Genomic DNA, 57,671 nt, shown 5'->3' on the forward strand with positions numbered 1-57,671 from the left:
TCTTCTGGAGCCCATTGGAAATATTCCGCCAGCCGAAGCCGAGGAGCGATATTACGCCATGCTGGACGAACCAGCCATGGCCGCATAACTTAAACCAAACAGCCTCCGGCAGACCCGGTGCGGTTCAAACAGTCGGAATGCGCTGTCTGTGGCTGTGATTGAGTTGACCAGCGAGTTGGACTCTCATTTTTGCGACTTCGACATACGCCTCCTTTCTGATCAGATCAAAGAAGAGTGCATCAAGCAGCATACGCCTGACGAAATGGGAAAGTATGGCAACTATGACGATTTTTCTTTGGGTAACTGCAATTCCTTGAATGTCCGCATCGAAAACTATTTGTCTTCACCGGAAATGCGGTGTCTTTTCTCTGACGACGGCGCTAACATATGCGATGAGATAAAGAAATTCATCGACGATCCTAATCGGCACGCACTTGTTCTATCCTTCGAGCATGTCAGCTTCAAATATAATACGCGCGAACTGTTGTTGAACACCCTAGGCCGATACTTGCTCGGCCTTGCTCGGCAAAATGTCTTTCAAAGGTGCCCTCTGGTCTGTTTCTTGGACGAGGCCCACCAGTTTATCGGTCGATCCATTGGTGACGATACGAACCATGTGACACTCGATGCCTTCGGTCTAATTGCGAAGGAAGGCCGGAAGTACGGGCTAACGACGACCATAGCCACACAGCGCCCCAGAGACGTTCCCTCGGACGTCCTGAGTCAACTCGGTACCTTATTCGTCCACCGCCTCACGAACGACCGCGACCGGGAGACTATCGAGCGTTCATGTGGAGAACTGGATCGCGACGCTGCGGCGTTTATTCCCTCACTAGCTCAAGGAGAAGTGATCATCGTTGGCCCAGAGCTTCCCGCACCACTCCCCGTCCTCGTTGATCGCCCCGAGAAAGGGCAGCAGCCGGAATCCCATGGTCCTCGTTACCAAGCATATTGGGGTACTTCCCCTGACAAAGAGGACGCCGGGATTTAGAACCGTGCGATATTTTTAGAACGTCACGCAACTAATCTTTGCGACATTACTTTCTTTGACGTGTGCTTCGGCATCACCGAGTAGAGCCTTGAGAATTGGTAAATAACTACAATCTTCCGATTGAACGATACTCAGTTTTTGAGAACCCAATGCCCCGCCACTCCTGGCTTTATGGCGAAACGTTCTTCGGGAGGCGTTGAGCTTTTGAGAATCTGGTGCATATCCATTAAAATCTCCCTCGCCTCCGAGACGTAACTGTGACCAAGTTCCAGCAAGCCTCCCTTCTCCACCTCAACGGTGTCCATCGAATCCATTAGAAACACTGGTGGTAAAAAACCAACGCGAGCGAACTGGTGCAGAATAGCGGACAGCTGTACCGCCTTATCTCTCGAACAAACGTAAGATGTGGTACTGCCAGAATTGCCAATCACATGTGCGCCGACATTTCGCATAGTATCTTGATCGACATCTGCAGCGGCAAAAATTAAGTGATTGAACCTCTTCAGTTTTTCTGGATTTGAAGACCCGATGATTTCGAGGGCCCCTGCTAAGCAGCGGCACCCCATGCTGTGAGCAAGGACATTAATCCTCCGCCCGCCAGCATTTTCAATGAAATCTAATAGGTATGATGCAAGATGATACTTGCTGGCCTCAACTGCCGCTTCGTCGGCCTGATACGCATGCACTTGGTCTCGTGATGGCCAACTGAAAAGATTTATCCCCCGCATCAAGCCTAGGTCATAACCGATCTGAGCGGCCCAAAGTACAGCTTGTTCGAACCCAACATTGTAACCGTGGATAACAACAGTTGGCGGCGTACTATTAAACAATTCCGAGAAATTCTTATGTACGAATTGCCAATATAAATCGCTGGTCAGGTAATATATCCGTCGAATTTGTAGTCGGTCGTCCCCCTTTAGCAACCGTTTCCAAAGTGGCGAACCTAACGACCCGACCTTGTGTGAACTTGGGACCAAAACCTGACAAGCGCCGTAGTGAAGCCTGCTATCTCTCTGTTCACCAAAAGTTACCCACTCACGCTCCCTAATAAGATTGCGGTTAGTCGCAAACGTGACCAGATAGGTCGGCTCTTTCTTCGGTGCTACCGTAGGCGTGTTAGCTTTGCGTGCCCCGAAAAACTCCTTGAAGCTGGCCTGAAGCCCGGAGTCCAGCCTAATAGGGGGTTCTTTTGAAATCTCTGCCCTCTGGCTGAGCGAGAGGCTGTCTGCCTCCGAAAAATCTGGAGCGAAATATGCGTCTCGCAGAATTGCATTTGTCCATTCAACATTTGGGAACCTAGCGTCCTGAAAGGAAGATTCTGCAGCAACAACGCCGTTGAGATTTGCGTTGTCGAAGGCTGCGCCATCGAAGCTACTAAGCGTGAGATCGGCATGGGAAAGGTCTGCTGATTTAAAATTTGCTTTCGAAAAATCCAAATCTATTAGCTTGGCGTTGCGGAGATTAGCTTCCGAAAAATCGTAACGAGAGAAGAAATTTGAATGCGGAGCGCTCAGAAACGCTTGGTCGAGAACTTCACGAAAGTCGACACTGGCCAGATCAGGCTTGAATTTCACTAGTTTTCGACGGCCGTTCCAAGCATCGCGGCCCTCTCTAAGCCATTCAACGTGATCAATATTTGCCATAGATGTCTCAGATAAATGGTGTTTGTTTTGGTCCGACGGGACGATGAAAGTTGTCGCAACTTAACGATGCATTCCTAAATGATCGGTTTCCCTGGATGCTTGCGTCGGCATTCTTTCCTCGAAAATACTCAATCAATTATGCGATCTGCCGCGTGAAGTAGTACACTGGTGGAGCAGCAGGCGGGGAATTTAATATCTCAGACAGGTCAACGCGCACCGGCGAGACCACCAGCCTGCAAATTCTCTTTGTAGAGGCCCATAAGCCGCCGTCTCTGACAGATTTTGCGCCAACCAAAATCTCAGGCGATTGTGGAAATGGAAGGAACAGAGAACACCGAATTTCCCTCGGATTCGCCCGTGAGGATATCAGCGTTCCGATTGGGCTGCGCCGGAATCAACCTCCGCCTCCGTTTGCTTTTGGAGGCCAAGGGTGTCGTCACCATCTGCCGAACGTTTAATTTACCGCAACACGAAAGAAGATGAAGTCGTCGTTGACGCTCGTGACCAACCTCTCTAAACCCCGCAGCCGGTGCTGGTTCGTTCCGGCGCGCCAGGGGATTTTCCGGAAGCCAGCCAGAACGAACACACCTTGCTTCCGCAGGCTGTAAAGCAGCGCCAGGAAGGAAAACGACATGTCGCTTTTTGATCGTGCAGGCATCGCCCTGCTAGCATTCGAAATCGTGTACTTCATGATCGCTCCGGCGATCTTGTCGTAAAACGAGATGTGCGGGGTACGGCAATACCCCGCACGTTCATCGGAAGTGAAACGACCGACTTTTTGATGATGCCAAGTTAAAGTTCGGCGGCATCAGTGTCAATTATCACGTCGGGAAAAATATCGCAGCGTTAGGCTCGACCTGATCAGACAGTTTTTATTAACCATATTTCCAACGCACAAACTTCCCCCGCTAGACTCGCGGTACCGCCCCTGACTATCTTCTGTCCCAGTTTCAAACACGGAGCCCCAAGATGATACGCATCGTCATTCTAGGAAAGACCTTCCTCAGCTCCATCTGACGTAAGGACATCGTGTCCTTTACCTCCGGATGGGCTGCCACCCATGTGCGCCCAGGAGGTATCTATGCGCCCATCAAAAAATGTTTTGCACCACGTGTTGGTGCGTCGTGCCATTCTGAACGAATTGCGCTCCGGTGCCGGAGAGGACATTCGCTCCCGATTTGAGGTGTTCCAGGACACCGGATCGGACGCGGATAAGCAGGCAATCGTCGGGATGCGTACGTCACGATGGTAAACAATCCCCAATCCCCCATTTTCATCGATGGCGAACCCCTGCTGTGGGTTGAACCGTTGCGCCACGAAGGCGTGCGTAACGTCACCCCCAAGCACCTGTTGAACACGAACGGTTCGAGCGTTTTCAATAATCGCGAGGTGCAGCACGAAAGCGGCACCGAGAAAAAGGTCGCTTCGGTGCTTAAGGCACGGCCCGGCGTTGTCGAGGTGCGCTCGCAGTTCATGACAGTTGAGTATCATGACGAGGAAGGCGTGCTTCACAAACACACCATCGACTATTGCGTCCGTGATAAACGCGGCCGTTGGGAGGCCGTTGCGGTCAAGCAGGAGAAGAAGAAGGCGGAAGTCGAGGCCGTCTTTAAGGGTATGTTGCCCGAGTATCGTGATCGCTTTCATAAACTGACGATCATGACCGAGCACGATGTTCCTTGGTGGGTCGTGCGCAATGCCGATAGCATCCTGTTTTATCGAGAATTGCACGACGACCATCATGTTCAAACTCTGCTGGATGAGCTTCAGCAGCGAGCCGAGGCTAAGGTGTGCTTCTACCAGATGTACACGTTGGGCATCGACCGGCCGTCCCGTACGGCCGCCATATGGCGGCTCATCGACCTTGGGTACCTAAAGCCCGAGCCAGGCCTCATCAATGAGCTGACCTGGTTCATGGTCGAAATCTAATCGCCCCCTAGCCCACAATCCATTCCATCCCAGCCCAGCCCAGCCACTTCGAGCACCTTTCGGAGCACGGCGAAGCTATGTCCAAGGAGGACACCATGACTGACAACTCTGACGCCAACGGCAAGCTTGAACTGCGCCCCGCTCCGGAAAGCACACCTTCAATCCCCCTCATGACGTCGAACGACCGTTTCGTCTATGAGGGCACCCCCCTCATCGCCATTTCGTACCGGGCGACGGATACGTTGTTCTTTCACGAGAGCGATCCAATGACGCACAAGCGCATCAAGCATACCGAAATCGAACTCGCAATCGATGAGGGTCGCGCGCAGTTTTACCCAGGTTTTTATACCGAGGCAGGTGTGAAGGCTTACGAGCGGTTCGGCAACAAAACCGTCGACGAGTTTAAACCCGACGGCGTTGCCATTGCTCGCTACCACGAATTCCTCGTCTTGAAACACCGTGCCTGGTGTGTCGAGGTCGGGCAGTATGTGCCCCGCAGCCTGAAACCAGCAGCGGAAATGCCTGGCGGGCGTTCCATGGAAGAGCTGTTGCTGAATTGGACCGTCGAGTATCAGCTGCTTCAGAAGGAAAAAAACGAAGAGACTGGGAAAGTACGAAAGAAACGTGCCGGTAAGAAGACCAACGGCTTTGAAGTGCCAACAGTACGCAGCTTCAACTCCTACGTTAGCAAATATGAAGGCTGTGGTGACGATGTGCGTGCGCTCATTCCCCAGCAGAAAGGTCCGAAACGCCGCCATTTGCAGGTCGAATGCGCCGAAAGCTATGCGATCTGGCGGCAGGCTGCTGCCGAATATGCTTCGAAACGCAAAGTGCCGATGTCGAAGGCACGGAAAATCGCGAACGCCCGCATCCACGAAGCCAACAAGGCGCGAACTGAAGACCAATCCAAACTGATCTTTGTCGAGCGTAAGCGCTTTGAGAATATGATTAAACAGCTGAGGGCTTTCGACGTTCTCGCTGCTCATGAAGGCGAGCCTTACGCTCATGCAGTCTACAAGCCGAAAATGGATTCTTACGACGTAGTTCGCCCCGGTGAGCGTGTCGAATTCGACGACTGGAATGTCGATTGCATTACCCTGATGAAAGAAACCGGCGTCTGGTTGCGTCTTCCTGCCAAATTTCAGACCGCCCTGGAAAAAGCCTCAGCAGACAAACCCCAGCGCATTTGGTTCGTGGGTGCAATTGACGCCGCGACCGCCATGCCTTTGGCGCTGAAGGCAACTCGAAAGCCTTGTGCTTCCGCCGTAGTCGAGGCCCTCGAAATGGTAATGTCGGATAAGACACACATTTCGAACCTCGTGGGTGCAAAGACCCCTTGGGCCGCAAAAGTGCGGCCGGAGAACGTGTTCACTGATAACGGGACGCCCTACATCGCTGATATCACACGTGACGCCTTCCTCATGAGCAGCGTGTCCCTGACTCGACCGCCAGCGGGTCAAGCATGGAAACGACCGTTCATCGAATCGCTGTTCAAGACATTTGCGAAAGACTTGATGTCGTATTTCGATGGTCGCACGTTTTCCAACGTTGTCGAACGTCGCGACTACGATTCCGTCGCTAATGCAACCCTAATCGTCGACGAGTTCATGGTGATCGTTTATCGCTGGCTTTGCGATGTGTTCATGAACACTCCCAGTGCCCGCCTGAACGGATTGACGCCCTATGAGGCGTGGGAACTGAAAAAGCGTACCTATCCGATGCGCCCAGTTCCTGGTCGACACGAAAAACGTCACATCTTCGGAGTGAAGAAGGACAAGATTATCCGCAGCGAAGGCATTTTCCTTCACGGCATTCCATACAACTCCGATGAACTCCAGTCGTACCGCCGTAAGCACGGTTCGAAGAAGCTCTTCCCCGTCCGCTTCCATCCTCGCGACCTGGAATCGATTTCCGTCCACACTGAGGACGGATGGTTGACGGTCGGAAATTGCATTGGAGTACCTCCGTATGTTTGCCTCGAAGAATGGTACTTGGCGAAAAAAGAACTTGAGCGGCTAAACGAAGAGCGATCAGCGCGCTCCGCGCCCACCATGTATGACGGCATCAACTGGGTACATGGCGTCGTAGATGCTGCTGCTCTGCGTGGTGGTATTTCCCCCCATATGCGCAGTGCCGAAGACATGTCTCGCGCCACTGCGAGGCTTTTCGAAGGCCGCGCCATCACGAAGGCAGAAGCTGGTGAGCTGGCACTTCTGGCAACTCCTGCTCCTCAGGCAACTCCTTTGCTTCAGGGGCGTGTTGGAGAGCTTCCTGCTGAAATCCTGGCCACGAAGACCCCGAAAAAGAAGGCTGTCGAGCCCGAGGTCCCCATCATCCCTGAGGTAGATGAGGCTGTTGCCGACATTGATGAGGACGACGAAGATTCCCAGCTCGGAGATTACAAGTAATGAGCGATTTCAGCAACATGTCCATTGAGGACCGCAAGCTCCATATGGAGCTGAAATACTACCTTCAGCTCAAAGACAGAGAGCTTGAGGACATGGTGACCGATCTCGTCAATAACGCGAAGCGCTGCGAGAGGGGAGGCGGATCGAAAGATCGTATTCTCTTCGTAATCGGAAACTCTGACACTGGCAAAAGTACCGCCCTCGCACGCCTCTTCAAACAAATGGAAGCGTTCCAGCCGTACGAAGATGAGTTCGGAAAGCGCGTGGTTCCATTGTTGAGCATAAGGTGTCCGCCCGACTGCTCACCCAAAAGCTTGGCCGACACCGTTTTGAACAAATGGAATCTGTACGCTAAAGCCAACCAGAATGCGGTTTCGCGATGGGCTATGATTGCCCGGCAACTGCAATTTAGAGGGATCAGGTACCTGCACTTCGATGAAATGCAACACGTGAATACAGGTGGGACTGAAGGCGCGATACTGCAGGTGCAAGATTTTGTGAAGGGCTTAACGGAGATTGACGATTGGCCGCTTCACTTGATCCTTTCCGGTACGCCCAAGATGAAACGCTTTATGGAGAGCGATGAGGTTGCCAATCGAGCGAAGGTCCAACGCTTCCATCTCGTGAAATTCACAAAGAAAAACGCGGAAGCTATCGGCAAGGTCGTGCGCCAAATCGTGGAAGACGACGCAGGGCTACAGATTGGGTGGACTGAGGAAGACGAGCTGATTGCCCGGCTGATCGTGGCGTCTAAGGGTGCATTTGGGACCATGATCAAGATTACCCAGAAAGCGTGTTTTCGCGTCCTGGATAGCGCCGGGACAAACGTGACCGTTGGGGACTTTGCCGCCGCCTACAAATCCCGTCGCGGGAACCTCGCAGCTGACAACCCATTCACGACTAGCGATTGGAGGAGCATCAATCCTTCGCACTCCCTGTCTGATATGGATTAGGCGGAAGGAGACTAAAAATGAGCAATTCTGGTCGACTTCCATATGCCGTGTTGCCCTTTGACGACGAGACGGCGGAGAGCTTTGTAGCGCGGTTGGTGTGGGCGAATGGCTTTCATTCTCTGGCAGAGTTTTGCGACTTTACCGGTACCCGCCAGGCCGGAATCATTGCAATGGATCGCGATGAACTCGCTGCGATAACTCGGTGGAGCGGCGTGTCGGAAGCACGCCTGCAGGCGTTCGCCATCAGGCGAGATGGCATCGTTGCTTTTGGTTCTGCGCAAGTGAAGCGTACACAGTTGAGGGCAACCCACCGCAGGTACTGTCCGCACTGCTTTTCGGACGACATTCGAAACGGGACAGGTCATCCTAGAACCCGCATTTACATGCGGGCAACTTGGCGTTTAAGCGTGATCTCTAGGTGCTCGCGACACGGAGTTCCGCTTGTCGATCTTCCCGAGGATTTTGACACTCTTGATCTGAAAGCCCTTACAGATATCAACGTGAAGGATGCAGTGGCATCTGGCGCATTGCCGCATGATCGGTACTTTTCAGAGCGACTGTTAGAACCACCTGCCACTTCTTATCTCGACACGCTGCCACTCTACGTTGCCGCTGAACTTTGCGCGGTTCTCGGAGGGCTTCATCACTTCGCGGCCGAAGGAAAGATTTCTGATCGCGTGCCGGGAGGCATGGCGAACCCCGAGTGTCTGGCGTCTGGATATGCAATCGCTGCTGACGGGCGAGAGGCCGTCTGGGATTTCCTGACGTCGTACGTCGTGAAGATGGTTGGTAAAGCTTCGAAATATTCGATGGTCTATTCGCTGCCATTGCGATGGCTGCGAGACGAAGCTCCCGACGGTGATTACGGCCCGATCAGGGAACTGTTTCAGGATCACGCCGAGAAACATCTTCCACTTGATAAGGGCGAGACGTTCTTGACCGTGACCAGCCGCAGACGGGTTCACACCGTGTATTCTGCAGCAAAGGAATACGGATTACCTGAAGATCGGGTTCGTGATGTCGTTATCAACCAGGGCGGTGAAAAAGCTGTCATCGCGACGTTCGGAAGCCGGAGCGTCGTTTTCCGCAAAGACGAGACCCACTCGTTGCTGATTGCTGCCGCTTCACAGCTGACAACAACGCAAGCCGCCGAACGCTTGGGATGCGCGATGACGCAAATGGAAGCGTTATTGCACGGGGGACATTTACAATTCTCAACGAATGGCGAGGGAACGGGGCGAGTATACCGATGGGTATCGGTTGACGAGATTCAGAGATTTCGTGACTGCATCGAGGCTCGTATTTCGCCCACCCCAACAGAAGGCGATCTCGTCCCCATACTGGTCACTACCAAAATTTGCCATCGAACGTTCGTTGAAATCGTCGCGCTCATTCTGGATGGCAAGCTGTCCTGTGTTAGAATGTCGGGACCAGTTTTTCGACTCGATAAGATCATGGTCGACCCGGTTGAGATTGACGAGCTTGCCGCTTCACGGTGCGGAGCAGAATTCCTTGATCGCGCAAGCGCCGCAGCTGCGTTGGGAACCCGTCGCGAAACCATCAATGATCTCTTCGATTTGGGCATTGTACCAACGACTGCGGTTCCGCACAGAAAGATCAGGAGCCACATTGTTGTGGTGCGTTCCGACGACTTGGAGGTTTTCTCGCGAGAGCACGTTTTGCTCGATGTGCTTGCGCGAGCACGCGGTGAAGCGGCGGTCTCTTTGCGGAAGAAACTTGAGAAATTGGGCATTTATCCCGCGTATGAAGGAAGTCCAAAGGCAAGTAAAATCTACCGTCGAAGTGACATCGAGCGTGCAGGACTTTGAAACGCCGCTTCCGCTGCATGTTATCACCCTCCGGGGCACTCCTTACCGGGAGCGCCCGAGATCGCAGTAAGCATTTCGCAACGGGTCACCTGTTCGGAGAGGCCCTCATGCAAATTGAGTCTAACTTCCAATTCCTAAAATGTAGGGCGTAAAGAGTTCTGGTAGCGCCAAAAATGGCAGCTATTGCTGTGCACGAAAACTCAATCGTCTCAACGCGTGTCGGAGATGCTTTCTCTGTCCGACTATGTCCCCACCAAATCCGGAATATCGCTATAACTGGCAGCACGCTTGATTGCTTTACAAACGCTGCTGAGAACAGGATTGGCGCGTTGCGCTCGCCGGAAAGCTTCCAATGTTCGTTTGTCTACAAGGGTTACGTCGGCATACGCGGAAAGACAGGCAAGATGTATGTCAATCAAATCGCTACCTTTTCGCTCAGGCAGTGGCGGGGCGTATTGTCTGAGCGACGATGAGATCACCCACGAGGGAACTCTCTCTTGGGACACCAAACGCTTTAGGTCGGTAAACGAGACATCCGCAGTGGCGGTTACGATCTTCATTTGCTGTAAAAAAAGACCTAGATCAAGAGCTTGGCCTACTGTCATATCCGTCGCGATGTCACTTTTTTCAACGCCCATCGCGGCCAAGCTTTGCATAACCAAATCGGCGGCATTGTCGGGTAGTCTTTGCCTAGTTTCAATGATCTTCCCAACGAAATCTCTGGCAACGGCTCCAGGATTTCTGATGCGTTTATCGCCATGCTTCGCTATATCGAACGCAAAGCTGCCTTCTATCACTTTAAGCTGACGTTCGAGGTCTTCCTGGCTACGCACTCTGCCGTTCAGGAGTTCACTAAGTGGTTTTGAGGAAAGATCAACGACATTACTGTGGGCGACAGCCACCAGGTTCCGAGAGTGCTCGGATCGTCTGATAAATTCTTCTCTGAGTAGCAGCCAATCATCTGGAGAAGGACCAAGAAGTTCCTCACCAGTCCCCACCCGAACGAGAGTACGCGAAGCCAGATCGCGAACCCTACCGATGCTCGCCTTGGGCTCGGAAAAGGCGGCCAAGGCCTCGGCACGCATGATAGAAGTTATGCTCGATGGGCCCGGTGTCACCGTTCCATCGGATATCCACGCCACAAAAGGCAGTGAGTGGAGAAATCGGAGCCGCCATAAAACCGTATTCTCGTCATTGTGGACACAGAGTTCCTCGATGTGATGCATCGATATCAAAATCAACGTGCCGCTGTGCATAAGCCAGTCTGAAAATTTTTTGGCTCTGTTCCGCTCGCTTTCTTTTGTCGATAGCGCTTCTCTGATCCAATGGGTTAAGTGAGATGTATCAAGTGAAATAAAAGAGGGTTTTATCACGGGCATCAACGCTTTCGCTCACTTGAAGATTCGGCACATTAATAGGGGTAATTCGGCCGATTAAAATTTCGATGCAACTGCTACGACAAATTCCCCGCAATTGCTTTTGAATTTCTACTTTTGCCTGTGGATCGAACCATGAACAAGCTTTTCTTATAGACCGTTTTATTTCAGTTTGGTGACGCAGACATGGTAGGGAGCAAGCTTCAGCATGGGTGTCGCCGAGAACTTTCGCGCATTCCGAGATAAATACCTAATTCCAAAAGATACCGTCAGCTCGATTTCTTATCGATACAAACGTATTACGAGGCAGTTGAACAAGGATTTCTGGGACACGGAATCCGAAGCAGCACACAGCTTATATGTCGGCTCTTATGGAAGAGATACCGCCGCGAAGGGCGTTAGTGACCTCGACGTCTCATTTACCCTGCCGAACCACATGTATCATTCATACAACGGTTACAAGGGTAACGGGCAGTCTGCGCTTCTACAGGCGGTGCGCCAATCCATCATGAAAACTTACCGCTCGACGGATGTGGGTGGTGACGGGCAGGTTTGCGTTATCAAATTTGATGACGGCATCACGTTCGAAATCCTTCCTGTATTCGTTAACACCTCAAATACCTTTACTTTTGCGGATTCTAACGGTGGGGGAAGCTGGCGGGCTTGTGACCCACGTTCAGAGATGCAGGTATTTCTCGCGCGCAATCGGGAAACAAATGGTAATCTGAAAGCTGTTGGCAGAATGATGCGAATCTGGAAACGTCATAATGCTGTCCCCATAAGCGGCATGCTGATCGACACGCTCGCCTACAACTTCATTGGCTCTTGGCAATATCGAGACAAATCATACCTTTATCATGATTTTCTTGCGAGAGACTTCTTGCATTATATGTCGACACGCGATGTAAATCAGGAATACTGGTCTGCTCCCGGTAGTGGCTCTCGCGTCTATCGCAATGGTAATTTCCAAAAGCACGCCTTCACAGCATACCAGAACGCACTTAAGGCTATTCAGAATGAAACCGACAATCAGTTCTGGGCAAGAACCCAAGCTTGGCAATCAATCTTCGGCAGCACCTATCCAGGCTAGCATCGCGGATAATCCGGGAGCGTTGGAAAGTCAGATACGGGAGTGCTTTGGCCGCGTAGTTTATGCGCACAAGACACATGAAAAGGACGGCGATCTTTGTGCACATACACTTCGCAGGCTTAAACTGCTTCAGATTATCGTGTCGTCGATCACCGCGTCAGGTACTTTGGCGGTCCTTCTGGCGGACGAACTTTGGATTAAACTGGGCACCGCCCTCGTCTCTTTATTAGGACTCTTCATAACAGGATATATGAAGGGATTTGACCCAGGTGCGGCGGCTCAAAAACACCGCGACACCGCAGCAGACCTTTGGATCATACGCGAAAGTTATCTCTCCTTGCTTACTGACATGGCTTCAGGTGCAACCCCTTTGACCCAGGCGACAGACAGGCGCGATCAACTGCAATCGGCTCTTGCAGCAATTTACAAGTCTGCCCCGCATACGACTCCCAAGGGTTACCTAAAAGCACAGGAAGCACTTCAGAAGCTTGAAGATTACACATTCAATGACGGCGAAATCGATAAATTTCTGCCACCTAATCTTAAAAAGACCGGTACGTAGCGAGTTTGGGAGGAAAGTTATCGTGTACCCTTCGCACGATCCCTTAGACATTAGAACACAAGAAATTGAAGATAACGACACGCTGCTAGGACAGCGAAATACCCCTCTGCCAAAACAATACGTGTAAAGTGCGCGCCATCCGACGCCGATACACTTTTCTGAATCTCCCGGTGGGCTATCTGCGTCTTCGAGCTAGTCGGAGATTTCCTTGAGCGTGAAGGAATAATTCCATCTTGAGCAACTCGGACTAACCTAGCACTCGTGGTGAGGCTGTTCAGGTTGCCAAATAGAGCAATTTCGGCGTATTTGCGGTGTGAATAAACTATACCTTATTGATGATCGAGGAGGTATCATGTTCTCAAAGAAGACAGTTTTTTTCTTGGGCGCTGGCGCGGGACATGATTACAATATGCCGCTCGGTAAAGGTCTCAAAGACTCAATCGCATCTAAGCTCAAAGCGGACCCAGACGAGCTGTGGCCCACCCTCGTAAACCCTTTGGGCCTTGCCAGCCACGAAAACGCTCATTCGTATCGGGAAATAAAGCAGCTCATTGCTTCCAACATGGACAAAGCAGAGTCCATTGACAATTTCCTACACACGCACTCAGAAAACCCAACTTTGGTGACCGTCGGCAAGGTAGCCATCGCTGCCTGCATTCTTGATGCTGAGCGCTACAGTAACATGATGCCTGTCGTGCCGAGGGAAACTGATGCCTATATTTTCTCGTTCAGGAGCGAAACCGAAAATTGGTTATCACGGTTTTGCACAATGGCATTTACAGGGCTCGTCGCTAGCGATGCCCACACGGCGTTCAACAACGTGACGATTGTTACGTTTAATTATGACCGATGCATCGAGCAATATATCGTAGGGCATATTGAATCCTACCTAGGCATCAGCGAGAGAGCTGCCCAAGACATTGTCAGCTCCCTGAATATTATCCACGTTTATGGAAAGGTCGGGAAGTTGCCATGGCAATCGGGGCCAGAGCCAGACATCCCTTTTGGGAAAAAGCCCGCTCCCGAACAACTGCTCGTGGTTAGTCAGGGAATCCGGACATTTACTGAACGAGTCGAAGAGGACGATACCCAGCAACGAATTGAGGCCAAACTCGCAGAAGCAGAAATTGTGGTTTTCTCTGGCTTTTCGTTCGGTTCATCGAACTGGGAATTTTTGCAGAATTCCACGCCAGGACCACGCAAGATGGCTATTGCGGGAATGATGGGTATCAGCTCTCCTAATCAGGTAAATATTCAAAACCGTCTCACCTCGTACCTCCATCCTGCTGCTGATGTTTATATCGAACCATACGATGGAGGCTGCCTTGAGTTGCTATACGACTACTCCTCCTATTTTGAGTGATTGCCGCTGAAGAGAGGAATGAGAACGTCGGAACAGCTGTTAACGATTTCGGCTCGATATCAATTGGAGCATCAATTTCGAATAAGCTAGTGATTTCAACAAAGCGGCTACGCTAGGGAAAATCGTTAAGGGCCGCACCACCAATCCTAACGCCGTCCGCAAATTTAAAAAATTTTACTGCAACGGATTAGCAAGCATCCAAAAATTTAAAGAATTTCTATGTTAAAGGACATGATAATTATTCCCAAATGCGACACACACTTTCTCTAACGTATGCTTATCAGGTGCCGAGTCTGCAATCAGAAGGTCTCGTTGTAGGCGAAGCGCTATAGCATGTTTATATAACTTCTTACTGGTGCGCTTATCGAACACGTTGATTACGGGGATGTGGTAGAGTTGCCCAATCTGATCCAAATCTTCAATTTCCAAATCGTGAACAGTGACACCGTATGCACTGAGTTTTTGATAAGCCTCAGGATCATAACGGTGCAAATCGTCTGCTTCCGGCTGAGCAAGCCCAAGCGGCGTATGAGCAAGACATTTGTGTGAACACTGTCCAGAACTATCTATGGATGACGCAGTTTCTTCAGCGACCGTTATTTCAAGTATTGATGCCATCTATTTTATGCTCTTCATAAATCTTCTTTGCAGCGCAGACTTCAACAAGACCCTCAATTCTTTTCTTTGATAGCCCTGTATTTTCAAATATTTCGTATTTCGACGTTACCCCTTTTTCCAATGCGAGTACTAGAACCATGGTGGCCCGCGCACCTAAATGAGCTAAATCAATAACTCCGGGCTTAGGGCCCGTTTTGGGTCCATATGACTGCGGCTTCTCAGCATCGGGAAAGTTCTTTTTGGAGAATCCGGATAAGAATTGAGAGGTGTAAGATCCTTTAACAAACCCCAAACGGCTGAGGCGCACCATCATCGCGCTAACACTGCACTTAAATATCTCTGACAGCTTTATTGCGCTTCTTTTCGAAAAATCGTAATCTGCAAAAGAATATCTTCCATTACCTATCTCCTCGAGTAGATCCTCCCTAGGTATTATAAGAGACGCAGCAAACTCATTTGCATAAGCCTCAACCTCATTATCATATTCATAATTGTTGCTAATAGCCGACCTTTTACCAAATATGTGTGATAGCTCGTGCGCGAGCGTAAAGCATTTTGCCGCGGCGTTTCGATTTCCCGAATTCACAAAAATCATATTAGAAGTAAAGTTCTCATGATAAAGCGCAAAACCATCTATGCCAAGAGATATATTGTGATCTTGGATTACATATACACCGAGACTCTCAATTGATTTTCTAAATTTTCGGTAGAAATCATTTTTATCTTGTGCAGATTCGCGTATTTCTTTCAGCCCAATCAAGCCTTCAACTGACTTCGCAAATTGCTCTGGATTCTCATCAGCCTCGGCAGAGTAGATTTTGTCGGGCGCATCCAAGTCTAACCGAGTGTAAAGCAGAGAAAGAAAATCCTGAAGATGGAATAGGTATTCAAATTTACTAGAATCCTTTCCATATTGTAGAGATACGGGTTTAGACGCCCGAAAATCGATTATTTTCGAAGGCGGAAGTTTAAAGTTTTCTACAAAGAAAGCGTATGGAGGCACAGCTAGACGTTCAGCGAGCTTCAATATTTGATTTTTCGTGGGAGTGTTCTCACCCTCAAAAGTCTGCATAAGTTTTTTTAAACTCATGCCCGCTATGCTCGCGGCCTGATCATTCGACAAGCCACGCTCATTAATTACGCCTTTAAAGGTTGCAGGACTAAATGGCATTTTCTACCGCTGATGTATCGCTAATTACCATGCAAAACATCCTCTCAACAAGCGTAGGGGTTGCGTTTGCGTATCCGATTCTATCTCAGATAATAGACATTAAAAATGAGAAAATCTTAAAAGAATGCGACAGGGTCATAAAAATCATCCATACGAAAGGTGACCAGATAGGCTTTTTGGATTTAGCTAGCGATCAAATCGAATTCAAGCATTATGCATTTCGGTCTTCCAAGGTTGCGAGTTACCTAACCGGCTTCTCGGCTCTGGTGGGCACAATAGCATTTTTTGTTCTTTTTCTATCTACGATCAATCAGAAGCTCAGTCTTTCATTTGTGGAGGCCACTTTGTTTAGCTTGCTTCTTTCAAGTCCGTTTTTCTTGGCAGGATTGCAATTAATAAGGTGGTGGGATGGCTATGCGAAATTCTCTACAGCAATTGGGTACTACCGTGGAGACAATATGTAACCTGCCAGAATATAATTATTCAAAATTAGAATTATTAAAATAGCGATCGGTAAGCGCTTGAAAAGTCTCTAATTTCATTGTTAATTCGGGCGCATCAAAAAAATTTTGATGGCGATATAAAACGTAGCCACTCACGAAACTTTGCTTATGCACTCCCCGAGTATTACCGGGCTTTCATTTGCCAGATGCGGCGGACTGGATTAGACGAATCCCGTTACACCCCCTGAGGACCGGCGACTTAATTTCGCCATCACGCCCGCCTTTTTGAAAGCCCGTCCGGGATATCTGCTTCTTCGCGAAGTTTGAGGAAAACAACATGGCCAATGCGACCACCGCCGACAATAGCCGCACGCTCGCCGCTCTCGGCGTCACGGCGGGAATGATTTTCACCGTCGGCTCCGCCCTCGGTTTCCAGCATATAGGCGGTTATACGCCCTGCGCGCTCTGCCTCTTGCAGCGCGATCCCTATTATTACGCCATTCCGCTGGGCATATTGGCCATTGCGACCAGCATCTTCAAATTGCCGGTTCAGATCACCCGGCTGCTTCTTGCCCTTATCGGCGTGGCGATGCTGATTGGCGCCGGGCTCGGCGTTTATCACGCCGGTGTGGAATGGGGTTTCTGGGAAGGGCCGATCACCTGCGCCACTGGGGCGCCTTCTATCACCACCAATGCCGGCGATCTGCTGGGCAATCTGAACGCCATCAAGGCGCCTTCCTGCAACGACGCCGCCTTGCGGGTGCTCGGCCTTTCCTTTGCGGGCTGGAATGTCATCGCAAGCGTTGCACTTGCGGCAGTCGCCTTTTTTGGCGCGAGCCGTAAAAGCCGGTAAGCGGAAAACCGCGTTGCAGTCCTCAAAAGATCAGGGCTGCAGTTCGGTATCCCAGTAAAGATAGTCCATCCAGCTTTCGTGCAGATAATTGGGCGGGAACAGCCGCCCGTTATTGTGCAAATCCTGAACCGTCGGCTGGAAGGGCTTCTGCGCCGGGAACATACCCGCCTGCTTGGGAAGCTTGCTGCCTTTTTTAAGGTTGCAGGGAGAGCACGCCGCAACGACATTGTGCCAGGTGGTTTCACCGCCATGCGCGCGGGGAATCACATGGTCGAAGGTCAATTCGTCCCGCGTGCCGCAATACTGGCATTCGAACTTGTCCCGAAGGAAAACGTTGAAGCGGGTAAAGGCGGGGTTGCGGGTGGGCTGCACATAGGTCTTGAGGCTGACGACGCTCGGCAGCCGCATGGAAAAGCTGGGGGACGACACCGCGTGATCATATTCTGCAATGATGTTCACACGGTCTAGAAAGACAGCCTTGATCGCGTCCTGCCAGGACCATAACGACAAGGGATAATAACTCAGTGGCCTGTAGTCTGCGTTCAGAACGAGCGCCGGCAGGGCCTGTGGTGAAACTGCAATCGTCAAGGGCTTCTCCTGAGCGATTCGGCATCTGCACTTGTATATTAGGTCCGTTGTTACAGGATTGTGAAGCCTATAAATGCAGCGGCGAAGAGCTTAATTTTTGAGCCGTAAAATGGCCTTTTTCGCATTCCTGACGATCAAGCGGCACGGTGACACCTCCTGGCGTTGTGACACCGCTGGCCGATGCTGCAGGAAGGCGATTCGGGCTTTTGCCGGGCACAAATCCTTCTCACACCGGATGCACTATCGGTGATATGATTACCCCGACGGACGACTGGAAAATCAATGCGCGCCGGGCATGGCAAATGTGCGGCGGCGGCATTCATCCTTTCGTCAATGGAGGAACGGTCATGATGTTGGGCAGGCAGCAAGCGGCAGCATTGTGGGGCGGCCTGGCGGCCGGCGTCCTGACCGCCATGATCTGCCTTTCCGCGAGCGCCCATGCTCAGCAGCATCAGAATTTCGAAGTGACGCCGAATGGCCGCGGCGGGGCGCAGGGAACGATCGGCGGGCGCAATTTCGAAGTTTACCGGAATTACGACCGGCCGCCGGCCAGTCGCGCCTCCCCCGATACCCGGCGTGAACTCAGGCGGGCTGTCCCGCAGCAGACCTGTATTGTCGACACCGAGGGCAGAACCCGCTGCAGGTGAGCACGAACCCGGTTTTCCGGCTGTTTTTCAGCGCGCCGGCACAAAATTAGATTTCATTAAAATGCAATCTATCGACTTAAACGGCCCGCAAGAATGGGTCGCTATGGTGCCAGGCACAAGACAAGACAATTGTGCAGGGGCAAGGACATGGCGAAGAGAACAATCCGTCTGGCAAAGATTTTTGCCGTCGCTGCCGGTGTGGCGGCAGGTATTGCGACAACGGCATCGGCCGTCCAGCTCGGTGGCCTTGCCCAGAAGCCCGGCGCATCGCGGCCCGGCCAGTTCATGACCACGAGCCGTCCCACCATCGCACCCATTGCCTTTGCGAAATTCTGTGAAAGCGCCGCCGACCAGTGCCTCCGCATTGGCGACCGCGATACGGTGGAACTGAGCAAGCAGAAGCGCACGGAACTCCAGCGCATCAACGCCGAGATCAACACCTCGATAAGCTATGTCGGGGAGCAGGATGGCGAAGACGACTGGAAACTGAACCCGGCAAGCGGCGACTGCGAAGATTTTGCGGTGACCAAGCGGCAACGCCTCCTGCGCGCCGGCTGGCCTTCGGGCGCCCTGCGCATCGCCACAGCCCGCACGTCGGATGGCATAGGACATGCCGTTCTGGTCGTCAGCACCAGCCAGGGCGATCTGGTGCTGGATAACCGCACCAATGTCGTCAAGCCGTGGAAAGCGGTGGATCTGAAATGGATCAAGATTCAGTCGCACGAGGACCCGCGTGTCTGGCTGAAACTCTAGAACATGGTTTCAGGCTGAAGCCGCCCTTTCGGAGGGCAGGCATTCGATTGCCGGTTTAAGGCAACGTATCTTTCGACCATCAAAGCGGGTATTCTTTCCCCACAGAATCGGCGCGTCAACGCAGCTTTGACGGGTGATGCGACAGCCGCGTTCAACGCTCTTGACCTTGTGCGGGAGAGACAGTATCGGCAGCTATGCCCAAGGTGCTCAACTGGATTCGCGGTCGTAAACAACCAGCCTCCCGCGACGACCGGAGGCGGCGCAGAATTGACCTTGGCGACAGGCCGGCCTCGTTCCCGATCTATGCCATTGGCGACGTGCATGGCAGCCTCGACCTGCTGTTGCAGGCGGAACGAAAAATTCTTGCCGATCTGGGACCCGACCCCTCACCCGCGCTGGTCGTTCTCCTCGGCGACTATGTCGATCGCGGACGCGATTCCCGTGGCGTTCTCGACCATTTGCTGCAGCCGCCGCCCGCGCCGCTGCGCCGTATTGCGCTTTGCGGCAACCATGAGCAGCTCTTCCATGACTTTCTCGAAAATCCGCAGCAGAATATGCACTGGCTGGACTTTGGCGGCCGCCAGACGCTTTTATCCTACGGCGTCGATATCGACTATTTCCTGCAAAAGGGCCGCCTGAGACTGCAGCCATTCAGGGACGCCCTGCTCGGCGCAATTCCGCAGACCCACCGCCAGCTTTTATCCAGCCTGCCGATCTACGCCCGGATAGGACCCTATATTTTCGTGCATGCCGGCTTGAGACCGGGATTGCCGCTGGAGGCGCAGACCGATGAGGACATGCTCTGGATCAGGGAGCCGTTCCTGTCGCAGGGGGCCGGGCTGGACCTCGTCGTCATCCATGGCCACACGCCTGTCACCGAACCGGAAACCGGCCCGCACCGGATCGGCATCGACACGGGTGCATTCACCACGGGCAGGCTTACCGTTCTCAGGCTTTCGGATGCGGGCTTGCACCTGATCGGTTGAGCGCGCGTTGCCCACCCGCGTCAGGCCACACCACCCGGATAAGACCCGATGGCGGCGTCAGGGCGTGGTTTCAACCAGCCTGCCTGCCGCTCAGAATATCATCGAGGACCGCCATTTGCTGGCGATTCCATTCAACGGCGTCCTCAAACGCCCTGTTTCCCAACTCCTGCCGCTGATCGCGGCTGGAGGCGAGTTGCAGGATCGCGTCGGCGAAAGCCCGATGGTCATTGTCCTCCACAATGACCACGCCGCGCCGGTATCGTTCCGAAAGCCCCCTGACACCTGTCCGGGTGCTGATCGTGGGAACACCGGCAGCCAGGGCATCGAGCAGTTTTATATTGATGCCTGTTCCGAGCGTGATGGGATTGATGGAGAGCGGCGCGCGCGTGAAAGCGTCCTTCAGATTATCCACGCGCCCGAGCTTGAGAATCCCTTCCCCGTCTTCGATCTTGCCGCATATGCCGCCCGCCAGAACCAGACGAATATCCGGCCGGGCAGCCCTGACCAGCGGCATGACGTTTTGCAGGAACCCTTTCAGGGAAATGATATTGGCGTCATTGCCGGAACCGAGGAACAAGAAGTCGCTCGGGGTTAAGTCTTCCGCCCTTCCACCGCGATCGAGAATATGGCTGACGGTCGCAACAACCGGCGGCTTTACCCCCAGCCGCTGCCTGAACGCCCGCTCCTCTTCTTCCTGAATGGCGACAACCACATCCGCACGGCGGAAAGCCTTACTCTCCACGGCCGGCGGAACGGAGAACCAGTATCCATATTTGTTCGCGGTATTGATGAAGGCCTTGTGTCGGTCGGCGAAGGAATCATGAGTGTCGAGAATGCGCAGCACACCCTTCGGCAACCCCAGGAACGCCCGCGAATGAAAGACATATTCGACAATAACGGCATCGATGCCAAGCCGGCGCTGAAGGTCCCGAACCTGCCGGCCGATTTCGGGATAATAGAACTCGTCGAGGTGATTATAAAAACCGCTGTCGCGACCGAGAAGGCGGTGAACCTTTCGGACGGCTCGAAAGGCTATGACTTCAGCTTCGAAACCCAGATCCCCGATAAGCCGTGTTTCAAAGCGGTTTCGCTGCCGTGATACGAAATGCAGGCGTCCGGAACCGAATTCCGCTTCATGCGTGGCCGGATCGAAATCGGCGGCAATCGGGGTATCAATATAGACGAAATGCACCTCATGTCCCAGGCTGCGAACCGCACGTGTCAGCTGGAGAATCCGGCTGCGGTTACCCTCTGAAGCAGGAACGGCGGGAATGGCTGAGACGAAAGCAACTTTCATGAGAACGATTGATTCTGTTTTGGAAAGGACTCGAAAATCTGAAAATTGTTTTTTGACAGGCTGAGAACATCAGGCAATTTCCGCTGGACCTGCTCGCGAAGGTCATCAACATTGTCAACGAACTCCATCAAGGCATTCCTGATACCGTCATCGCTATAGAAGGCGGAGGGAGCGAGCAGTTCCGACGAAGATAGGGCGAAATGCTGGTATAGTCCTTCGAATTTCCCCTGATAGGCGATACATATGACCGGAACGCCTTTACCCAGCCCTGCTATGGCGAGATGCATGCGCCCACTGACAATTCCATCCAGTTGCGCCGCAATGCCCTTGAGAACGGACGCGGACCACTTGCCGTTCAGATATCGGACCCTATCTGCCAGCGAATCTGGAACCTGCCCGGCAATCGCCTGAAGGCAAAATTGGTCGCCGAATCCCTCCCGGTAATCATGCGGCATAAGCAGCCAGCACACCGGTCGTGCATCCGCCACAAAGTGCAATGCCTCGGCTCCACGCTTGATGATGGTATCGACCTGGCTGCTGTCAGCATTTTTGAACAGCATGGGATGCAGGTTGAAGCCCATCACCCTGTATCCCTCATCACGTTTCCGCTTGATCCAGGAGACGGTGTCTTCATCCGGTTCTGAGGCAACAAGGCTAAACGCCGAATCGGCAACCAGTACCGCGTTTGTCCTGGCGAAGGATTGCAGGCGGTTGAAGGAAACCGGATCGCGCACATTAATTGAGACATTGGGATGAAGGGCGCTATAAAACATGGCCAGAGCGGGATGAGGCGCTTGGTTGAAGCTGAAACCAAGGATGACATTTTTTATCCCGGCAGCCGCAGCCAAATCAGCACTTGCCAGGAGTTTTGCGCTGACCAATGGATGATAATATCCATCCATCACATCTGCCCCAACCACTACGACGCAATCGTATCGCCGCGCTTCAAAGTGGTTAAGAAGCGCTCCGGAAAAATCAATTTCGCCAAAGAGATCGACAGGATTAAATCCCCTCTGACGAACCAAATCCGAAGCCCCTGTTCCCTCGACCAGTATATCGACTTCGACATCAGGATTTCTTGCGCGAGCATGCTGAACTGTCGCGGTGATCATGGCATCGTCGCCGATAGAGCCAAAAACGGAATAGGGATCGCAGGCGACAATCAGGACCCGATTTATATGATCCCCAGCGGCGAGTTTTTTTATCCGTCGCTTTTGCTCCTGCAGCGTGTCAAAGAAGTGACGAATGGCAACATCCTGATTGCGGCTTTCATTGTACTTCACCCATTCACGATGCAGCGGTGCGGGGATGATTTTTTTTATGAGCTTACGCATTCGCTTCCTTCCGTGGGAGTACCTTGCTCGTGACGAAAAGAAGGGCCGACCGCGCCTGCGTTCGGGCAACCAGCGCTATGAGCAAAAAATAAGTTAAGATAAAAATGGAACCGAGCAGTATTGCAGACATGAAATCGCCTAAACTGAGGGCGGCAATTTCAGGACGCATCCATTGAACGATGACAAAGCAAAGACCGCTGGCGGCAAAACTCGGCAAAAGCAGAGACATTATTGTTCGGAGCGTCACGCCCAATTCACGCGAAACATAAAAGAACGTAAAGGGCGTGGAAGCAAGCTGGCCAAATACGTAAACAATGACGAGTTCATCGATACCATCTGTCGGTATGAAGACAATCATCAGAATTGTGGCAATCGATTTGGCGGCGCCGGCAATCAATACCTTGTTCGGGCGGCCGCGTGCGGAGAGAAATGGCCCGTTTTGAAATTGCACGCACTGTAAAGCGCCGAGAAGCAGCAGGGGTCTCGCGATCTCATCTGCCCCTTGCCACTGCGCACCAAACAAAACGCGGCAAATCTCCGGCGTCAATGCCGCAAAAAGCACGAAGGCTGGTGTCGAGACGATAGCGGATATTGCGATCAACTGCTTGTAAAGTTCCGCCATGCGTTCGCGCTCGCGCGAGACGCGTGAAAGCACCGTTAGCGACACGTCATAAAGTGCCGACTGGAGCAATTGCATCAGAAGTTGATAGAGCCTGCTGCCAACGGTGTAGAGTCCGAAGACGGCCACGCCATAGCGTCCCAGGATCATGAAATCGATCAGGCGCGTGGCCGCGAAATCGACAATACGAAGGCCGAGCGCCGACGAACCGAAGCGAAGCAGTTCGACGAAAGTGCCGGGATTGAGAGTGGTGCCCGGCAGCCAGTGCGGCTTTCGCCAGAGCCAGATCAGCGTGACGATGGTGGCGACATAGGTCTGCACGACGAGGCTCCAGACACCCATGCCCATGATCGCGAAAACAATCGCCACGCCGCCGCCGACGATGTTCGATATGAAGGTTCTGATTGCCAGCGGCTTGAAAGCCAGTGCGCGGCGATAATTCACCTCCTGAAACATCGAAGCCGTGTTCAGCGGCAGCAAGATGCAGATCGCCACGATGACCGGCGCCAGCCCGTCGACCTCGAACCAGCGTTCCAGTTCCGGAGAAAACACGCAGACGGCAATGGCCAGCAGCGTCGCAACCGCAACCGAGGCATAAAAGGGCAGATTGACGTCGCCGGGCTCCAGGTTGCGTCTCTGCACGATCGCATCCGCGAATCCGAACTCCGACACCATCTGGATCAGCATCAGCACCAGCCCGGCGGTAGCGACCATGCCGTAATCGGTAGGGCTGAGGAAACGGGCCAGAACGATGAAGAGAATGGAGGTGAAAAGCTTGCCGCCCCAGTTCTGGACGATGGACCAGAACACGCCTTTTAGGGCAGCATTGCCTATCGACGTAGCTTCGGACATCAATCCCCCACCTGTAAAACCGGCCGTGTCAAATCACCCGGCGTGGCGACCGCAAGACAGTCGACGCCCAGACCGTGAAAGCGGAGGCTGCCTTTATTGCTTCCCACCATATGCTCTCTCCTTCGAAGAAAACCGCTGCGACGGAACGGGTCCGTTGCCGGTTAAGATGCACGCAGGGTTCGGCTTTGCCTGTAGCGCGTCAGGACGTCCTCATAGAGTTTCACATAGTTTTCGCCGACCCGACGCGAGGTGGATTCCTCAACGATGTTTCCGAAATCCGCTTCCGTCGGCAATTCTTCGCGCGAGAGCGTCAGCACGCGGCGGATACGGGCGGCAAGGTCGCTGGCGTTGCCCGGCTTGAACAGCCAGTCATGGTTGGTCTCGCCAATCAACTCCGGAATGCCGCCGGAGGCTGCGCCGATGACCGGCACGCCCATGGCATAAGCCTCGTAGATCGTGCGTGGCGAAGGCTCCGCCCAGAAGGAAGGAACGATGAGCACGTCGATCTCTTCGAGAAACTCCTTCGGTTTCGCCCAGCCGACGAATTCGATCGGCAGATCGCCGGCCTGAGCCGTGAAGCGTTCGATGGAATCGTCCATCGCATGGCCGGCGACCAGACAGCGCCAGTTGCCGTGACCGATTTCCTTGAAGGCATCGACCATGTTGCCGACGCCTTTTTCCGTATTGATACGGCCGATATAACCGAAGGTCAGCGGCCGGCCAGTGCGGTCGATCTGCCGGCGGGCGACGGGATCGCCCTCGGGAACCGTGCAGGAATAAAAGATGACGCGGCGCAGGCTTTCCGGAATGTGGTGGAAAAGCCCGTGATTGACATGCGTCTTGAGGATTTCCGTGCCGACGCTTGCGACAGCGGCGATATAACGCTGGGTGAATTTCTTGGTGAAATTCACCGCCTGGCAGCCGAGATGGATGTGCTCGCAGGGCTTGCCGCCCTTGAACATGGCGGCGTTGCCGCACAGGAGATCATATTCGCAGATCGTGTGAACGATCGGAATGCCGCGCTTATGCGCCGCCCGCCACACCAGCGTCGTCACATCCAGAAGCGAGTGGGTGTTGAGAACGTCAGGTTTGAAATCGTCGAGAACGGCTTCGAACTGCTTTTCGACGTCGAAATTCCACTGCTGCTTGAGCTTCTGCATGCGCCGCTGCTGCGGGGAATATTGCGGCCAGTCCTCAAGCCAGAAATCGTTGTTGTGGAACATGCGGTAGACGGAGACGCCGTTGCGCATGGTTTTCGGTTCGGCCTGCCGCTCGATACAGGCGGCGCCGACCGTATGTCCCATGGAAACGAGTTCCTCGGCGAGATGTTCGACCGAGCGTTCGCATCCACCAACGATATGCGGCGGATAAAGGCTGCTAAGATGGAGAATTCTCATGCGGATACGCTCTGTTTTCCTTCATCGAAAATCTATGGCGTCCATCCCGGGCTCGTTCGTCTCCCTTCATTCCAGGAGACCAGTGAGACATCTGCAAAAATAAAAGAGCCGGAGCAGAACTAATGTTTGAAAATATGAATTACCAAAATCTACTTTTCAAAAAGCACGGGAATCGACGCTATTTCAAGTGATTTTTTTCGCGGCGCGGCAAAAGCCATGCGGTGTTGCGAAAAGAACCGGTCTCGTGTTACGGTTTAGCCACTTTAAAGTGCAAGCGATCGGGGGAAATCGGTTGCATTGCAGCTCGTGATTATATTCCAGTTGATAATATCTGTTTTATTTCAAACACATGGATTTCAAGGCAATTGTAGATGCCGAAAACTTCCAGGACATTCTGATCTCGACGTGTTGAGAGACATCATCGCCATTTTAACGGCGACGTCCATGTGATGACGTCTGGTTTATATTTTCTTCGGAGATACCAGGAGGGCGCAGATGAATGGAAAAATGCCGATAGCCACGGGCAGCCTGACACGGCGCAACCTGCTTTCAGCCGCGCCGCTTGCATTGGTCGCCGCCTCCGGGTTGCAAGCCATTCCCGCACGGGCGCAGACGGTTGCTTCGTCCGGTACCGAAGCCTTTCTGGACAGCGTAGGGGTGTGCGGCCACTTCACCCGCCCCACGGGCATCTATCCGGAACAGTTCGACCGGATCGTGCCCGAACTCGAAGCACTGGGTGTCCGGCATTTGCGCGATGACGGGCTCATCACCGTAAGAGACAGTCGCGACAGCCCCGTCTTTCGGCGGCTGCGCCGGATCGTGGCGGGGGGTGTTCGCCTCACCATCATCTGTTACGACAATCTCAACCCTTACGTTTCCACGCCCCTCGACAGGCTGGCGGATTTCTACGACTGGTGCGACGCGGGTATCGATATTTTCGAGGGCAGCAATGAACCGAACCTGACGAAGGACCCGCAAAATGCTCCGCGTATTTCGGCGGAGCATCAGGCGGCGCTGCACGACACCATCCGCTCGGTTCCGCGCCTGAATGTGGTGCCCATTGCGGCGCCAAGCTATGTCCTGTCGAACAGAGCACTGGCGCTGGACCTGAAAAATGCCTGCGACTACGGCAATATCCACGCTTATGCCGGGATGGAGCACCCCGAAACCACGGGTCCGGGGGCACTCTCGAAATCCATCGCCGCTTCGGCGCATATAGCGGCCGGCAGGCCGGTGCTCGCCACGGAAATGGGCTACCATACCTCGCTGCAAACCAAGACATTTCATTTCCCCGTCACCGAAGGCATCAAGGCGCGCTATATGCCGCGCATGCTGCTCTGGTGCTTCATCAGCGGTATCCGCCGGTCCTACATCTATGAAATGGTTTCAAGCTTCGCCGCCGATGAGACAAACCCGGAATCCTCCTTCGGCCTCCTGCGCCACGATCTGAGCCGCACCCCGGCTTACGGGGCCGTTCGCGCCCTTCTTCCCTCTGCAGCGCAGAACGGCAAACCGGACCGGAGGAACGACGGCTCGATTTCCTCACTGCCGATTCCCAAAGATTATCCCTTCACCTTACAAGACCGGACGGTGCTTTGCTCGTGCCTGTCTGGCTTGGAATTTCCGGCTGGCAATGGCCGGCCCGCATCGAAAACCCGCCCGTCGAACGGGTTGCGACATTTTCGGTGGCCGGCCAGCATAGTCAGGTTATCGCACACCGTTTCCGCGATGACGGCTCCGTTAGCCAGCAGACAATCACGCAGGAAAGCGGACAATACCGGCTTTCGGTCAGCGACCAGCTTACGGTTCTGGAAGTTTTCTGAATGGCGCAGAGGAAATGCCGCACCGCAAAATTGTGTGTATCGCGTCCGTCCATTGCATGATAGCCTGCTTGAATACTGGACTTCTGGCCCCGTGAGAGCGGCCGCAATATAATACTAAATATATCTTTATTTTTATAGATTGACGATGATGAAAAACTTTAAAGAAGCGCCCGCTGCAGGGGCGCAACGTCTTGATGTTCTTCAGGTGATGCGCGCCGTTGCGGCAACCATGATTGTTGCGCTGCACGCGGACGTGAACTGGCAATTCACGCTTTTCCCACTGCATCTGCTGAGGCTTGGCGGCGGTGTCGACCTGTTTTTCGTCATTTCCGGCTTTGTCATCGTTTATGCATCCCGACCCTATTTCGCAGCGACAGGCGGTCGTTCCGCGTTTCTGCTGCGCCGGTTCCTGCGCATCGTCCCACTTTACTGGTTTGTGCTGACCCTGCGGCTTGCCATGGCCGCCAGCGTGACCATTATCAGTGCAAAAGCCTTTCCGCCCTTACAGTCGATCCTCACCTCCTACCTGTTTATTCCCTATGACAGCATGGGTTATGGCGACGCCTATCCGTTTCCGCTGATCGATCTCGGCTGGACGCTGAATTACGAGATGTTCTTTTACATCGTTTTCGCAGCGTTCATCTTCCTGCCGCTGGAGCGGGCGGTATTCACGACAGCCGGCGTGCTGTTTGCCGCCGTCATGATCGGCTCCGCCTTCGATCTCGGCCTGCCGTTCAGCTTCTGGTTCCAGCCGATCATTCTCGAATTCGTCGCAGGCATGTTCATTGCAGTCCTCTTCCTGCGAGGCGTTCGCTTGCCGCCCCTGCTCGGGCTTGCAACGGCCCTGTGCGGCCTGGCGATCTGGATGCTGACCGATCTGAGCAGGATCGGATTCCAGTGCGATCCCGGCTGTTATTCCTTTTCGCGGCTGCTGGTTTTCGGCGGCGGCGCGATTTTGCTGATGGCGGCGGCGACCTTGACCAGAAACATCTCCCTGCCCCGTTTCGCACGGCCGCTGGCAAAACTCGGCGATTCGTCCTATGCGCTTTACCTGCTGCACCCGTTTATTTTCCGGGGCTTCAACATTGCGCTCGGCGGCGTCACATTCCCGCCCGAGTGGAGCAACCTCGTTTATCTCGTCATCGTCGTCAGCACCGTCGCCATAGCCCACACCTTCCACGTCCTTGTCGAAACGCCGGCCAATATCTGGCTGCGTGACCGGCTGATAACATCGCCACGGAAAGTCGCCGTGTCATGAACAAACCGGAGAAAGGCAAGGCGGCCGTTAACAATAGCTGAGGGTTTCCGCCGCAGGTTTATTTTAGCGCTTGATCCTTTGCTTGGGCTGTGCGATTTAAAAAGAAATTTTAGATGTTGGGTAACCTTGCCCGGCATTGGATGTATTTAAAGTCGTATTTTAAAAGATTTGGAGAGTTGGATGCCCCGCATTCGTAACGGCTCGATGCTCGTTGGTGCGATGTTTATTGCCAGCATGGGTCTCTTTTCCGCTGTCGCAAACGCACAGAACGTGGAAACCGCACCGCCGGCCCCACCGCAGCAGGCGCCCTCGGTTGAGAGCGCCGCAACAGGCGCGCCCGTCAAGGCCGCCGATGAAACCACCGCTGCATTTCTGAGCCGCGTCAACACCACCAATCCGGACACGGTTTCGATTGCCGCAGCGGAACTGTTCAAGCAGTCTCCGACGCAGGGAATGATCAGGGATCTGGTCACCATCGCTTCCAGCACGGATGCGGCAACGGCCGACGTAACCGGAAAAGTGACGAGCGGGTTTCCGATCATCGCCGTTTCCACCAGCGCGGCGCAGTTCTCCGAACAGCTGTCCGGCCTCATCCTGAGTGACTCCGGCCAGTTGCCCACCATCGTCGCACTGGCCCAGAAGGTCGGCAACAAGGACTTCTCCGAAGTCGTCGGAGAAGGTCTGGCGCTTGCCCACGCCACCGCGATGAGGAACGGCAATACGATACTCGCAGCCGCAATCCAGTTGCAGACAAAGGGCGCCAACGTGCCCGCCGATCTGCTGATCGCCTTTAGCGAGAATATCGAGGGAACGGCTGCCGGTCCGGCCGCCCCTGCGGCTGCCGCAGCGGCGGCCTCGCCGATCGGCGGCGCCGGTTCCTCGCCGGCAAACGCCAACAGCATCGGCGGCTCGGGAACGGCAGGCGCCGCAGATGGAACCGCTCAGGCGGGTGGCGGCAGTGCACCCGTCGGTGGCGGCGGCAGCAGTGGCGGAACGACAGGCGGCAGCGGCACGTCCTTCACCACGATCAATAATTTCTTCTCGACCGGCAGCACCACCACGCCTGTCAGCACAAGTCCCGTTTGAGTTTGGCTTTATCGCCTTTCCCGTGAGGAAGGCTGCCGCCAGTTCTGTGATGCAACCGTGACTTGGCGGGCCCTGCGCCCGCCGAAAAGAGCGAGGCTGACAGTTGTTACAAAGGCACGATCCCCTGACGATGGCTGACTACGATAAAAGCGGGCTGACGGCCGAATTTATCGATATCGACGCCGTTCTTGCGATGATCCGCCGGCAGTGGCGCATCGTGCTCGCCGCCGTCGCAGTCGCCGGGGCAATCGGCCTCGCTTTTGCCGCAACGGCCGTTCCGATCTATTCGGCGACGGCGACCCTGCTGATCGACCGCAACAACAGCCAGATTGTCGAACAGCTTTCGACGATCGGCGGCGTCATAGAGGATGAAGCTTCCATTCTCAGCCAGGTAGAGGTCCTGCAATCGGAAACCATCGGGCTTGCCGTTGTCGATAGTCTCAACCTCACGGAAAATCAGGAATTCAGGGCAACGCGTGCGTCGCTTCTAAGCTCGATATTCGGCACCGTCCGCTCGCTCGTCAATGTTTCGCAATGGTTCTCGCCAGCGAAGAAAAAAGAGGCGGTGGTTGACGATGGAACCCTGAAGAGATCGCTGTCGGACCAGCTGCTCAACGGCCTCAGCGTCAAGCGCATCGGCCGGACTTACGCGCTGGAACTCACCTATAATTCGACATCGCCCGTTCTCGCGGCGCAGATCGTCAACGCCGTGGCCTCGGCCTATCTGGTGGACAAGCTGAATTCCAAATACGAGGCGACGCGGCGGGCCAGCGACTGGTTGTCCGACCGTATTGCCGAGTTGCGCCAGCGGGCGCTCGAAACCGATCTGGCCGTGCAGAAGTTTCGCGCCGAACATAATCTGATCTCGACCGGCAATGACGGCCTGCTCTCCGATCAGCAGCTGGCCGAATCCAACAGCGCGCTGATTTTGGCGCAGTCGGAAACGGCCAGGGCGCGGGCGCGGGTGCAACGCATCGAACATATTCTCGCCACCGACGATGTCGATGCGGTGGTTACCGATATTCTCGACAGCTCGGTCGCCAATGATCTGCGCAAAAAATATCTCGAAGCCTCCAAGACCGAGGCGGAAATTACCAGCAGGCTCGGCAGCAACCACATTCAGGCGGTGCGTCTGCGCAATGAAATGCAGGAATACCGGCGGTTGATGTTCCAGGAAATCAGCCGCATCGCGCAAAGTTACAAAAGCGATCTGGAAGTCTCCGAAGCAAGGGAAAAATCGCTCGCCGAAAGTGTCGCCAAGGCAACCGACATCAGCAACTCGGCCAGCGAGACACAGGTTCAGCTGCGCGAATTGCAGCGCGAGGCCGAAACCTACAAGAATATGTACCAGACCTTCCTGCAGCGATATCAGGAGGCGATGCAGCAGCAATCCTTCCCCGTGACGGAAGCCCGCGTGATTTCCAAGGCGATGCCGCCCAGGATTCCGAGCAAGCCGAATAAAACCATGATTTTGGCCCTGTTCATGATCATGGGCGCCGCAGCCGGCGGCGGCATTGCCGTGTTCCGCGAATTCCGGGATCGTTTTTTCCGCACCGGGGAACAGGTTCGAGACGTTCTCGGGCTGGAATTCCTCGGCAATACCCCTCTCATCCAGAACAAGGCCATAGTGGAAGATCAGGAAGGCGGCCATCCGGCCCTGACGCGCCCCACCAGCGTTGCGCGCTACGCGGTCGACCATCCGCTCTCCTCCTTCGCCGAAACCCTGCGCAGCACCAGGCTTGCCATCGATCTCGGCATTCCCGCCAAAAGCGGAGCGCGGATTGTCGGTGTCGTCTCGGCCTTGCCGAGCGAAGGGAAATCAACGATCTCCATCAATCTGGCTCAACTGCTCGCCGGTCAGGGTGCGCGGGTCCTGTTGCTGGATGCCGATATTCGCAATCCCGGCGCCACGCGCGCCATGGCGCGTCACGCGAACGAGGGCCTGCTCGAAGTATTGCTGGAAGGCCGCAGCGTGCAGGATGTGCTGCTTCGTGACGAAAAGACACGTCTCGCTTTCCTGCCCACGGTGGTCAAACAGCGTGTCCCTCATTCCTCGGAACTGCTGACCTCGGCGCAAATGCACAAGCTCCTGGCCGAAGCTAGCAATGCTTTCGACTATATCATCGTCGACCTGCCCCCGCTCGGGCCTGTGGTCGATGCCCGCGCCATGGCGGGGCGGATCGACGGTTTCATCTTCGTCACCGAATGGGGCAAAACCGCCCGCAGGGCGGTGCGAAACACGGTGGAGAATGAGGTTCATATCCGCAAGAAGTGCCTCGGCGTCATCCTCAACAAGGTGGACACCGAAAAGCTGAAGCTTTACCGCGCCTATGGTTCGAGCGAATATTATCATTCGCGCTATACACGATATTACCATGACCAGGCGTGACGGCGTGATGCGCCTGCGGAAAATCCTCGCGGTCGTGCCGGTCCTCGTCATTTCCATCTTTGTCCTGTCCGTCGCCGCGCAGGCCTTTTCGCAAAGCCGGCGTTTTTCCGATATTGTCGCATTGGCGCGGATCGCCGACGACAATAATGGCCTTGCGCCTGATCTCCTTGCGGAAACGGTCCCTGAACTTCAGCCCATCGTTACCGAAAAAATCTGCCGTTCGGATATCGTCAAAGCCGGACTAAGGCTCGTTCTGGCCGATCTCGATGCAAATGGTGTCGATCCAGCGTCCGATTCCGGCACGGCGCGTCTCGGTTTTGCCGAGACCTTTATTCGCCATTCGCTCTTTTGTTTTCCCGCAAATGGCGATGTCTGGCTGCGTCTTGCCATGGTTCGTTCGCTGCGCAACGCCTCGCCCATGGAAGTCGCCGTGCTGATGAACTTCTCCCAGCTCTATGGGCCTGCCGATGCCAATCTGATCCGCGGGCGTTTCGCGATGTGGCAGCAATTTCCGAAGAACACCTTGCCCGAGGCTGAGGCGGCCCGCGAGGCGGATACGGCCGTCGTCTGCGGCAGGCAGGGAGAAATCCTGCGATGGACCCTGGCGGAAGTCTGCCCAAAGCCACCGTCGGCAGACAAAAAACGCCCCGCGCCGCTGTCATGATCTGAAACGATGAAACGGCTGAGCCTCGTCCATATTCGCGGCATAGCCACCACAAACAATTCCGACAAAGCCCAAAGATATGTCGCTCACCGAAGCCCGATCAGAACCGCTCTCCTCCTCGCAGCCCCCACTGGTGGCGGTTCGGGACTATGCCCGGCCGGTCGCAATAATCGCATTCTGGGCAATATTTTTGCTGGCGCTTCTCAACAGGGGCGCAACGGAAATCGAAAGTCGCATCGTCGTCACGGCCGCGATCTATCTCCTGCTGGTGCCAGCAATCCTCCTGTTCGGACCTCCGAAGGCCGGTGCGGGCAAGGTACTCGCGGCAGCCTGCCTTTTGTTGGGAGCGCTCATCGTTCAGGTACTGTTGCAGGCATCCTCCATACCCGGCATCGCGCGCCCCAATCCGGCATGGTCCACCGCCGCCATGTTCATGCAGACTGCGCCAGCCGCCACAATCTCACTGACACCTGCGGATGACCGGCTCGGCCTCATGAGCGCCGCCCTGCCCTTCGGCGCCTTCATGGCCGGCCTCGTGCTTTTCGATAGCGACGAGCGTGCGGCGAAGACGCTGCGATGGTTTGCAATCGCCGGTGGCTGGCTCGCGCTGTTTTCCATCGTGCAATTCGTGCTTTTCCCCGAAGCTCTCGGCTTCATACAGAAGCGTTTCTATCTCGGCAGCCTCACCGGCCTTTTTATCAACCGCAATACCGCCGCGACCTTCTTCGGTCTCATCCTTCTCACGCTCGCCGCATTATTGCACAAAAGCCTCCTCGCTCCGGATTGGGCGAGAGTAAAGGCGCTCGTGGCAAATCGCCTCACCGTGCCGGCGGAGCAGAAGCAGCTCATTCGCCGGGCCGCTTTTCTCGGCGTCCTCGCGGGCTTTTGTTTCATCGCATTGATGTTGACGGGATCGCGTGCCGGCATTGGTTCAAGCCTCGCAGCGCTGATTTTGCTGATCCTGCTGATTGTGTTCAACTCTCCCGCCAGAACCGGCCGCAGTGGGGCCTCCAGCCGGCGCAGGCAGCGCGGGACGAGACGTCGCGCTGCGCTGCTGATCGCAATCGCCATCGCCCTCTTCGCGCTTTTCGCCAGCCGGGTGGCGCTTCGCATGGAAACACGTTTGGAAGACGACATGCGCTTCTGCTACATGCCGGGTATCGCGCGCGCCATCGCCGACAATTGGCCGCAGGGGTCGGGCCTTGCAAGCTTTACGGAAATCTACGCGCCCTATCATGTGGCGCGATGCGGGGTGGATGCGGTCGTCACCCATGCCCACAATGTCTACGCCGAGGGATTGCTGACACTCGGTGCGGCCTTCCCGTTTTATCTCGCTTTTTTTGCGCTCATCCAACTGGTGATTTTCATTCGCGGGGCACTGAAACGCAGAAATTATCGTTATGCCTCTCATCTCGGGCTTGCCGCGCTGCTGCTCGTCCTGCTGCATTCGACGCTTGATTTTTCGCTGCAAATTCCAGGCTTTGCCATGGCCTATGCCGTTTTCCTCGCCCCGGTCGTTACGCTTTGCCTGAACCCGCCCGGAATGGAGCGGGAGGGTCGCAAAAGGCGGAGACAATTTCCAGAAGACGCTGCGATGCCGGCGCCGGGCCATTCAGACCAGACAGTACAAACGCCGCTGCGTCTGCAATAACGGATTTTACGGATGCAAAACAGGTTTCGTGATCTTAAAGGCGCAGGAATTTGAGCATGCGGATATTGCAGATAACCTCGCTGTTTTCTCCGGATCGGGTGGGCGGTGCGGAAATATTCGTGGAAGACCTTGCGCGCGGACTTGCGGAAAAGGGGCACACGATCGCAGTGGCCACCATCTCCCGTGAAGAGCAGTCAGCGGAACAACGCGACGGTTTCACCATTCACCGCCTCGGGCACACCACGCCGTTCTTTATTGGCGACTGGGGGCAACAACCGGAATGGAAACGAAAATATTATAAGATCGCCGTGCAACTGGATCCGCGTCTCGTCCACCGGCTTGCGCGTGTCATCGATGATTTCCGGCCGGACCTGGTCAATACCCATTCGCTATCGGAACTGACGCCGCTGATCTGGCCGATGATCCGCAAGCGCGGCGTTCCGCTGGTTCATTCGCTGCATGATTTCACCAGCATGTGCACCAATGGCTCCCTGTTTCATGACGGGCATATCTGCGATGGCAGCAGCAAAAAATGCCGTGCCTTTTCCTATCTCCACCGCCGTTGCCAATGCGCGGTCGATGCTGTCGCCGGCGTTGGTCGCGATATCGTCGAACGCCATGTGCGGGCCGGCTTTTTCACCCATGTTCCCGAAAACCGCCGCACGGTGATCTGGAACGCCATCTCACCGCCAGATTCGCCAGAACCGCGTATTGCCCGCGCGCCCGGCGAGCCGCTGGTTTTCGGCTATCTGGGCCGCATCGAAGCGGCGAAAGGGGCCGACTTGCTGATAGAAGCGTTGCGGCTTTTGCCACCGCAGGGCTGGCGCACGGTCATGGCAGGCCGTGCGCCTGATGGCATCGAGGCCTATCAGCAAAAGGCAGCCGGCCTACCGGTCGAATTTCCGGGCTATGTGGAGCCTGATCGTTTCTTCGCTGGCATAGATTGCCTCATCGTGCCGCCCCTATGGCCGGAGGCCTTCGGCCGCACCGTTGCCGAAGCTATTCTGCGCGGCGTACCCGTCATCGGCGCAAATCTTGCGGGTGTTGGCGAACAGATCGGCGCGGACAGGCCGGAACGCCTGTTCGCCCCGGGCAATGCCGCCGAACTGGCCGCGCGCATGGCAGAGGCGATGCGCAATCCCGCCATGCTTGCGGAAACACCTGAAACCCGGGAGCGAATTCGCCAAGGCGTTGAGCCCGAAGGGGTCGTCGCGGCCTATGAAAAGCTCTATGCGGATGTGTGCAAAACCGCATAACCGTGACGACGGCGTCCCTCCTCAGGCTGCGGCTCCTTGCTTGAAAAGCCGCGCATAGCTCTCCGCCGCCTTCTGCCACGAATATAATTTGCGGTTTTCATAACCCGCCTGGCGGAGATTTTCTGCCAGTTCCGGATTGTCCAAAAGTCGCTCAAGTGTGTCGACGAGGCTTTGAGCATCCGACGGATCGAAAGCCAGGGCGCCTTCGCCGGCAATCTCCGGTGTTGCCGAACGATTGGAGCAGACGACCGGGCATCCCAGCTGCTGCGCTTCCAGCACCGGCAGGCAGAAGCCTTCATAGGTGGAGGGGACGCAAAGGCAGGCTGCGTGTCGATAAAGTTCGGCCAGTTGCCGGTCACCTATGCCGGAAAGCCGGATCAGCCGGGCCTTCAATTCCGGATCGTCCAGCGCGCCGGCGATTTCCTCCCCCTCGTCGCGGCCGACATGCACGATTTGCAAATCCGGCCATTTTTTACCGAGTATGGCAAAGGCTTTGCCCAGGAGGGCGAAATTCTTATTGGACGTCGCGTTTCCAACCGCCAGTATGTAGCGTCCGGGAACAGGCGGCACCGTCTCGAAAGCCCCGGGATCGACATTCAGCGTGCTGTCGGAATGAATGGTAAGGCTCTTATCGGCAGCGGCTGGGTAAAAACGCCCCAGATCCTTCCGCGTCGCTTCGGATACGCAGATGACCTGATCCGAACCGGCCATCATCAGCTTGAAGATGAAATCGGTCGTCAGGGTCGCCCGCCAACCGATCTGTTCGGGAATGGTTTTGAAATAAAGATCATGAACAAGGGTGAGACGCCGTTTGCCGCCGAGGGGACTTCCGAAAGGATCGGCATTAAAAAGCACATCGATGCCATGCCGGCGGCAGAGCGCAGGCAGCATCGCGGCCTGACGCACCACATCGAAAACCATGACGCGCGGCCGTGGAGTCTCGATGAGCTGCAACCGGCTGTCGCGCAGGTTTTCAGGCAGTTGCGCCCGCGTCCAGGGAGAGCGCAGAACATAGTCGTCACCCGTCTGCTCCAGCAGCCGCTCCAGCAGGCTGAAGGTCACGCGGGCCACACCGGAGGCCTTGCCGCCATATTGGCTCGGCATGTTTACGAGAATGCGCATCCTGGCCCTTCCGCCTGCCGGCATTGCCTGTTCCTGTCGATCGCCGGGCGAAACCTCACGCCGCCTCCGTCAGCAGCGCGGAAACGGAGCGGCAGGTTTCCTCCATCGAGAAACGCTGGCTCACATCTTCCCGCCCCTTTTGCGCCAGCCTTTCCGCCAGAGCCGGTTGCGACAGGACACAGCCGATCGCCGCCGCCAGCGCCGATGCATCCCCCGGCGGCACGAGAAGGCCGGTTTCGCCGTCACGGACGATTTCGGTAACGCCGCCGCCACGCGTGGCGACAACCGGACGCCCGCACATCATGGCCTCCACCACAACCCGGCCGAAGGGCTCGGCAACAATCGAGGTATGAGCAACCACATCCATCGCCGCCATCAGTTCCGGCACATCCGGGCGGAAACCAAGGAAACGGACGCGACGGTCGAGACCGAGACGGGATGCCTGTTCGCGGATGCGCGCCTCATAGGCCTCCTGCCCGAAAAGCGCACCGCCGACGATGACCGCCTGCACGCCCTCCATCGCCGCAATCGCGTCCAGAAACACATGTTGTCCCTTCCATTCGCTCAGCCGGCCAAAAAGGCCGACAAGCGGTTGCGGACCAAGGCCCAGTTCCGCACGCAGCCGCGCGGCCTTACCGGGCTCGTAAACCCTTGCTTTCGCCGGGTCGAAGCCGTTGTAAACGATGCGAATCTTATCCGCCTCGCCGCCGGCCTCGATGAAAGCCCGGCCCGTCTCTTTGGAATTGACAGCCACCAGCCTGGCGAAAAGGCGCGCAAATGCCAGCGAAGCGCGGCGGTTGGTGGCGCTGAAAGCCGGATCGGTGACGATATCGTGTAAAATCCAGACGAGCGGCCGGCGGCTGAGCTTCGCGGCCAAGGCACAGACAAAAAGCGCCTTTTGCGAGTTGGCGCAGATTACATCATAGTGTCTCGCCTCCCGGCTCAATTGCCAGGCAACCGCCATCACGTCGGCCGCTCCGCGCAACAGTGCGCCGAAGGACGCATCGCGGCGGATCGACAGCATTTTTTCTCCGGCGGACAGCATGACCGGAGCCCGCCCCGCATCAACGAGATCATCTGCAGCCGCACCACCGCTGAGAAAACAGGCACGCCACGAGTGTGGGCCCGCCTTGACGAGGTCCGTCAGAAAAAGTTCGGCGCCGCCCTTCTCCCCGGTATGGCTGACGAAAAGAGCGGATGTCATGGTGTCTCTCCTGCCGGATGAGAGGGCCCACGATGCATCTGTCTGTGATTGCGGGCATGAACAGCTGGCCGGCGGAAAGAACGAACCTGCCCTGAAGCGACAGGAATATCTTCACCGAAAGCTGCGTGGAAACGCGCGTCGCTAGATAAAAACACCAGCCTAAAAACCTTTATTCGCAACAAAATTCAAATACAACAACAGTATTAGAAGAATATTCCATTTTCATACTTCGAGCCAGATCAGAGAAAAATTCCTGACGCTCGTTTTCATGTGCTGTTTTCTGTTTCGCTCCCGGCATTTTTTCCCCGCGCCTCGTGGCGGAACTATCCTGAGGCCAGACCAGGAGAACGAACGATGACACCATCGGAATACAACATATGCATATATACGGCGCGAACGGAAGAGGTGGCCGCATGATCGGCTTAACGCTCGGCATACGTCCCCGAAACATGGGTGACATGGGTTTTTTCCTGACAGCGTTCTCGCCCTTGCGGGCCCGTCTGGCGGCTGGCCAGGATGGCACGATCTTCGTGAACGGCGACAGCACCGCCCATGCCGAAGCCGGACCATTTCAGCAATTTGCGATGATGCTCGGCGATCTGCACGATACGACTGTCGTGTTATACCGCTGGGCGGAATGGGAGACGAGCGCCGCCACCGGGCCAAAAACCTATGCAGCGCCGGTTACGTTGCGCAGCGGCAAAGGAGCGACGCTGACGCTCTATCTTGCGACGCTGCCCGGCGGCATGGCAGGTTACATGCTTGCGGAGCAGCGCGCAGCGGCGCTGAAAATTCCCCGCCCCGATCTCTGCATCATGCATCATGGTCACAATATGCAGACCTTCGAAGCGCCCGGCGGCATTTTGAGCTCCGGACGATCCACCCTGCTCGGACCGCTGGGAATGACCGAATGGCAGTGGCCAAATGCTCCGCAACTCATCACCACGCAGAACCCGTGGCGGGATGGAACGGGTTACGACAAGGTCTATCAGGCAATCCTCGACCTGGCCCGAGCCCATCCGAACCTCACGCTGGTGGATACGCATGCCGTATTTCTGGCGAAGGGCAAGGACGCCGCCCTTTATCGGGACAATGTTCACCCGAACGAGACGGGCTCCCGGCTGGTTGCCCGGACCCTGTTCGATTCCTATCTGGGATCGGCACGCGATAACAGCTTCCAGACACCTTGCTGGCCAAAGCTGCCCGCCGCCAATCTCATCGGCAACGGCGATTTCACCGATTGGACTGGTTCCGTTCCGACGGGCTGGGGCATGACTTCACCAGGTTCCGCCACCAAAGCCACCGAAATCATCTTCTCCCCGTCCTTCGAAAGCAGCCTCGCCCTCTATCCAAATGGCAGCCAGATCGCCGGGCTTACGCGCTACCTCCGCAATGCAGAAGCGATAGCGATGATAGGCAGGACCGTTTCTTTCGCTGTACTTTACAAGAACAACGAGAAGCAGCGTCTGCCCTACATAACTCTGGTTACGAAAAGCGGCGGCTCAATCCGGACAATCGCTTGCTCCGCCCTGCAATTCGGAGGTGCCAACATCGCCGGCAATAGCGGCTGGATGTGGGCGGTCGCCAACGGGATCGCCATAGACCACGATATCAACCCGGCGGGGTATAATTTCTTTCTGCGAATCCTTCCGGCATTCGGCACCAGCGCGCCCACTTCGAATGAACCGGTTCACATTCAGCGCATCATCGCGGTCGAAGGGGATTTGCCGAAAGGCAATCTGATCTCATGACGAAACGATAAAATATCTTGCGCGGCGACGTCATCGAGCCCACTAATAGTCGCCATATTATATTGATTGCACGCGGTAGCGCTGTCCTGTGGACAGTCGAAATCCGCTCATAAAAGATAGAGACCGCGGATGAAAAGAAGAGCAAATCGTGCGGCATCGCGCCAACCTGCTATACCGGGTTTTGTTTTGGCTATGCCGCTTTACCCTTTAAAGACAATCAATATTCCCGGCATCTTTCTCGCGACATTCGTTTTCGCCATTGGTTTCTTCATTCAATGCAATGTAGCGACCAGCAATATTGGCCTGCGTTTCCTCAATATTACCGATATGCTGGTACTGATGACGTTGCCCGTCATCGCGCTGCTTTACATTCGCTGCCTGACGCCTTCGATCATCCTGTTTTATCTTCTGCCGCTAACGGTGCTGTTTGTCCTCACGGCGCTCTTTGCCGATGCGCGTGGCGATGGTGAGTTTTATACGACGGCGATGACCTATTTTTATGCGGTCTATTTTCTGTTCTTTGCCTATATGCTGTTCAAGGAAAACCTGCTCGAACTGTTCTGCTGGGGCATATTTGCGGGCTTCATAGCGGTGACGATCCTGCTTTTCCTGGACATCGTCATCCATGACCAGCTCGCCTCCCTCGGATTGTCCTTCATGTTCGATGAGGCGGGCGTGCTGGAGCTTGCGGCGAAAGGTGAGATAACCCCGCTACTTTTGCGTGTCGAAAAGGCAGGCGGCATCTGGCCCGTCGGCAACACGGCTGGACCGGCCTTCGCGCTGGCCGGAGCAGCAGTGGCCTATGTCGCCGAACGCCACAAGCGCCCCGCGCTATTTGCCGTGTTTCTGCTCGTATATCTTGCCAGCTTTACCCTCACGCTTAACCGCTCGGGGGTGTTTGCCGTCCTTGCCATCGGACTCTATTTCTACGTCCGGAATTTTTCGGTCAAAATGCTGCTCAGCACCTATTTCGGTTTTACCTTGTGCGCCCTCGCCATTGCCGCCGTTTTGCCGCTCGGCGCTTTCGACTTTGCGGAACAGGCCTTTTCGAAACGTTTTCTCGAGGACAGCAATAGCAGCAACAACTTGCATGAGCGGTGGGAGACGATCACAGGTGGCTTTCAGGTCATGTTCCAGCATCCTTTGGGCATAGGATTTACCGCGCGATATGAAGAACTTGCGCGGATATCGAGGATCGGCACGCCACATAATGGCTTCATGGCCACCGCCTATGCTTCCGGGTTGGGATTTTGCATCATGAGCGCCTTCGCGCTTTTTTATGCAATTTTCCGGAAACGGAAAATCGGCTTTTTCGCCTATTCGGCAATCGGCGTCATTATCGGCTATCAATTTGAAGAGCTGAATTTCAACCCCGTCTTCATGGCCCATGTGGGACTTGCGCTTGCCTATGCCGCCATTGATCTGGACTTCAGGCTTTTCCTGAAAAACACGATGATGCGGATGCTGGGCACGACAGACAATGCGCGCAACAGGGAAGAAGGAAGCCTCATCGGCAACAGGCCGGGTCTAAGTCCGCCTATGTTCTGACGGGACGCTTCAGGCGACATCGACGATCTCGATCTCCCTCCCGCCCAAACTGACGAGATCGCCCGCCGCTTTTCCCATCAGCACCCTTGCAACCGGGGAGACATAGGACATCGTTCCCGCAGCGGGATCAGCCTCATCTTCGCCGACGATCCGGAACCGTTGCGTTCGCCCGTCATCGCGGCTGAACGTCACCAGGCTGCCGAAAGCGACGACGCCATCCGCTGGCGGATCAGGCATCAATTGCGCGGTGCGAACCCGCTCGGAGAAATATCGCAGATCGCGTAGCGGGCTGGCGGAAATGCGTCGTCTTTCATTGATATCTTCAATGGCATTGGCCGCCTCGCAGGCTTCGCGCGCCAGACGCAACTGCTCCTCCAGCGCCTTCAGCCCGGACTGCGTTACCAGATTGGGATGCGGCGAGATTACCCGATCCGGCAGAACGGTTTCGGCTGCGGTTTCCGCACTGTCTTCCTTGGTAAAGGCTACACTCAATCCTGACACTCCATTCCCGATATGCCCCAATCCTGCCATCGCCCGCAGGGGCACGGCAAGACCGCGCCGCGCCGGTTCAAAAACGGACATGTAACAGGCGGAAGCGGGTCATGACAACGCGCCCGGTTCAACAGCTGAATGCAACCGCAACGGAACATACCCCTCATATTTCGGCCTAACAGGAGGCTTTTTGCCCTGTTAGGGTGTGCAGCAGGAGGAGTGAGACACCAACGCTAACGGACAGGAGACGGTTCATGGCCCGGACAGTAGTGAATGCGCTTGGAGACACACTCTATTACAGCGGCAGTTCCACGGGATTTTTCTCCGCCACGGGTTCCGGCCCGCTGCTCACCGGCACTGCAGGCAATGATTCCATGTGGGGCGACAGTTCCGTCAACGTGACCATGGCGGGCGGCACGGGCGACGATATTTATTATCTCTATTCGAGCATCAATCGCGCCGCCGAAAATGCCGGAGAAGGTATCGACACCATCGATACCTGGATGAGTTACATCCTGCCCGACAATTTCGAGAATTTGCGGGTAACGGGTGACGGGCGTTATGCCTTCGGCAATTCGCTCGACAATATCATCACCGGCGGGTCGGGCAGCCAGACCATCGATGGTGGGGCCGGCAACGACGTGCTGATCGGCGGCGGCGGGGCCGACACCTTTGTTTTCACGAGCGGCAACGGCACCGATCTCATCACGGATTTCAGCGCCAATGACACGATCCGGCTCAATGGCTACGGCATCACATCTTTCGATCAGCTTGTCGGCAGCGCCACGCAGCAAGGCAGCGACCTGTGGCTCAATTTTTCGAATGGCGAGGCCATCGTTCTCGCTGGAACGACCATAGACGACCTTCAGGCCGACCAGTTCGAACTCAGCCTCGAACGATCGTCCCTTACCCAGACCTTTGCCGATGAATTCGATACGCTCTCGCTGCGCAGCGGTGACCAGGGCACCTGGGACGCCAAATATTGGTGGGCGCCGGAAAAGGGAAGCTCGCTGACGACGAATGGCGAAGCGCAATGGTATATCAACCCGGCCTATGCCGGCACATCGGAGGTCAACCCCTTCAGCGTCGGAAACGGCGTCCTGACCATTACCGCCGAGGAGACCCCGCAATCGATTGCCGACGAGGTCGAAGGTTATGATTATACCTCGGGGATGCTGAACACCTATTCCTCCTTCAGCCAGACCTATGGTTATTTCGAAATCCGCGCCGATATGCCGACCGACCGGGGCGCCTGGCCTGCCTTCTGGCTCCTGCCCGAAGACGGCTCCTGGCCGCCTGAACTCGATGTCATCGAAATGCGCGGTCAGAACCCCAATACGCTCATCATGTCCGCCCACTCCAACGCCACCGGTGAACAGACCTCGGTCATCAACAATGTCAGCGTGCCGAGCACCGAAGGGTTTCACACTTACGGCCTGTTGTGGGATGCCGAGCACATAACCTGGTATTTCGACGATGTCGCCGTGGCGCAGACGGATACGCCTGACGATATGCATGACCCCATGTATATGGTCGTAAACCTTGCCGTCGGCGGTACGGCGGGAACGCCGTCGGACGCTGATTTCAGCGACGGCTCGCAGATGATGATCGATTACATCAGGGCCTATTCGCTCTCCGACTGGGCAGCATGAATTAAAACACCGGCAATCGCATCGGGACTGCCGGTGTTTCAAACATCAACCCGTCGGCTTATGCCTCGTTCAGGCCCATCACTCGGCCGCGAGCTGGGTGCGGGCGCTATTTAGCGAGATCAGATGCCGCGCCGTTTCGAGGCTTGCCGGCTGCTCGGCGCGATAACGGCGGCCGATTTCCATCATCAGCACGGTATCGGGCAGGAAGGAAAGTTCCGAGAAGATGTCCTGCCAGTCGATATCGCCCCAGCCGAGCGGCATGTGCAGATCGCCGATGCCGAGCGCCGTATTTTCCTGAGGAAAATACGGCTGATAGAAGCCCTGCGGGCGACCGAAGGAATCGTGCACATGCAGATGGCCGGCAACCGGCGCCATGGCGCGAAGCTCATCGCGGAAATCGAGGCCACGATAGGTGGATTCGAGATAGGCATGGCTGAAGTCGATCAGCGCAACGAGATTGTCGTGACCGACAGCCTTCACGGTCGCTGCCACTTCGGCCGGCGTCTGGCGATACTGGCCGGGTTCGGTGGAGAAGATATTCTCGAGGGCGATGCGCACGCCATAGGGCCTGCAGAATTCCGCCAGTTCGAAAAGCGCTTCCCGCTCGCGGCTGTCGGCATCGGCCCGTTCGGCGATCTGGTCGGCACGCAGTGCGCCGCCATGCTGGACGAGAATGCCCGCGCCGATACGGTCGCATAGAACGGCAAGCGCCTTGGCCGCATCGATCTGGTAACGGCATGTCACCGGATCCATGAAATTCGAAGAGACGAGACCATGCACGGTGTAGCGGAAGTCGAACTGCTTTGCGAGCGACACGAAACGGTCGGCGCGCTCCTCGATGATCCGGCCGCCGGCGATCATGTCGAGGCTTGTTGCGGCGATTTCCACGGTATCGCAACCAATTTCGGCAAGCGCGCGCAGATCGTTTTCGAGGGTGGCCAGTTCGCCATCATCCGAGCCGGCGTTGAAGCCGGTACCTATAAGATTGCTCACTTCGTCATCTCCAGGGCTAGAAAGGTCATGGGAGTTCGGACGCCGCACATGCGACGCCACTTCAAACAGGTCCGGGCGGTCAATATTGACGTCGTCTATCCCGGGCGATGCGATGTCGTAAGAAAGTCCGAGGTCTCCGCCGTTTTGGTAAAAAGCGACCGGGACATGGTGATCCGTTTCCGTTGAAACCGATCACTCAATTAAGTTTCTTCATTTACAGCTTTATGACATTTCCGCAGGCAAACAGCAGGGAGAACGGGCCTTCGCGGCTGGACAGGCGGCAGCATCGTGAAGAAATGCGCGGGAGGCTGTCGGAGGGTCAGGTTGCGGACGCTCGGGTCCGCTCAAACGGCGAAATGGCCGCAAATTGCGGCGATGGTTCTGCGCACCAGCGGGCTGAAACGATGTCTTCCGGCGGGAGCTGCTAGCCGAGATTGTGCACCATGAAATAAATCAGCCAGCAATGCGCGATGGCCAATATAGCCCAGGCCCATTTTGCGGCCCTGATATCTGCATCGACAACCCTGTTTCTAATCTCGGTCCTGCCCGACGCCTCTTTTCCGGCTCGATCATCGCCGACGGCGGATGTGGGCAATGTCTGGGAAACGGGCTCGCTGACAACGTAGAGCCTGTCGCTGCGCAGAAGCGGGCGCGGCTCGTCCTCAACGCTCTCCGCATCGGAAAGCGTATCGTCGCCGGAAAGGCAATCCACCGCCACAAGCTGCGATGACATCCCCCTGTTACGCACTTTACCTCTATTGGGCATCATAATGTTCCACACAATAAAAATAAAAATATTCCCCGGTGACTTCCGATAAAGCCGCGCTTTACCGGACATGCCGCAATACGCGCCTCCATGCCTTCCGCCCGTTGACCCAAAGGGCGCCCCCGCGATCAGGCTACCGGAACGCCCGGCAGACCACGCCTGCCCGCATAGGGTTTTGCCTCCCGCTGGATCAGGAAGACGGATTTTTCCACCGGCAGCGGCTCGATCGTCCGGTAGCGCTGAAACCGCCTGGAATATTCGAACCGGATGAGCCTGTCGTCGAACTTCCCCGCCAGAACGCGATAGCCGTTGACGAATTCATTCAGGATTTCCAGTTCTTCTCCCCACACCCAGCCGCCGTAGGACGTTCCCTCATTCGAACGCAGCACGATCTCGAAAAAGTGTCCGCCCGCCACCAGCGGCATACGAAAGAGAATATCGAGATTATCCTCGTCCCCGTCGTCGCCCTTTTCCGCCGACAGCCTGGCATGCGCGACCTTCGCATGGACCAGCGCCGAGACCGGATAGAACGGACGGCCCTTGAACCACATGAATTCACTGACCGCATAACCGACATCGTCGGCACGCTGGTAAGGCTCGATACGCGGCTCGAAGGCCATGTAGCTTCCGTTAAACGCTATCACTGTCGAAAATTCCCGATGCCTGCCCGTCGCATGTCCGCTGTTTTCCACCCGTCATTCATGCTTCTGTCTGCGACAATAGGCAGGCCGCGTCACACCAGCGTCAAATGGAACGCTATGATGACTTTCAATTTCCCGGACACGTTGTTAGATGATGATTCATGAGGGGACGAAAGTGGCTGGGAACGTTGAACTGATACCGATCCGGCTTTTTGGCACCCCGCGCTGTGATGCGGTGCGGGAGGCATTTTTTCCGTCCAAGGGCTTCGCCCTCACCGCCGCCCTCATCCTTGCGCCGAACCAGTCCCTTTCCCGTCAGCATGCCGCATCGCTTTTGTGGGAAAATGTCGAGCAGAAAAGAGCTCTCGGCAATTTGCGGCAGCTCATTCTCCGCCTGCAGAAACTGCCCAATGAGGACGATGCCATCCTTCTGACCGAAGGAAACGACCTGAAGGCCGGCAAGCTGGCGCAGCGCACCGACCTTGCCATCTTCCTTGCCGGCGCAAGGGCGGAAGACCCGATGCGGCGGCTCAATGCGCTGCTCGAATTCGGCGGCGAGTTGCTGGAGGGGCTGGAGGCCGGGCAGGACCATCTTTATCTCTGGCTGCTTTCGGAGCGCCGCCGTCTCAGGGACCTGTTCTTTTCGAGCTACACCCAGCTTCTGGAGGAATTGACGCGGTTCGGCCGCGCCAGCTCAAACGACATCGCCAGACTTGCCGAATGCGCCTGCAAGATCGAACCGGAGCGCGAAGAAACCTACCGCGCCGCCATGGCGGCCTATGCGCGGATCGGAAATATCAGCGCCTGCGAGGGCATGTACCAGCTTCTGATGGAACAGCTTCGTCAGGAGGGTCGTTCGCCGGAAGCGGAAACCGTGGCGCTGAGGCGGAGAATACAAAGTCTGACCGCCACGATAACGGCCCCCGCCGAACCGGAAGAAGGCAGTCGCCGCAAATCAATGGCTAAACCGCGTGTCGCGTTCGTCCGCCCGGCACGCGTCGACGGGCAGCCGGTCTCGCCGGTCATGCACGCCTTCGTCGAGGATGTCGCCAACAGCCTTGTCCGATACCGAACCTTCACCGTCCTTTCGCCGCACAGCACCTTTGCGCTGGCGCATGACCGGGCCGATGACGGCTACGCCATGCTGCGGGCGGATTACCGCATTATTTCGACCGTGTTCGACGAAGCCCGCATGTCGGTTGCGCTGATCGAGGATGCAAGCGGTGAAATCGTCTGGTCACTGGAAGCGGTCCTGACTGAGCGGCATATCCACGCCGCCTTCCGGCTGCTCTCCAAACAGGTGGCGGCGGCGCTTGCCCGCGAAATCGAGCGGCTTCAGGTGGAGCCCGACCGCAACCATAGCGGCGAGGCCTACCGGCAATTGCTGGAAGGCCAGCAGCTTCTGCGCGGCAAGTGCGATCTGCCGCTTCTCAGAAGAGCCCGTTCGATGTTCCGCAAGGCTGTCGATCTCGACCACAGCATGGCGGTTGCCCGCGCCCGCGTGGCACAGAGCCTGCAGCTGGAATGGCTGATGCTGGGCGGCAACGACCCCCATCTCCTGCACCGCGCCAAGGCGGAGGCCGATTCGTCCGTCGAGATCGACCCCGCCCTCGGGGTGGGCCACTGGATGTGCGCGGTGGTGGCGCTCTACCAGCGGGACTTCGACATCTCCGCCGAAAAATTCTTCGAGGCGGAGGCGTTGGCGCCGAATTCGGCCGACCTCCTGCTCCAGCATGCCGATGCGCTCGCTCATTTCGGCGATGCGGAAATCGCCTGGGAAAAGTTTCAGCAGGCCATCGATCTCAATCCGCTGGCGCCCGACATCTACTGGTGGGCCGGCGCCAGCATCGCGTTCAAGCGCGAGGACTACGGCACGGCGGTGGAACTGTGCGGGCGGATGGAAAATGACGAGCCTGCGCTGCGCGTCCTCACCGCAAGCCACGCGCTGCATGGCGATCTGGCCTCCGCCCGGGAATCCGGCAACAGGCTTCAGGAAAACTATCCGGGTATGACGGCGAGGGAGATCAGCAGCCTGTCTCCAGACCGGGACCCGATAGCGAATGAAAAATTCTATCACGCACTTCGATTAGCTGGGATCAAATAGGAGATACTATGTCCTCGCATTTCTTCATTGTCGGAAAAAAGGGTTTCGGCGTTCTCTTCATTCGCACGGCGCCGCTCAGGGTTGCGTCCGTGTCGCATGAGACGATTGCCGCCTATGAAGCCAGCCATCCCGGCGTGGATGGTTATGCCCGCGTGGCGGCCGCCGCAAAGTCCATGCTCGTTCGCCAGAACGGCCAGCCGGAAGCGGAACTGGACCAGGTTCAGATTCAGGGCATCGAAGCCCTCGTCTCCGGCGGCGCCGTGGTTTCCGAAGCCGATTTCGCCTTTATCGGCGAAGTGAACGACGCCGGCTGGGATTTCAACCGCATGGTACAGGCGCCGATCGAAGCGGCCCTGAAGGCGGTCGGTCCGGCCGGCTCCGTCACCGGCGAGCTGTTCGACGCCATCCTTGCCGACGACAGCAACACGGCGCCCTGATCGCGGTCTCGCAGCCTTGACCGGCGCCGATGCTCCCATATCAGCGACAGCGGCTTCAAGGCATGTCGACGCTTCGTTCTTCGATCCCGGACTGCTTCGGCGGTTCGGGATTACCCGTGTCGGCGACGTGACCGGCCTTGATATTATCGGTATTCCCGTCTGGTTCGCGGCCCGGCCCAATTCGCGTGGGCTGTCGGTCTCGCAGGGCAAGGGGCTTGTCGCGGAACAGGCCCGGCTATCGGCGATCATGGAGGCGATCGAAGGCGCGGTTGCCGAAGAAACCCGCAAACATATCGCCGTCTTCAGCTCCGTTCAGGAGATGCGGGACAAGGGAACTCCTCTCATTCCTTTCGAAACCGTCGGCAGGGTCGATTGCGACGCGCTCGATCCGCGAAAAGAACGCGCCTGGGTGAAGGGCACATCCATTCGCCGGCAGGGGCAGGTTTTTGCGCCGTACGAACTTGTCGGCATGGATTTCCGGGTGGATTTCCCATGGGACCGGCAGGCCTTCCGCATGAGTTCCCAAGGGCTGGCAGCGGGGTTCGACCATGACCATGCGGTCCTCCATGCTCTGCTCGAACTCATTGAAAACGATGCCTGCTTTCTCGTCGACACTTTCGAGACGCGCGCCATCGCGCCGCGACCGGTCCTCATTCCGGCGGGCGTCGATCCTTCCTTCGACGGTCTTGTTCAACACCTCTCGGATATCGGCCTGCCGCCGTCCTTCTTCGACATGACGAATGGGCTTGGCGTGCCGGTGGTGATGGCGAGCCTGCCCCGGTCGCTTCAGGCGCAGGACGGGCCAGCCACCCGCAGCGCCGCGGGCGCTGCCTGCCGGCCTGATATCCATGGCGCTGCGATTGCAGCCTTGCTGGAGGCGATCCAGTCGCGATTGACGGATATCAGCGGCGCGAGGGACGATCTTTCCCCCCTCCGCTACCAGCGGGATATGGTTGCGGCCGGGTCTTCGGCCTCCGGTGTGCAGCCGATGGAAAGGGTGCCCGCCAATCTCGATTTTATACATGACGTCGCGTCTTCGCCGCCATGGCGTCAGCTTGCGACGCATCTGTTCGCCGGCGGCATCGAGGATATCTATGTCTTTCCGCTGGAAACGGAGGTATCCGGCCTGCACGTCGTGCGGGTTGTGGCAAGCGGCCTTGCTCCGGCCGGCGCTGGCCTGCAACACATCTCGCAGCGCACTCTCGATCACCTGCTGACCGTCGGAGGTCTCGGATGAAGCCGGTGGTTTTTGCAGGCCCGTCCATCCACGGCATCGCAGGCGAACATATATCCGGTCTCGATCTTCGCGGTCCGGCCGCCTGCGGCGATATTTTCGATGCGGTTCGGCAAGGTGTCGGGACAATCGGGCTGATCGACGGACTTTACGGCGATTGCGCCGCCGTCTGGCACAAGGAAATCCTGTTTGCACTGGCGAGCGGCGTCGCCGTTTTCGGCGCCGCCAGCATGGGCGCGCTCCGGGCGGCGGAATGCGCCTCCTTCGGCATGATCGGCATCGGCGAGATTTTCGAAGCCTATCGCGACGGGCAGCGTTTTTCCGATGCCGATGTGGCGGTGAGCCATGCACCCGGCGCGCTCGATTACCGCCCGCTGACAGTCGCGCTGGTCGATGCCGAGGCGACACTTGCCGCCTGTCACGATACGGTCGCTCCAGAGGAATATGACGCGCTCACCCGCGCTGCCAACAATCTGCATTTTACCCGCAGGACATGGCGCGCCATCGCCGCGGAAGCGGGCCTTGGCTCCCAGACGGCAAATTTCCTCGCGGCCAATGCGATTTCCGTCAAAAGAAACGATGCGATGAGGCTTCTGGCAATGCTTACGGGCGAAACGTTGCCATCCCCACCGCCGCCATCATGGAAACTTCAGAATACGATGTTTTTCCAGCAATTGGCCGCAAGGCGGGCGGCAGGAGACAAAACGTCTTGAGCGCCATCCGGCCCCTGCCTCTGATGCCCGATTGCGGCGGGCTGATCCGCACGATTGCGCTCGCATTACCCGCCTCTTTTTTTGCGGAAAACAGGGCCGCTGGCATTGTTTCACCGCTCGTTCCAATCGGAAATCTGCTCTCGGCCCTGCCTGCGGATGTCACCGCCGTTATCGTGACCGATCGTGCCAGTCTGGGGTCAGCACGAGCCTGGCTCGGCAGCCTGCCAGCCCCCTGCGGCACCGAGCTGATACCCCTTGCGGGAAACGACAGCGTTTCGCATCCATGGATACAGGACATGTTCCATGTGCGTGCGGTTGATCCCGCGACAGAATTCGTCCTGGTGGCGGAGAAGGCCATCGGCGTCAGCCTGGCCGAATATCTGGGAGCGGCAACCACGCATTCGGATGTCGCCTTGGCAGGCGGCAACCAGCTTGTCGGCCCGGATTTTCGGCTGGTGGGCCAGTCCAGCCTAAACGATGACAGGGGGATCGGAAGGGATGCGGCCATCCCTTCGCAGCGGTGGCGAAAGATTCAGGCTCTCGACGGCAGAAGCATCTTCAGTTTCGGATACCGGCCGGAAGATCTCGGCAAAGTCCCGGCCTCTGCCGATTTTTCAGCAACGGAAACTTGCGGAGCGGAAATTGCCGGCAAAAAAATGCACCAATGCGGCTTCCACGTTGACCAGTTCGTTTCCGTCACCGGTCTGAGAGGCGGCGGCCGGCCGCTATTGCTCGTTGCCGACGCCGTCGCGCATGGCGGATGCAACGCCCGCGCCGCAACCGAGCTGAAACGAAAACTGGACGCCTCGGCACTTTGGCTCACGCGGCAGGGCTTTGCGGTCGAACGAAATCCCATCCCGCTTTCGCCGACAATCGACACCAACAAATGCCTGCCCAGACTTTACAACAATGTCCTTCTTGAAAATGTCATACGTTCCGGTCAGAAACGGCCATTCGTCTGGATTCCGCATTTCGGCGATACCGAGTCGCTTGAGGAATTCGATGCAATGAACCGAAAAATTTGGGACAGAATCGGCTTTCAGGCCATCGGCGTGGCCGGATGGAGCCATCTTTCCAGCCGCAACGGGGCGTTGCGTTGTGCAACAAAAATAATAAATCGCGGCCCGGACACGCGATTATGAACGAAAAATCGTGCAATTTCGTCAATAAAGCGTCATAATACCCGTGGAAATTGTGTTGAATGTATACCTTCAACAATATTAATTGATAATCATCGGATTTAAGAACCTCAACCGGAGGAATTTGTAATGCACGCCAAACTACCCAGCCCGATCGACGTCCATGTCGGCGCACAAATCAGAATGCGCCGCAAGTCGCTCGGCATGAGCCAGAGTGCGCTGGCCGGGCGATTGGGCATCACCTTCCAGCAGGTCCAGAAGTATGAAAAGGGCGCCAATCGTGTCGGCGCGTCCCGTCTGCAGGCCATTGCGTCGATTCTCGGCGTTGAGGTCAGCTCCCTGTTCGCCAATGCCACGCCCGATGGCGACCCGGCCAATCCGGCCCTTGGCACGATCAATGCCATGCAGACCTTCGTGGCTTCGAATGAGGGCTTTTCGCTCAACCAGGCCTTTTCGCGCATCAAGAGCGCCGCCGTGCGTAGAAGCATCGTCGCTCTCGTGACATCGCTCGCCGCGACTGAAGCGGCGGAAAATGCCGCCGCGCCGGCGGACAAGAACGACGATTGACGCAGGTGTGACGCTCGCGTGACGCTCGATGTGGTCGAAAATGAACAACGCAACATCATCGCGTTTTCATACTGTCGACTGTCGAGAGGGAATCATGGCGGCGTCTAACACAGCTATACTTGAACAGGACAATGCAGACGAGATTCTGGCGCTCGGGCGGATGGTTTCCTATCTTTGCCAGCGCTCGAAATCTCTGGAACTGGGCATGTCGACCTATTTCCTGGAGATGGCATTGTTGTCGCTGGCCCAGGACATCAATCAGCAGGGTCTGCCGCCGGTAAGCGCAGAGCTGAATGTCGGCGCCTTCGCACAGGCCGCCGACCTGCATTGAGCGCTTTCGCGACGGCGTAAATCCGCCGGGATTGAGCGTTTCCACACCGATCTCCAGTCGCAAGCCCGGAAACGTTCATCTGCCTGTCCGGCTGGCTCCATCCTCCCGGAGAGGCATTCATATGCCCTCCCCCACATTTTCCCGGCGGAAGCCATGATGGAGGCCCGGTTTTGCCGGGCCTCCATTCATATCAAAGCACCGCGCGGCGTAGCTCGGCAGCGGCAGCGACCATGTTGACCAGGGCCGGCCTCACCTCTTCCCATTTACGCGTCTTCAGGCCGCAATCCGGATTGATCCAGAGTTGCCGGTCGTCAAGCCGCTCTCGCGCCAGTGCCAGAAGATCGACCATTTCTCCAACCGCCGGCACGCGCGGCGAGTGGATGTCGTAAACGCCGGGACCGATCTGGTTCGGGTATTTGTAGGTCCGAAACGCATCCAGCAATTCCATCTTCGAACGCGAGGTCTCGATGGAGATCACGTCGGCGTCCATTGCAGCAATCGCATCGATGATCTGGTTGAATTCGGAATAGCACATATGGGTGTGAACCTGTGTGCGGTCGCCCACGCCGCTGGAGCCAATGCGGAAGCACTCCACCGCCCAGCCGAGATAATCCTGCCAGTCCCGGTGCCGAAGCGGCAGGCCTTCGCGAAGAGCTGCCTCATCGATCTGGATCATCTGCGCACCGGCCGCTTCGAGATCGTTGACTTCGTCACGGATGGCAAGCGCGATCTGGCGGCATGTCAGGCTTCTGGCGATATCGTCGCGGACGAAGGACCAATTGAGGATCGTCACCGGCCCGGTCAGCATGCCCTTGACGGGTTTGTCGGTGAGCGACTGGGAGTATTCCCACCACCGAACCGTCATCGCTTTCGGGCGCGACACATCGCCGAAGATGATGGGTGGACGCACGTAACGCGAACCGTAACTCTGCACCCAGGCATGCTGGGTGAAAGCGAAACCGGAAAGCTGTTCGCCGAAATATTGCACCATGTCATTGCGCTCGAACTCGCCATGCACGAGAACGTCGAGACCGATTTCCTCCTGCCAGCGAATGGTCGCTTCGGTTTCCTTCTGCAGGAATTTTTCATATTGCGCATCGGTCAGAGCGCCCTTCGAATGCGCGGATCGGGCCTTGCGCACCTCCGGCGTCTGCGGGAAGGAGCCGATGGTGGTCGTCGGGAAAAGCGGCAGCGCAATGGCCTGCGACTGCACTTTCTGCCGCTCGGCAAAGGGGCTCACCCGCTTCCTGTCGGCCTCGCCAATCGTCGCAATACGCTTCTGCACGGCGGCGTCCGTTACCTTCGGCGAGGATGCACGCGCGGCAACGGCCTTAGAGGCAGCCTCCAGTTCCGCCGCGATAGCAGCCGTGCCCTCACCGAGAGCCCTGCCAAGCGTGGCAAGTTCGCCGAGCTTCTGGGTGGCGAAAGAAAGCCAGCTTTTCAGATCGGCATCGAGGCCGGTTTCCAGTTCGAGATCGACCGGGACATGCAGCAGCGAGCAGGACGGCGCAATCTGAAACGCCGCCGCACCGCGTGCCGTGATGGCGGGTTCCAATCGGGTAGTGATTGCAGCGAGATCAGCGCGCCAGATGTTGCGGCCGTCGATGACGCCCAGCGACAGGACACGATTTTCCGGCAACGCCTTCAACACCGTCTCCAGCGCATCGGACGCTCGCACCAGATCGATATGAAGGCCGGCGACCGGAAGCGATGCGACGGCTTCGAGATTGTCCTCAAGCCCACCGAAATAGGTGGCGAGCAGGATTTTCAGATCCGGCGCGGCCTTCGACAAAGCCCGATAGGCTACAGCCAGCGCGTGACGCTCCCCTTCGGAAAGGTCCAGCACGGCGACCGGCTCATCGATCTGCACCCAGTCAGCACCGGCCGCGCGCAGGCGACGCAGCAGCTCTTCATAGACAGGCAGCAGCCTCGCCAGCAGATCGAGCGGCTTGAAGGCTGCCTCGCGCGCCTTGGCGAGCTTCAGGAACGTGACCGGGCCGAGAATGACCGGACGCGTATGGATGCCGAGCGCCTTCGCCTCAAGGAAGTGGTCGACCGGCTTTTGCGAGGTGAGCACGAAATGCTGATCCTCTGAAACCTCCGGCACCATGTAGTGATAGTTGGTGTCGAACCATTTGGTCATTTCCAGCGCCGGAACGCCCTGACCATGATGAGAATGTCCTTCATGCCCATGGCCGCAGCCTGCGTGCCCTTCGCTCTGGCTGCCGCGCGCCATGGCGAAATAGGTGGAGAGGGAAACATCTCCACCCGCCCATCCATAGAGGGATGGAATGGCGCCCACCATCACGGCCGTATCGAGGACATGATCGTAAAGGGAGAAATCGTTGGAAGGGATATGGATAATCCCCTTCTCACGCTGAAGCGCCCAGTTTTCGGCGCGCAGCCGGGCGGCGGTTTCGAGCAGTTCCGTCTCGGAAATCTTGCCGGACCAGAAGCCTTCAAGCGCGAACTTCAGTTCGCGATGGCGTCCGATCCTCGGAAAACCGAGCGATGCGACTGAAATGATTTTGTCTGGCATTGTCATACCCCATTTGGTTGTGGGGGCATGGGTAAAGCGGACGCGTGCAGGCCCGGCCTGTGCCGGACCATTGCAGCAACCACCGGGACACCCCGCCCGTGGACGTTATTTTGTCCTGGCAGGTCTCCTGGCTTACGGGTCGTCGCCTTTGTCCGTCTTCCCGAGGTTTACCCCAGTGACGTGTTGGATAAAGGCTCGCCGCTTACAGTTGCGGGGGCAGCTCCGGTCTTGCCGATCATCGGCGCACCGGATTCCCTCTTAGCTCCGGGATCGAACAAACAAGCCCGGAGAACCATGACACCCGCATTTCTCACCACGGGCGTCACGATGTCAATAGACATAAAGAAATCTTTATATCTTTATTTCACTAAGTTCAGAGCGCGACCGCACCCGGCCCCGGCACCGCACCGGCCGGCACCTTGCCCAGAATGATCATGCCAAGCACCTCGTCCTTGGTGACATCCTGCGTGCGGGCATGGCCCACCACCTTGCCGTTCTTCATCACGAAGACCCTGTCGGCCAGATCGAAGACATCGTGAATATCGTGGCTGATGAGGAAGATGCCGATGCCCTGCCGTTTCAGCTCCTTGACGAGATCGCCCACCTGCGCCGTTTCCTGCGGCCCGAGTGCTGCCGTCGGCTCGTCCATGATGAGGATGCGGGCATCGAACAAGATGGCGCGGGCGATGGCGACGGACTGCCGCTGGCCGCCGGACAGTGCCTTCACCGGCTCTTTGAACCGCCGGAAATTGGGGTTGAGACGCCCCATCACCTCGCGAGCCGAGGCTTCCATGGCGACATCGTCAAGCGTGCCCCATTTCGTCTTCAGCTCGCGGCCGAGATAAAGATTGGCCGCCGCATCGACATTATCGGCCACGGCCAGTGTCTGGTAGATGGTCTCGATACCGTATTTCTTGGCATCCCGGGGATTGCGTATATCGGCATCCTCGCCATTGATGAGAATATCGCCGCCATCGCGCCGGTAAGCGCCGGAGAGGATCTTGATAAGGGTCGATTTGCCCGCGCCGTTATGGCCGAGAAGGGCGACCACCTCACCGGGGAAAAGATCGACAGAGGCGTTTTCCACTGCATGGATACCGCCGAAGGAAATGGAAATATTGCGCATTTCCACGAGGGGCGTGACTTGGTCCGTCATAGGAGTTCTCCTCGGTTCTTACTTGGCGCGGGCGCGGTAGATGGTGTCGAGCCAGACGGCGACGACCAGAACCACACCGACGACGATGCGCTGGAAGGGCGTATCGATGCCCACCAGCACCATGCCGGATTGCAGCGACTGCATGACGAGCGCGCCGAGCATCGCGCCCGCTATGGTTCCGACACCGCCGGCAAGCGAGGTGCCGCCAATGACGGCCGCCGCGATGGTGTAAAGCTCGTCCAGCTCGCCCTGGGCATTGGTGGCCGCGTTGAGGCGGGCGGTCGAGATGGCCGCGGCGATGGCGCACAGAACGCCCATCAGCGTGAAGATTTTTACCGTGACCCAGCGGGTCTTGATGCCGGCGAGTTCCGCCGCTTCCGGATTGCCGCCGATGGCGAAAACATAACGCCCGAAACGCAGCCTTGTGGCGATAAAGGTCATCACCGCACCGACGGCAAGCGCCATCAGCACCGGAATGGCGATGCCATGCGAAATGAACAGACCGCCCTCAGGCCAGGCGATGCCATTGGCATCGGCATAGTTGCGGGCGATGTTGACCGGCCATGGGTAGCTGTTGACCACCGCCACGAAACCGATGACGACAAGGCAGCCGAGCGCGGCCAGAAAATATTCCGCCCAGACGGGCCGCAGCGGAAAGCCGAAACGGCGGCGCTGATGGCGGGAATTCAGGATGGCCGCAATGATGGCGACGCAGGCGATGACGGCGGCGATCCAGCTCCATGTCGCGCCGATCGAACCGCTGGTGCCGCCGCCCATCAGGCGAAAGGTGGAGTCCATCGGCGCCACGGTGCGGCCGCTGGTGATGAACCAGGTGCCGCCGCGCCAGACGAGCAGGCCGCCAAGCGTGACGATGAAGGACGGCACGTTCAGGAAGGCGATGATGGAGCCCTGCAACATGCCGATGCCACCACCGACGAGAATGCCGACCATAAGCGTGACGATCCATGTCGCCCAATGTTCGAAGCCGAGGATCTGCGGCAGGATTTCCGCCTGCATGACACCCATGATCATGCCGGAAAAACCGAGGATCGACCCGACCGAAAGGTCGATATTGCGGGTGACGATGACGAGCACCATGCCGGTCGCCATGACGGCCACGGACGCGGTCTGCACGGAAAGGTTCCAGAGGTTTCGCGGCGTCAGGAACAGCCCGCCGGACAGGATATGGAATCCGATCCAGATCAGAAGAAGCGCACCGACCATGCCGAGCAGTCTGGTATCCAGCTCGGTGGCGTTGATGAAGCGCGTTATCGAGCCTGTTTTTTCCGTCTTTTGCGACGTCGTGGAATTGGATTGGGTCATATCGGCCATGTACTGCCGGTGCTCCTCACATCTTGGAGCGCTTTCGCTTTTCCCTGAATCGCGAAAACGCTCCAACGCTTTGTTCTGGCACATTTCCGGACGGAAAACCGGGGCCCACTTTTCCTGGAAA

Annotated in this window: 48 protein-coding genes, 1 pseudogene and 1 riboswitch; of the genes and pseudogenes, 30 read left to right on the top strand and 19 right to left on the bottom strand. The window is 56.5% G+C overall.

Going from position 1 to position 57,671, the window contains the following annotated elements; genetic code table 11:
• The first annotated feature begins 148 nt into the window (after positions 1-148).
• A complete protein-coding gene (locus ACIK7D_RS15070) occupies positions 149-991 on the top strand; it encodes an ATP-binding protein (protein ID WP_400156687.1) in 843 nt (280 codons plus the stop codon).
• 131 nt (positions 992-1,122) lie between these two features.
• Here the strand turns inward: ACIK7D_RS15070 and ACIK7D_RS15075 are convergent, their stop codons facing one another.
• Positions 1,123-2,634 (bottom strand): alpha/beta hydrolase, encoded by a 1,512-nt coding sequence (locus tag ACIK7D_RS15075; RefSeq protein ID WP_400156688.1) that lies wholly within the window; start codon positions 2,632-2,634, stop codon positions 1,123-1,125.
• A gap of 454 nt (positions 2,635-3,088) precedes the next feature.
• On the bottom strand, positions 3,089-3,325 hold the full coding sequence (locus ACIK7D_RS15080; RefSeq protein ID WP_149742887.1) for a hypothetical protein: 237 nt from the start codon (positions 3,323-3,325) through the stop codon (positions 3,089-3,091).
• 554 nt (positions 3,326-3,879) lie between these two features.
• Here ACIK7D_RS15080 and ACIK7D_RS15085 point away from each other — a divergent pair.
• The 4 genes from ACIK7D_RS15085 (at position 3,880) to ACIK7D_RS15100 (ending at position 9,753) form a co-directional block, all read left to right on the top strand.
• Positions 3,880-4,563 (top strand): hypothetical protein, encoded by a 684-nt coding sequence (locus ACIK7D_RS15085; RefSeq protein WP_149742888.1) that lies wholly within the window; start codon positions 3,880-3,882, stop codon positions 4,561-4,563.
• A 95-nt stretch (positions 4,564-4,658) separates the two neighbouring features.
• Positions 4,659-6,971, top strand: a complete 2,313-nt coding sequence (locus ACIK7D_RS15090) for a Mu transposase C-terminal domain-containing protein (protein WP_400156689.1) — start codon at positions 4,659-4,661, stop codon at positions 6,969-6,971.
• Positions 6,971-7,924, top strand: coding sequence for an ATP-binding protein (locus ACIK7D_RS15095; RefSeq protein WP_149742890.1), 954 nt, complete (start codon positions 6,971-6,973; stop codon positions 7,922-7,924). The genes ACIK7D_RS15090 and ACIK7D_RS15095 overlap by 1 nt, the downstream gene beginning before the upstream one ends.
• A 17-nt stretch (positions 7,925-7,941) precedes the next feature.
• Complete coding sequence (locus tag ACIK7D_RS15100) at positions 7,942-9,753, top strand: TniQ family protein (RefSeq protein ID WP_400156690.1); 1,812 nt, start codon at positions 7,942-7,944, stop codon at positions 9,751-9,753.
• 242 nt (positions 9,754-9,995) lie between these two features.
• Here the strand turns inward: ACIK7D_RS15100 and ACIK7D_RS15105 are convergent, their stop codons facing one another.
• The gene (locus tag ACIK7D_RS15105; protein ID WP_400156691.1) at positions 9,996-11,132 is read right to left on the bottom strand and encodes a hypothetical protein; all 1,137 of its coding nucleotides are present in this window, start codon (positions 11,130-11,132) and stop codon (positions 9,996-9,998) included.
• 205 nt (positions 11,133-11,337) lie between these two features.
• Here ACIK7D_RS15105 and ACIK7D_RS15110 point away from each other — a divergent pair, with 205 nt between their 5' ends.
• The 3 genes from ACIK7D_RS15110 to ACIK7D_RS15120 all read left to right on the top strand — a co-directional run bounded on the left by ACIK7D_RS15110 (position 11,338) and on the right by ACIK7D_RS15120 (position 14,144).
• The gene (locus ACIK7D_RS15110; RefSeq protein WP_142844746.1) at positions 11,338-12,219 is read left to right on the top strand and encodes a nucleotidyltransferase; all 882 of its coding nucleotides are present in this window, start codon (positions 11,338-11,340) and stop codon (positions 12,217-12,219) included.
• The gene (locus ACIK7D_RS15115; protein WP_400156692.1) at positions 12,146-12,781 is read left to right on the top strand and encodes an SLATT domain-containing protein; all 636 of its coding nucleotides are present in this window, start codon (positions 12,146-12,148) and stop codon (positions 12,779-12,781) included. Before ACIK7D_RS15110 ends, ACIK7D_RS15115 begins: the two co-directional genes overlap by 74 nt.
• A 352-nt stretch (positions 12,782-13,133) precedes the next feature.
• The gene (locus tag ACIK7D_RS15120) at positions 13,134-14,144 is read left to right on the top strand and encodes a hypothetical protein (protein WP_400156693.1); all 1,011 of its coding nucleotides are present in this window, start codon (positions 13,134-13,136) and stop codon (positions 14,142-14,144) included.
• A gap of 222 nt (positions 14,145-14,366) precedes the next feature.
• Here ACIK7D_RS15120 and ACIK7D_RS15125 read toward each other — a convergent pair whose 3' ends face one another.
• Both ACIK7D_RS15125 and ACIK7D_RS15130 read right to left on the bottom strand, forming a co-directional pair.
• Positions 14,367-14,762: a hypothetical protein gene (locus ACIK7D_RS15125; RefSeq protein ID WP_400156694.1), complete on the bottom strand. Its 396-nt coding sequence runs from the start codon at positions 14,760-14,762 to the stop codon at positions 14,367-14,369.
• Positions 14,746-15,933 carry an ImmA/IrrE family metallo-endopeptidase gene (locus tag ACIK7D_RS15130; protein WP_400156695.1) on the bottom strand — a complete coding sequence of 396 codons (1,188 nt, stop codon included), beginning with the start codon at positions 15,931-15,933 and terminating at the stop codon, positions 14,746-14,748. The genes ACIK7D_RS15125 and ACIK7D_RS15130 overlap by 17 nt, the downstream gene beginning before the upstream one ends.
• On the opposite strand from ACIK7D_RS15130, the gene ACIK7D_RS15135 reads away from it, so the two are divergent.
• Positions 15,927-16,397, top strand: coding sequence for a hypothetical protein (locus tag ACIK7D_RS15135; protein WP_400156696.1), 471 nt, complete (start codon positions 15,927-15,929; stop codon positions 16,395-16,397). The genes ACIK7D_RS15130 and ACIK7D_RS15135 overlap by 7 nt on opposite strands.
• Positions 16,398-16,713: 316 nt before the next feature.
• Positions 16,714-17,229, top strand: a complete 516-nt coding sequence (locus ACIK7D_RS15140; RefSeq protein WP_035264342.1) for a disulfide bond formation protein B — start codon at positions 16,714-16,716, stop codon at positions 17,227-17,229.
• A gap of 30 nt (positions 17,230-17,259) precedes the next feature.
• Here ACIK7D_RS15140 and ACIK7D_RS15145 read toward each other — a convergent pair whose 3' ends face one another.
• Positions 17,260-17,817 carry an HNH endonuclease gene (locus ACIK7D_RS15145; RefSeq protein ID WP_003585610.1) on the bottom strand — a complete coding sequence of 186 codons (558 nt, stop codon included), beginning with the start codon at positions 17,815-17,817 and terminating at the stop codon, positions 17,260-17,262.
• Positions 17,818-18,164: 347 nt separating this feature from the next.
• Here ACIK7D_RS15145 and ACIK7D_RS15150 point away from each other — a divergent pair, with 347 nt between their 5' ends.
• The 3 genes from ACIK7D_RS15150 to ACIK7D_RS15160 all read left to right on the top strand — a co-directional run bounded on the left by ACIK7D_RS15150 (position 18,165) and on the right by ACIK7D_RS15160 (position 20,203).
• Entirely contained in the window at positions 18,165-18,464 is a 300-nt protein-coding gene (locus ACIK7D_RS15150; protein ID WP_400156697.1) for a hypothetical protein, read from the top strand.
• A gap of 147 nt (positions 18,465-18,611) precedes the next feature.
• Positions 18,612-19,217 (top strand): transglutaminase-like cysteine peptidase, encoded by a 606-nt coding sequence (locus tag ACIK7D_RS15155; RefSeq protein ID WP_400156698.1) that lies wholly within the window; start codon positions 18,612-18,614, stop codon positions 19,215-19,217.
• Between the two features lie 194 nt (positions 19,218-19,411).
• Positions 19,412-20,203: a metallophosphoesterase family protein gene (locus ACIK7D_RS15160; protein ID WP_400156699.1), complete on the top strand. Its 792-nt coding sequence runs from the start codon at positions 19,412-19,414 to the stop codon at positions 20,201-20,203.
• A gap of 70 nt (positions 20,204-20,273) precedes the next feature.
• On the opposite strand, the gene ACIK7D_RS15165 is transcribed toward ACIK7D_RS15160, so the two are convergent.
• From ACIK7D_RS15165 to ACIK7D_RS15180, 4 genes are all read right to left on the bottom strand, one after another.
• Entirely contained in the window at positions 20,274-21,500 is a 1,227-nt protein-coding gene (locus tag ACIK7D_RS15165) for a glycosyltransferase family 4 protein (protein WP_400156700.1), read from the bottom strand.
• Complete coding sequence (locus ACIK7D_RS15170) at positions 21,497-22,834, bottom strand: polysaccharide pyruvyl transferase family protein (protein WP_080819310.1); 1,338 nt, start codon at positions 22,832-22,834, stop codon at positions 21,497-21,499. Before ACIK7D_RS15170 ends, ACIK7D_RS15165 begins: the two co-directional genes overlap by 4 nt.
• A complete protein-coding gene (locus tag ACIK7D_RS15175; protein WP_400156701.1) occupies positions 22,827-24,305 on the bottom strand; it encodes a lipopolysaccharide biosynthesis protein in 1,479 nt (492 codons plus the stop codon). The genes ACIK7D_RS15170 and ACIK7D_RS15175 overlap by 8 nt, the downstream gene beginning before the upstream one ends.
• Positions 24,306-24,466: 161 nt before the next feature.
• Complete coding sequence (locus ACIK7D_RS15180; protein ID WP_400156702.1) at positions 24,467-25,702, bottom strand: glycosyltransferase family 4 protein; 1,236 nt, start codon at positions 25,700-25,702, stop codon at positions 24,467-24,469.
• A gap of 495 nt (positions 25,703-26,197) precedes the next feature.
• Between ACIK7D_RS15180 and ACIK7D_RS15185 the strand changes: the two are divergent.
• The 7 genes and pseudogenes from ACIK7D_RS15185 to ACIK7D_RS15215 all read left to right on the top strand — a co-directional run bounded on the left by ACIK7D_RS15185 (position 26,198) and on the right by ACIK7D_RS15215 (position 35,829).
• Positions 26,198-27,525 (top strand): annotated as a pseudogene (locus tag ACIK7D_RS15185) (hypothetical protein).
• Between the two features lie 145 nt (positions 27,526-27,670).
• Positions 27,671-28,783 (top strand): acyltransferase family protein, encoded by a 1,113-nt coding sequence (locus ACIK7D_RS15190; RefSeq protein ID WP_400156703.1) that lies wholly within the window; start codon positions 27,671-27,673, stop codon positions 28,781-28,783.
• A gap of 180 nt (positions 28,784-28,963) precedes the next feature.
• Complete coding sequence (locus tag ACIK7D_RS15195) at positions 28,964-29,869, top strand: hypothetical protein (protein WP_400156704.1); 906 nt, start codon at positions 28,964-28,966, stop codon at positions 29,867-29,869.
• Between the two features lie 130 nt (positions 29,870-29,999).
• Positions 30,000-32,258 carry a polysaccharide biosynthesis tyrosine autokinase gene (locus ACIK7D_RS15200; RefSeq protein ID WP_080819315.1) on the top strand — a complete coding sequence of 753 codons (2,259 nt, stop codon included), beginning with the start codon at positions 30,000-30,002 and terminating at the stop codon, positions 32,256-32,258.
• A complete protein-coding gene (locus ACIK7D_RS15205; RefSeq protein WP_400156705.1) occupies positions 32,245-32,922 on the top strand; it encodes a hypothetical protein in 678 nt (225 codons plus the stop codon). The genes ACIK7D_RS15200 and ACIK7D_RS15205 overlap by 14 nt, the downstream gene beginning before the upstream one ends.
• Positions 32,923-33,001: 79 nt before the next feature.
• Positions 33,002-34,573 (top strand): O-antigen ligase family protein, encoded by a 1,572-nt coding sequence (locus ACIK7D_RS15210; RefSeq protein ID WP_400156706.1) that lies wholly within the window; start codon positions 33,002-33,004, stop codon positions 34,571-34,573.
• Positions 34,574-34,629: 56 nt separating this feature from the next.
• Entirely contained in the window at positions 34,630-35,829 is a 1,200-nt protein-coding gene (locus tag ACIK7D_RS15215) for a glycosyltransferase family 4 protein (protein ID WP_400156707.1), read from the top strand.
• Between the two features lie 21 nt (positions 35,830-35,850).
• Here the strand turns inward: ACIK7D_RS15215 and ACIK7D_RS15220 are convergent, their stop codons facing one another.
• Together ACIK7D_RS15220 and ACIK7D_RS15225 are read right to left on the bottom strand one after the other, a co-directional pair.
• A complete protein-coding gene (locus ACIK7D_RS15220; RefSeq protein ID WP_400156708.1) occupies positions 35,851-36,951 on the bottom strand; it encodes a glycosyltransferase family 4 protein in 1,101 nt (366 codons plus the stop codon).
• 55 nt (positions 36,952-37,006) lie between these two features.
• Complete coding sequence (locus ACIK7D_RS15225) at positions 37,007-38,155, bottom strand: glycosyltransferase family 4 protein (RefSeq protein ID WP_400156709.1); 1,149 nt, start codon at positions 38,153-38,155, stop codon at positions 37,007-37,009.
• A gap of 413 nt (positions 38,156-38,568) precedes the next feature.
• Here ACIK7D_RS15225 and ACIK7D_RS15230 point away from each other — a divergent pair, with 413 nt between their 5' ends.
• Together ACIK7D_RS15230 and ACIK7D_RS15235 are read left to right on the top strand one after the other, a co-directional pair.
• The gene (locus ACIK7D_RS15230) at positions 38,569-39,906 is read left to right on the top strand and encodes an SGNH/GDSL hydrolase family protein (RefSeq protein WP_164865271.1); all 1,338 of its coding nucleotides are present in this window, start codon (positions 38,569-38,571) and stop codon (positions 39,904-39,906) included.
• 129 nt (positions 39,907-40,035) lie between these two features.
• Positions 40,036-41,454, top strand: coding sequence for an O-antigen ligase family protein (locus tag ACIK7D_RS15235; RefSeq protein WP_400156710.1), 1,419 nt, complete (start codon positions 40,036-40,038; stop codon positions 41,452-41,454).
• A 9-nt stretch (positions 41,455-41,463) separates the two neighbouring features.
• Here the strand turns inward: ACIK7D_RS15235 and greA are convergent, their stop codons facing one another.
• On the bottom strand, positions 41,464-41,946 hold the full coding sequence (gene greA / locus ACIK7D_RS15240; RefSeq protein WP_137004952.1) for a transcription elongation factor GreA: 483 nt from the start codon (positions 41,944-41,946) through the stop codon (positions 41,464-41,466).
• Between the two features lie 254 nt (positions 41,947-42,200).
• Here greA and ACIK7D_RS15245 point away from each other — a divergent pair, with 254 nt between their 5' ends.
• A complete protein-coding gene (locus tag ACIK7D_RS15245; RefSeq protein ID WP_400156711.1) occupies positions 42,201-43,598 on the top strand; it encodes a family 16 glycosylhydrolase in 1,398 nt (465 codons plus the stop codon).
• A 78-nt stretch (positions 43,599-43,676) separates the two neighbouring features.
• Here ACIK7D_RS15245 and ACIK7D_RS15250 read toward each other — a convergent pair whose 3' ends face one another.
• From ACIK7D_RS15250 to ACIK7D_RS15260, 3 genes are all read right to left on the bottom strand, one after another.
• On the bottom strand, positions 43,677-44,591 hold the full coding sequence (locus tag ACIK7D_RS15250) for a TIM barrel protein (protein ID WP_162936850.1): 915 nt from the start codon (positions 44,589-44,591) through the stop codon (positions 43,677-43,679).
• Positions 44,592-45,015: 424 nt separating this feature from the next.
• Positions 45,016-45,357 (bottom strand): hypothetical protein, encoded by a 342-nt coding sequence (locus ACIK7D_RS15255; RefSeq protein WP_127755645.1) that lies wholly within the window; start codon positions 45,355-45,357, stop codon positions 45,016-45,018.
• A 128-nt stretch (positions 45,358-45,485) separates the two neighbouring features.
• A complete protein-coding gene (locus ACIK7D_RS15260) occupies positions 45,486-45,977 on the bottom strand; it encodes a hypothetical protein (RefSeq protein ID WP_080819322.1) in 492 nt (163 codons plus the stop codon).
• 172 nt (positions 45,978-46,149) lie between these two features.
• On the opposite strand from ACIK7D_RS15260, the gene ACIK7D_RS15265 reads away from it, so the two are divergent.
• The 7 genes from ACIK7D_RS15265 (at position 46,150) to ACIK7D_RS15295 (ending at position 52,523) form a co-directional block, all read left to right on the top strand.
• Positions 46,150-48,102: a BTAD domain-containing putative transcriptional regulator gene (locus ACIK7D_RS15265; RefSeq protein WP_162936851.1), complete on the top strand. Its 1,953-nt coding sequence runs from the start codon at positions 46,150-46,152 to the stop codon at positions 48,100-48,102.
• Between the two features lie 8 nt (positions 48,103-48,110).
• Complete coding sequence (locus tag ACIK7D_RS15270) at positions 48,111-48,539, top strand: hypothetical protein (RefSeq protein ID WP_003520863.1); 429 nt, start codon at positions 48,111-48,113, stop codon at positions 48,537-48,539.
• Between the two features lie 37 nt (positions 48,540-48,576).
• Complete coding sequence (locus ACIK7D_RS15275; protein ID WP_400156929.1) at positions 48,577-49,776, top strand: YcaO-like family protein; 1,200 nt, start codon at positions 48,577-48,579, stop codon at positions 49,774-49,776.
• Positions 49,773-50,486 carry a TfuA-like protein gene (locus tag ACIK7D_RS15280; protein WP_400156712.1) on the top strand — a complete coding sequence of 238 codons (714 nt, stop codon included), beginning with the start codon at positions 49,773-49,775 and terminating at the stop codon, positions 50,484-50,486. Before ACIK7D_RS15275 ends, ACIK7D_RS15280 begins: the two co-directional genes overlap by 4 nt.
• Positions 50,483-51,628, top strand: a complete 1,146-nt coding sequence (locus ACIK7D_RS15285) for a hypothetical protein (RefSeq protein WP_400156713.1) — start codon at positions 50,483-50,485, stop codon at positions 51,626-51,628. The genes ACIK7D_RS15280 and ACIK7D_RS15285 overlap by 4 nt, the downstream gene beginning before the upstream one ends.
• Before the next feature lie 126 nt (positions 51,629-51,754).
• Positions 51,755-52,192 carry a helix-turn-helix domain-containing protein gene (locus tag ACIK7D_RS15290; protein WP_003520859.1) on the top strand — a complete coding sequence of 146 codons (438 nt, stop codon included), beginning with the start codon at positions 51,755-51,757 and terminating at the stop codon, positions 52,190-52,192.
• A gap of 94 nt (positions 52,193-52,286) precedes the next feature.
• Positions 52,287-52,523 carry a hypothetical protein gene (locus tag ACIK7D_RS15295; RefSeq protein ID WP_003520858.1) on the top strand — a complete coding sequence of 79 codons (237 nt, stop codon included), beginning with the start codon at positions 52,287-52,289 and terminating at the stop codon, positions 52,521-52,523.
• A 190-nt stretch (positions 52,524-52,713) separates the two neighbouring features.
• Here the strand turns inward: ACIK7D_RS15295 and metE are convergent, their stop codons facing one another.
• The 3 genes from metE to ACIK7D_RS15310 form a co-directional block, all read right to left on the bottom strand.
• A complete protein-coding gene (gene metE, locus ACIK7D_RS15300) occupies positions 52,714-55,062 on the bottom strand; it encodes a 5-methyltetrahydropteroyltriglutamate--homocysteine S-methyltransferase (protein WP_400156714.1) in 2,349 nt (782 codons plus the stop codon).
• A 99-nt stretch (positions 55,063-55,161) separates the two neighbouring features.
• Positions 55,162-55,374, bottom strand: a riboswitch (cobalamin riboswitch).
• A 61-nt stretch (positions 55,375-55,435) separates the two neighbouring features.
• Positions 55,436-56,218 carry an ATP-binding cassette domain-containing protein gene (locus ACIK7D_RS15305; protein WP_059753655.1) on the bottom strand — a complete coding sequence of 261 codons (783 nt, stop codon included), beginning with the start codon at positions 56,216-56,218 and terminating at the stop codon, positions 55,436-55,438.
• A gap of 18 nt (positions 56,219-56,236) precedes the next feature.
• The gene (locus ACIK7D_RS15310) at positions 56,237-57,550 is read right to left on the bottom strand and encodes a sugar ABC transporter permease (RefSeq protein WP_137004961.1); all 1,314 of its coding nucleotides are present in this window, start codon (positions 57,548-57,550) and stop codon (positions 56,237-56,239) included.
• Between the last annotated feature and the right edge of the window lie 121 nt (positions 57,551-57,671).

Source organism: Agrobacterium sp. P15N1-A (assembly GCF_044626815.1).
In the GTDB taxonomy this organism is placed as follows: domain Bacteria; phylum Pseudomonadota; class Alphaproteobacteria; order Rhizobiales; family Rhizobiaceae; genus Agrobacterium; species Agrobacterium leguminum.

Bases quoted from the DNA above. Each gene is read 5' to 3' on its own strand.
- ACIK7D_RS15075 (WP_400156688.1), bottom strand. From the start codon at position 2,634: ATGGCAAATATTGATCACGTTGAATGGCTTAGAGAGGGCCGCGATGCT.
- ACIK7D_RS15080 (WP_149742887.1), bottom strand. From the start codon at position 3,325: ATGAAGTACACGATTTCGAATGCTAGCAGGGCGATGCCTGCACGATCA.
- ACIK7D_RS15085 (WP_149742888.1), top strand. From the start codon at position 3,880: ATGGTAAACAATCCCCAATCCCCCATTTTCATCGATGGCGAACCCCTG.
- ACIK7D_RS15090 (WP_400156689.1), top strand. From the start codon at position 4,659: ATGACTGACAACTCTGACGCCAACGGCAAGCTTGAACTGCGCCCCGCT.
- ACIK7D_RS15095 (WP_149742890.1), top strand. From the start codon at position 6,971: ATGAGCGATTTCAGCAACATGTCCATTGAGGACCGCAAGCTCCATATG.
- ACIK7D_RS15100 (WP_400156690.1), top strand. From the start codon at position 7,942: ATGAGCAATTCTGGTCGACTTCCATATGCCGTGTTGCCCTTTGACGAC.
- ACIK7D_RS15105 (WP_400156691.1), bottom strand. From the start codon at position 11,132: ATGCCCGTGATAAAACCCTCTTTTATTTCACTTGATACATCTCACTTA.
- ACIK7D_RS15110 (WP_142844746.1), top strand. From the start codon at position 11,338: ATGGGTGTCGCCGAGAACTTTCGCGCATTCCGAGATAAATACCTAATT.
- ACIK7D_RS15115 (WP_400156692.1), top strand. From the start codon at position 12,146: ATGAAACCGACAATCAGTTCTGGGCAAGAACCCAAGCTTGGCAATCAA.
- ACIK7D_RS15120 (WP_400156693.1), top strand. From the start codon at position 13,134: ATGTTCTCAAAGAAGACAGTTTTTTTCTTGGGCGCTGGCGCGGGACAT.
- ACIK7D_RS15125 (WP_400156694.1), bottom strand. From the start codon at position 14,762: ATGGCATCAATACTTGAAATAACGGTCGCTGAAGAAACTGCGTCATCC.
- ACIK7D_RS15135 (WP_400156696.1), top strand. From the start codon at position 15,927: ATGGCATTTTCTACCGCTGATGTATCGCTAATTACCATGCAAAACATC.
- ACIK7D_RS15130 (WP_400156695.1), bottom strand. From the start codon at position 15,933: ATGCCATTTAGTCCTGCAACCTTTAAAGGCGTAATTAATGAGCGTGGC.
- ACIK7D_RS15140 (WP_035264342.1), top strand. From the start codon at position 16,714: ATGGCCAATGCGACCACCGCCGACAATAGCCGCACGCTCGCCGCTCTC.
- ACIK7D_RS15150 (WP_400156697.1), top strand. From the start codon at position 18,165: ATGATGTTGGGCAGGCAGCAAGCGGCAGCATTGTGGGGCGGCCTGGCG.
- ACIK7D_RS15155 (WP_400156698.1), top strand. From the start codon at position 18,612: ATGGCGAAGAGAACAATCCGTCTGGCAAAGATTTTTGCCGTCGCTGCC.
- ACIK7D_RS15160 (WP_400156699.1), top strand. From the start codon at position 19,412: ATGCCCAAGGTGCTCAACTGGATTCGCGGTCGTAAACAACCAGCCTCC.
- ACIK7D_RS15165 (WP_400156700.1), bottom strand. From the start codon at position 21,500: ATGAAAGTTGCTTTCGTCTCAGCCATTCCCGCCGTTCCTGCTTCAGAG.
- ACIK7D_RS15170 (WP_080819310.1), bottom strand. From the start codon at position 22,834: ATGCGTAAGCTCATAAAAAAAATCATCCCCGCACCGCTGCATCGTGAA.
- ACIK7D_RS15175 (WP_400156701.1), bottom strand. From the start codon at position 24,305: ATGTCCGAAGCTACGTCGATAGGCAATGCTGCCCTAAAAGGCGTGTTC.
- ACIK7D_RS15180 (WP_400156702.1), bottom strand. From the start codon at position 25,702: ATGAGAATTCTCCATCTTAGCAGCCTTTATCCGCCGCATATCGTTGGT.
- ACIK7D_RS15190 (WP_400156703.1), top strand. From the start codon at position 27,671: ATGATGAAAAACTTTAAAGAAGCGCCCGCTGCAGGGGCGCAACGTCTT.
- ACIK7D_RS15195 (WP_400156704.1), top strand. From the start codon at position 28,964: ATGCCCCGCATTCGTAACGGCTCGATGCTCGTTGGTGCGATGTTTATT.
- ACIK7D_RS15200 (WP_080819315.1), top strand. From the start codon at position 30,000: ATGGCTGACTACGATAAAAGCGGGCTGACGGCCGAATTTATCGATATC.
- ACIK7D_RS15205 (WP_400156705.1), top strand. From the start codon at position 32,245: ATGACCAGGCGTGACGGCGTGATGCGCCTGCGGAAAATCCTCGCGGTC.
- ACIK7D_RS15210 (WP_400156706.1), top strand. From the start codon at position 33,002: ATGTCGCTCACCGAAGCCCGATCAGAACCGCTCTCCTCCTCGCAGCCC.
- ACIK7D_RS15215 (WP_400156707.1), top strand. From the start codon at position 34,630: ATGCGGATATTGCAGATAACCTCGCTGTTTTCTCCGGATCGGGTGGGC.
- ACIK7D_RS15220 (WP_400156708.1), bottom strand. From the start codon at position 36,951: ATGCGCATTCTCGTAAACATGCCGAGCCAATATGGCGGCAAGGCCTCC.
- ACIK7D_RS15225 (WP_400156709.1), bottom strand. From the start codon at position 38,155: ATGACATCCGCTCTTTTCGTCAGCCATACCGGGGAGAAGGGCGGCGCC.
- ACIK7D_RS15230 (WP_164865271.1), top strand. From the start codon at position 38,569: ATGATCGGCTTAACGCTCGGCATACGTCCCCGAAACATGGGTGACATG.
- ACIK7D_RS15235 (WP_400156710.1), top strand. From the start codon at position 40,036: ATGAAAAGAAGAGCAAATCGTGCGGCATCGCGCCAACCTGCTATACCG.
- ACIK7D_RS15245 (WP_400156711.1), top strand. From the start codon at position 42,201: ATGGCCCGGACAGTAGTGAATGCGCTTGGAGACACACTCTATTACAGC.
- ACIK7D_RS15255 (WP_127755645.1), bottom strand. From the start codon at position 45,357: ATGCCCAATAGAGGTAAAGTGCGTAACAGGGGGATGTCATCGCAGCTT.
- ACIK7D_RS15260 (WP_080819322.1), bottom strand. From the start codon at position 45,977: ATGGCCTTCGAGCCGCGTATCGAGCCTTACCAGCGTGCCGACGATGTC.
- ACIK7D_RS15265 (WP_162936851.1), top strand. From the start codon at position 46,150: ATGATGATTCATGAGGGGACGAAAGTGGCTGGGAACGTTGAACTGATA.
- ACIK7D_RS15270 (WP_003520863.1), top strand. From the start codon at position 48,111: ATGTCCTCGCATTTCTTCATTGTCGGAAAAAAGGGTTTCGGCGTTCTC.
- ACIK7D_RS15280 (WP_400156712.1), top strand. From the start codon at position 49,773: ATGAAGCCGGTGGTTTTTGCAGGCCCGTCCATCCACGGCATCGCAGGC.
- ACIK7D_RS15290 (WP_003520859.1), top strand. From the start codon at position 51,755: ATGCACGCCAAACTACCCAGCCCGATCGACGTCCATGTCGGCGCACAA.
- ACIK7D_RS15295 (WP_003520858.1), top strand. From the start codon at position 52,287: ATGGCGGCGTCTAACACAGCTATACTTGAACAGGACAATGCAGACGAG.
- metE (WP_400156714.1), bottom strand. From the start codon at position 55,062: ATGCCAGACAAAATCATTTCAGTCGCATCGCTCGGTTTTCCGAGGATC.
- ACIK7D_RS15305 (WP_059753655.1), bottom strand. From the start codon at position 56,218: ATGACGGACCAAGTCACGCCCCTCGTGGAAATGCGCAATATTTCCATT.
- ACIK7D_RS15310 (WP_137004961.1), bottom strand. From the start codon at position 57,550: ATGGCCGATATGACCCAATCCAATTCCACGACGTCGCAAAAGACGGAA.